Origin of the sequence: Sphingopyxis sp. YR583, from assembly GCF_900108295.1 — a bacterium.
In the GTDB taxonomy this organism is placed as follows: domain Bacteria; phylum Pseudomonadota; class Alphaproteobacteria; order Sphingomonadales; family Sphingomonadaceae; genus Sphingopyxis.
The window spans coordinates 1,078,037-1,135,707 of the sequence record NZ_FNWK01000001.1 but is presented as its reverse complement, the minus strand read 5'-3'; the positions used below and the strand labels follow the sequence as shown (position 1 = coordinate 1,135,707).

40 protein-coding genes (2 of these 40 running past the window's edge) are annotated in these 57,671 nt (G+C 63.1%); 12 read left to right on the top strand and 28 right to left on the bottom strand.

The features are described from left to right. Together BLW56_RS05170 and BLW56_RS05165 are read left to right on the top strand one after the other, a co-directional pair. A protein-coding gene (locus BLW56_RS05170) for a TonB-dependent receptor (protein WP_093509547.1) crosses the window boundary here: on the top strand, positions 1-1,516 show its 3' portion. It extends 1,076 nt beyond the left edge of the window; only the last 1,516 of its 2,592 coding nucleotides appear in the window; its start codon lies beyond the left edge, outside the window; its stop codon occupies positions 1,514-1,516. Continuing rightward, positions 1,513-3,600, top strand: coding sequence for an Atxe2 family lasso peptide isopeptidase (locus tag BLW56_RS05165; protein ID WP_093509546.1), 2,088 nt, complete (start codon positions 1,513-1,515; stop codon positions 3,598-3,600). Before BLW56_RS05170 ends, BLW56_RS05165 begins: the two co-directional genes overlap by 4 nt. Positions 3,601-3,710: 110 nt before the next feature. Here the strand turns inward: BLW56_RS05165 and BLW56_RS05160 are convergent, their stop codons facing one another. The 5 genes from BLW56_RS05160 to BLW56_RS05140 form a co-directional block, all read right to left on the bottom strand. Next, positions 3,711-4,166 (bottom strand): VOC family protein, encoded by a 456-nt coding sequence (locus BLW56_RS05160; RefSeq protein ID WP_177175834.1) that lies wholly within the window; start codon positions 4,164-4,166, stop codon positions 3,711-3,713. Further along, positions 4,114-4,620 (bottom strand): flavin reductase family protein, encoded by a 507-nt coding sequence (locus tag BLW56_RS05155; RefSeq protein WP_256203413.1) that lies wholly within the window; start codon positions 4,618-4,620, stop codon positions 4,114-4,116. The genes BLW56_RS05160 and BLW56_RS05155 overlap by 53 nt, the downstream gene beginning before the upstream one ends. 8 nt (positions 4,621-4,628) lie before the next feature. Then, positions 4,629-6,224 carry an AMP-binding protein gene (locus tag BLW56_RS05150; protein WP_093509543.1) on the bottom strand — a complete coding sequence of 532 codons (1,596 nt, stop codon included), beginning with the start codon at positions 6,222-6,224 and terminating at the stop codon, positions 4,629-4,631. Positions 6,225-6,287: 63 nt separating this feature from the next. Further along, a complete protein-coding gene (locus BLW56_RS05145; RefSeq protein ID WP_256203311.1) occupies positions 6,288-7,460 on the bottom strand; it encodes an amidohydrolase family protein in 1,173 nt (390 codons plus the stop codon). 125 nt (positions 7,461-7,585) lie between these two features. After that, a complete protein-coding gene (locus BLW56_RS05140; protein ID WP_093509541.1) occupies positions 7,586-9,910 on the bottom strand; it encodes a TonB-dependent receptor in 2,325 nt (774 codons plus the stop codon). Between the two features lie 428 nt (positions 9,911-10,338). Between BLW56_RS05140 and BLW56_RS05135 the strand changes: the two genes are divergently transcribed. Both BLW56_RS05135 and BLW56_RS05130 read left to right on the top strand, forming a co-directional pair. After that, positions 10,339-11,862, top strand: a complete 1,524-nt coding sequence (locus BLW56_RS05135; protein ID WP_256203310.1) for an MFS transporter — start codon at positions 10,339-10,341, stop codon at positions 11,860-11,862. Positions 11,863-11,903: 41 nt separating this feature from the next. Beyond that, positions 11,904-12,515, top strand: coding sequence for a TetR/AcrR family transcriptional regulator (locus BLW56_RS05130; RefSeq protein WP_093509540.1), 612 nt, complete (start codon positions 11,904-11,906; stop codon positions 12,513-12,515). On the opposite strand, the gene BLW56_RS05125 is transcribed toward BLW56_RS05130, so the two are convergent. From BLW56_RS05125 to BLW56_RS05115, 3 genes are all read right to left on the bottom strand, one after another. Continuing rightward, positions 12,512-13,372, bottom strand: coding sequence for a TetR/AcrR family transcriptional regulator (locus tag BLW56_RS05125; protein WP_093509539.1), 861 nt, complete (start codon positions 13,370-13,372; stop codon positions 12,512-12,514). The genes BLW56_RS05130 and BLW56_RS05125 overlap by 4 nt on opposite strands. A 313-nt stretch (positions 13,373-13,685) precedes the next feature. After that, positions 13,686-14,864, bottom strand: coding sequence for an acyl-CoA dehydrogenase (locus BLW56_RS05120; RefSeq protein ID WP_093509538.1), 1,179 nt, complete (start codon positions 14,862-14,864; stop codon positions 13,686-13,688). Between the two features lie 66 nt (positions 14,865-14,930). Beyond that, positions 14,931-17,111 (bottom strand): TonB-dependent receptor, encoded by a 2,181-nt coding sequence (locus tag BLW56_RS05115; RefSeq protein WP_093509537.1) that lies wholly within the window; start codon positions 17,109-17,111, stop codon positions 14,931-14,933. A 162-nt stretch (positions 17,112-17,273) separates the two neighbouring features. On the opposite strand from BLW56_RS05115, the gene BLW56_RS05110 reads away from it, so the two are divergent. From BLW56_RS05110 to BLW56_RS05090, 5 genes are all read left to right on the top strand, one after another. Then, positions 17,274-18,521 (top strand): TetR/AcrR family transcriptional regulator, encoded by a 1,248-nt coding sequence (locus tag BLW56_RS05110; RefSeq protein WP_177175833.1) that lies wholly within the window; start codon positions 17,274-17,276, stop codon positions 18,519-18,521. Positions 18,522-18,728: 207 nt separating this feature from the next. Next, positions 18,729-20,495 (top strand): flavin-containing monooxygenase, encoded by a 1,767-nt coding sequence (locus BLW56_RS05105; protein ID WP_256203309.1) that lies wholly within the window; start codon positions 18,729-18,731, stop codon positions 20,493-20,495. Next, positions 20,485-21,438 carry an alpha/beta hydrolase gene (locus tag BLW56_RS05100; protein ID WP_143043379.1) on the top strand — a complete coding sequence of 318 codons (954 nt, stop codon included), beginning with the start codon at positions 20,485-20,487 and terminating at the stop codon, positions 21,436-21,438. The genes BLW56_RS05105 and BLW56_RS05100 overlap by 11 nt, the downstream gene beginning before the upstream one ends. Continuing rightward, positions 21,438-22,304 (top strand): crotonase/enoyl-CoA hydratase family protein, encoded by an 867-nt coding sequence (locus tag BLW56_RS05095; RefSeq protein WP_371262205.1) that lies wholly within the window; start codon positions 21,438-21,440, stop codon positions 22,302-22,304. Before BLW56_RS05100 ends, BLW56_RS05095 begins: the two co-directional genes overlap by 1 nt. Before the next feature lie 22 nt (positions 22,305-22,326). After that, complete coding sequence (locus BLW56_RS05090) at positions 22,327-23,154, top strand: SDR family NAD(P)-dependent oxidoreductase (protein WP_093510795.1); 828 nt, start codon at positions 22,327-22,329, stop codon at positions 23,152-23,154. 96 nt (positions 23,155-23,250) lie between these two features. Here BLW56_RS05090 and BLW56_RS05085 read toward each other — a convergent pair whose 3' ends face one another. The 12 genes from BLW56_RS05085 to BLW56_RS05030 form a co-directional block, all read right to left on the bottom strand. After that, positions 23,251-23,766: a hypothetical protein gene (locus BLW56_RS05085; protein WP_093509532.1), complete on the bottom strand. Its 516-nt coding sequence runs from the start codon at positions 23,764-23,766 to the stop codon at positions 23,251-23,253. After that, positions 23,760-24,971, bottom strand: coding sequence for a molybdopterin molybdotransferase MoeA (locus BLW56_RS05080; protein WP_177175832.1), 1,212 nt, complete (start codon positions 24,969-24,971; stop codon positions 23,760-23,762). The genes BLW56_RS05085 and BLW56_RS05080 overlap by 7 nt, the downstream gene beginning before the upstream one ends. A gap of 10 nt (positions 24,972-24,981) precedes the next feature. Continuing rightward, positions 24,982-25,767: a uroporphyrinogen-III C-methyltransferase gene (gene cobA / locus BLW56_RS05075; RefSeq protein ID WP_093509530.1), complete on the bottom strand. Its 786-nt coding sequence runs from the start codon at positions 25,765-25,767 to the stop codon at positions 24,982-24,984. Continuing rightward, entirely contained in the window at positions 25,757-28,354 is a 2,598-nt protein-coding gene (locus BLW56_RS05070; RefSeq protein ID WP_093509529.1) for a nitrate reductase, read from the bottom strand. Before BLW56_RS05070 ends, cobA begins: the two co-directional genes overlap by 11 nt. After that, positions 28,354-28,695 carry a nitrite reductase small subunit NirD gene (gene nirD, locus BLW56_RS05065; protein ID WP_093509528.1) on the bottom strand — a complete coding sequence of 114 codons (342 nt, stop codon included), beginning with the start codon at positions 28,693-28,695 and terminating at the stop codon, positions 28,354-28,356. The genes BLW56_RS05070 and nirD overlap by 1 nt, the downstream gene beginning before the upstream one ends. Further along, positions 28,692-31,187 (bottom strand): nitrite reductase large subunit NirB, encoded by a 2,496-nt coding sequence (gene nirB, locus BLW56_RS05060; protein WP_093509527.1) that lies wholly within the window; start codon positions 31,185-31,187, stop codon positions 28,692-28,694. The genes nirD and nirB overlap by 4 nt, the downstream gene beginning before the upstream one ends. Then, complete coding sequence (locus tag BLW56_RS05055) at positions 31,187-32,389, bottom strand: alginate export family protein (protein ID WP_093509526.1); 1,203 nt, start codon at positions 32,387-32,389, stop codon at positions 31,187-31,189. Before BLW56_RS05055 ends, nirB begins: the two co-directional genes overlap by 1 nt. A 2-nt stretch (positions 32,390-32,391) precedes the next feature. Further along, positions 32,392-33,600 carry a nitrate/nitrite transporter gene (locus tag BLW56_RS05050; protein WP_093509525.1) on the bottom strand — a complete coding sequence of 403 codons (1,209 nt, stop codon included), beginning with the start codon at positions 33,598-33,600 and terminating at the stop codon, positions 32,392-32,394. Positions 33,601-33,859: 259 nt separating this feature from the next. Continuing rightward, the gene (locus BLW56_RS05045; RefSeq protein ID WP_093509524.1) at positions 33,860-35,071 is read right to left on the bottom strand and encodes a CmpA/NrtA family ABC transporter substrate-binding protein; all 1,212 of its coding nucleotides are present in this window, start codon (positions 35,069-35,071) and stop codon (positions 33,860-33,862) included. Beyond that, positions 35,068-35,649 (bottom strand): ANTAR domain-containing response regulator, encoded by a 582-nt coding sequence (locus BLW56_RS05040; protein WP_093509523.1) that lies wholly within the window; start codon positions 35,647-35,649, stop codon positions 35,068-35,070. Before BLW56_RS05040 ends, BLW56_RS05045 begins: the two co-directional genes overlap by 4 nt. A gap of 122 nt (positions 35,650-35,771) precedes the next feature. Continuing rightward, positions 35,772-36,029: an alpha/beta fold hydrolase gene (locus BLW56_RS05035; protein WP_143043377.1), complete on the bottom strand. Its 258-nt coding sequence runs from the start codon at positions 36,027-36,029 to the stop codon at positions 35,772-35,774. Positions 36,030-36,088: 59 nt separating this feature from the next. Further along, positions 36,089-36,538 (bottom strand): PaaI family thioesterase, encoded by a 450-nt coding sequence (locus tag BLW56_RS05030; RefSeq protein WP_093509521.1) that lies wholly within the window; start codon positions 36,536-36,538, stop codon positions 36,089-36,091. A 242-nt stretch (positions 36,539-36,780) separates the two neighbouring features. Between BLW56_RS05030 and BLW56_RS05025 the strand changes: the two genes are divergently transcribed. Further along, positions 36,781-37,398: a response regulator gene (locus BLW56_RS05025; protein WP_093509520.1), complete on the top strand. Its 618-nt coding sequence runs from the start codon at positions 36,781-36,783 to the stop codon at positions 37,396-37,398. On the opposite strand, the gene BLW56_RS05020 is transcribed toward BLW56_RS05025, so the two are convergent. After that, entirely contained in the window at positions 37,390-39,633 is a 2,244-nt protein-coding gene (locus tag BLW56_RS05020; protein WP_093509519.1) for a sensor histidine kinase, read from the bottom strand. The two genes, BLW56_RS05025 and BLW56_RS05020, sit on opposite strands and share 9 nt — an antisense overlap. A 356-nt stretch (positions 39,634-39,989) precedes the next feature. Here BLW56_RS05020 and BLW56_RS05015 point away from each other — a divergent pair, with 356 nt between their 5' ends. Further along, complete coding sequence (locus tag BLW56_RS05015; protein WP_093509518.1) at positions 39,990-45,941, top strand: autotransporter domain-containing protein; 5,952 nt, start codon at positions 39,990-39,992, stop codon at positions 45,939-45,941. Between the two features lie 230 nt (positions 45,942-46,171). Here BLW56_RS05015 and BLW56_RS05010 read toward each other — a convergent pair whose 3' ends face one another. The 6 genes from BLW56_RS05010 to BLW56_RS20570 are packed head-to-tail and all read right to left on the bottom strand — an operon-like array spanning position 46,172 to position 54,891. Continuing rightward, positions 46,172-47,410, bottom strand: a complete 1,239-nt coding sequence (locus tag BLW56_RS05010; protein WP_177175831.1) for an NAD(P)/FAD-dependent oxidoreductase — start codon at positions 47,408-47,410, stop codon at positions 46,172-46,174. 34 nt (positions 47,411-47,444) lie between these two features. Then, entirely contained in the window at positions 47,445-49,463 is a 2,019-nt protein-coding gene (locus tag BLW56_RS05005; protein WP_093509516.1) for an alpha/beta hydrolase family protein, read from the bottom strand. Positions 49,464-49,487: 24 nt separating this feature from the next. Then, positions 49,488-51,626 (bottom strand): TonB-dependent receptor, encoded by a 2,139-nt coding sequence (locus tag BLW56_RS05000; RefSeq protein ID WP_093509515.1) that lies wholly within the window; start codon positions 51,624-51,626, stop codon positions 49,488-49,490. 45 nt (positions 51,627-51,671) lie between these two features. Beyond that, positions 51,672-53,357, bottom strand: a complete 1,686-nt coding sequence (locus tag BLW56_RS04995; RefSeq protein WP_093509514.1) for a DUF885 domain-containing protein — start codon at positions 53,355-53,357, stop codon at positions 51,672-51,674. Continuing rightward, positions 53,354-54,730: an MFS transporter gene (locus tag BLW56_RS04990; protein WP_177175830.1), complete on the bottom strand. Its 1,377-nt coding sequence runs from the start codon at positions 54,728-54,730 to the stop codon at positions 53,354-53,356. The genes BLW56_RS04995 and BLW56_RS04990 overlap by 4 nt, the downstream gene beginning before the upstream one ends. Continuing rightward, positions 54,730-54,891, bottom strand: coding sequence for a hypothetical protein (locus BLW56_RS20570; protein ID WP_177175829.1), 162 nt, complete (start codon positions 54,889-54,891; stop codon positions 54,730-54,732). Before BLW56_RS20570 ends, BLW56_RS04990 begins: the two co-directional genes overlap by 1 nt. A gap of 117 nt (positions 54,892-55,008) precedes the next feature. On the opposite strand from BLW56_RS20570, the gene BLW56_RS04985 reads away from it, so the two are divergent. Beyond that, positions 55,009-55,671 (top strand): TetR/AcrR family transcriptional regulator, encoded by a 663-nt coding sequence (locus BLW56_RS04985; RefSeq protein ID WP_177175828.1) that lies wholly within the window; start codon positions 55,009-55,011, stop codon positions 55,669-55,671. Positions 55,672-55,841: 170 nt separating this feature from the next. On the opposite strand, the gene BLW56_RS04980 is transcribed toward BLW56_RS04985, so the two are convergent. Next, positions 55,842-57,671: the 3' portion of an indolepyruvate ferredoxin oxidoreductase family protein gene (locus BLW56_RS04980; RefSeq protein ID WP_256203308.1), read on the bottom strand. It continues 1,659 nt past the right edge of the window; the window shows 1,830 of its 3,489 coding nt (coding positions 1,660-3,489); its start codon lies off the right edge, out of view; it ends in the stop codon at positions 55,842-55,844.

Below are 57,671 nucleotides of genomic sequence, written 5' to 3'. Positions count from 1 at the left end.
GCGTCGCTGCTCGTCCGCGGTCGGCACGCTCGATTGCCGGACGCAGGGACAGGAGGCGCGGCGCGGGGTGCGCTCCTTCGCGGTCACGCCGTCGCTTGTCGCCGATCTCGCAGGCGGATGGCAGGCTACGCTCTCGGGGACCTATGCGCGCAGCGATACTGAAATCGTGACGCAGGTCTATGCGGGCGGCAACCCGACCGCGCTCTACCTGCCCAATTATGACAACAGCTTCCATGCCGTCGAGCTCGGGTTCGAGGGGCGACTCTTCGATGCGCCCGGCGGTGCGGCGCGGCTCGCTTTCGGCGGCGGCTACCGGGCGAACGATCAGAATACAGACTATCGACAGATCATTGGCGGCGCGACGACCCCGGTCTGGGTCTACAAGGAGAAGCGCAAGACCCGCTTCGCCTATGGCGAGCTGGCGCTGCCGCTCGTGGGCGCGGCGAACGGTTCGGCGGGCCTGCGCGAACTGCAGCTGTCGGCAGCGCTTCGCTATGAGGATAACAGCGGCTTCGGCGACATTGCGACGCCGAAGGTCGGGATCATCTATCGCCCGGTTTCCGACCTTGCGCTTCGCGCGACTTGGGGCCGGTCGTTCAAGGCGCCAACCCTGTTCCAGCTTGGCAAGCCGCTTGAGGGTTATCTCTTTCCCGGTGCGATCTTCACCCCGCCCGGCGGTCAGACCGTTTTCTATCTCGCCGGCGGTAACCCCGCGCTCACCGCCGAGAAAGCGGACACCTGGACCGCGACGGCGACCTACACACCGGCCTTCGCTAACGGGCTGAAGCTCGAGGCCAGCTATTTCAGGACGCGCTACCGCGACCGCGTCGTAACCCCGATAAGCAATGTTCTGGCTGCCTTCGCTCCCCAGAATGCCGATTATGTGCTTCTCAATCCGAGCGCCGCCGATGTCCTCGCGATCGCATCGCGCTTGCCCTATGGCATCATCAACCAGACCGGCACGCCGTTCGATCCGTCCAATATCTCCGCAATCGTCGACAGCAGCCTCGCTAACGCCGCACGCCAGTCGATCCAGGGTGTCGATCTCACCGCGACCTGGGAGGGCAATGTCAGCGCCCGTGATCGGCTCGAGCTGGCGAGCTCGGCAAGTTATCTCGACAGCAAGCAGATGCTTGTTGAGGGACAGGCCTGGCAGGATCTGTCGGGGATCATTTTCAATCCGCCGCATTGGCGCGCTCGCGCTTCGTTGAACTGGAAGCGCGACGCCTTCCGTTTTGGCGCGGCATGGAACTACATCGGCAAGACGACCGATACGCGCTTCCCGACCACCGCCCGGGTCGGCGATTTTCAGACGGTCGATCTCACCGCGCAAATCGGCACGGCGCCGGGACAGGCCTTTGTCTCGGGCTTTTCATTCGATATGGCCATCCTCAATCTCCTCAACGAGAAGCCGGCGCCCATTCGCACGAGCAGCCCGGTCTCGACCCCTTACGATTCGACCAATCACTCGAGCCTTGGCCGGACGATAAGCTTTACCATCAGCAAGAAGTGGTGAGCGCCATTCATTTGCGCGCCGCATGGGCGACGCTGCTTCTCGTCGCCTTGCCGGGAGCGGCGCAGGCGGCGGAGACCTGTTCCGCGCTCGCTCCGCGGGCGGCGGAACGGCCCGCCGGAACCTTGAGGCCGTTCGGCAGCGAAGAGCTTGTGGCGCTTCGCGATATCGGCCCGACGGATGCCGAGCAGGGCGCGAACCTCTTCGCACTCTCGCCGGACGGTTCACGGATCGCTTATCAACTCGTCCGCGCCGATGCCGCAGCCAACCGGCACTGCATCGGAATGTTCGTTTCCGACGTCCGGCCGGGCGCTGCGGCTATTCAGGTCGATGAAGGCGGCGAGCTCATCCGGACGCGCACGATCATCGGCCGGCTCGACGCGGGGCCGTCGGGCAGCGCGCGCGCGATCTCGCCGATATGGGCGCCCGACGGTCAGAGTTTTGCCTTCCTGAAGCAGGTTGGGGGTGCCGTCCGGATTTGGCGCGCCTTTATCGACGGACGGCCAAGTGTCCCGCTTTCGCCAGACGAAGACGACATTGAACGCTTCGCCTTTTCGGCCGACGGACGCCGGCTGATATACTCCGCGTCCGCAGGTACTCTCGCCGTACGCGACGAGATCGATCGCGAGGGTCTGACCGGCTTCCGCTATGACGATCGCTTCTATCCCATTGCCGGTAGCCGGCCCAACCCGGCGGTTGCGGGAAGTCTTCGCGATGTTTCGCTCGACATCGCGAGCGGCGCAGCGCGCCCGGCCAGCGATGGCGAGGTCGCACGTCTGGACGCTGGCCAGACGTCTCTTCAATCTGCGGGTGGCCGGCGGGCGCTGCTCGAGCGAAATGAGGATCAGTCGCTTTTGCCGAAGATGCGGCCGGCGATCATCGATCCGTCGGGGAAGAGGACTGCTTGTATGGCCTCCGCCTGCCAAGGGGTCGGACAGCTTCTAGGTTGGACGCAGGACATGCGCGGCCTTCTTTTCATTCGGCGCGAAGGATGGGCGGATGAGCAGACTGCCATTTATGAATGGCGCCCGGGGCAGAGGACGCCGCATCGACTTTATGCGACCATCGATGCCCTCTTCGGGTGCCGCGTGGCCAATAACCGGCTGATCTGTGCGCGCGAAACTGCGCAGATGCCGCGCCACATCGCGAGCATCGATTTGAAGCGCCGGACCGTGTCGGTGCTGGTCGATCCCAACCCCGAGATGGCGGCCTATTCCCTTGGACGGGTGGAGCGCTGGCATTTCAAGAGCCTGTCTGGCGTCGCAGCGTGGACGGATATCGTCTATCCCGTGGGCTACCGTCCCGGTGCCCGTTATCCTGCCGTCATAGTCCAATATAGCTCGCGCGGCTTCCTGCGCGGCGGGACCGGAAACGAGTTTCCGATCCAACCGTTTGCAAACGCCGGCTATGTCGTGATCAGTCTCCAGCGCCCGAGCGGGATCGCGCTTGCAGCGGGCGCGCGTAATGTCGCTGAAGCCGAACGATTGCTGCTTCACGACTTTACCGATCGCCGGAACGTCCTCTCGGTCATAGATGCGGCAATCGATCGCTTGGTCGCGCAGGAGGACGTCGATCCGGTGAAGATCGGGATAACGGGGCTCAGCGACGGTTCGTCGACGGTGCAATTTGCGGCTCTCAACAGCAAACGTTTTGCCGCAGGGGTGGTGAGCGGGTGCTGCTGGGAGCGGTCGCAGGATTTTCTTCTCGGGGAGAGAGTGTCAGAGGCGTTCGCGGACGCTGGTTGGCCGCGACTTGCGGACCGCGGCTCGGCCATTTGGGACCGAATGTCCTTGGCTCAAAATGCCCATCGCGTCGCCTTCCCGATGCTCTTCCAGGCTGCGGATCGGGAATATCTCACGGCATTGGAGAGCTTCACTGCGCTTCGGGCTGCCCGAGTTCCGGCTGACCTGTATGTCTTCCCAGGCGAGCATCATATCAAGTGGCAACCCGCCCACAAACTCGCAGTGTTCAAGCGAAACATTCAATGGTTCGATTTTTGGCTTCGCGACCTGAAAGCGGTCGATCCAATGGCAAAGCTTCAATACGACGATTGGAGCGCGATGAAGTCGGCCTGGCAAGGGCCATGATCGAATGTCCGCTTCGCCCTATTTCTTCCCGATAGCTGTCTGTCCGTAATCGGCCAAAGTCGGCGTCGCGATGAATGAAGATCAGAGCGCTGCTTTCGCAGTCAGTTTAGCTAGCCGGCTGCCCTGCGACCCAAAAGTTCAATTTGGTGGCCGTCGGGATCAGCAAGTACGGCAATTCGCATTCCTGCATAGTCCAGCGGACCTAACACCATCTTGGCTCCCCGGTCGGACATCCGGGCCGCTATCGCGTCGACATCGGCAACGAAATACCCGGTCGGTCCGTTCGCTGCGCCGGCTTCGACCGCTCGCCCGTCTTTCCAGCGGCAGAGCACGACGCTGGCGCCCTGCTTTCCCGGCGCGAGGACCACTTCGTCGAACTTGCCTGCGTCGATGCGGCGCTGCTCGCGAAAGCCAAGGCAGTCGGAATAAAAGCCGATCGAACGTTCGAGGTCGCCGACGAAAATCTTGTAGAAGGCGGGAGCGGTCTCGATGACGATTTCTTCTGCTTGCATGTCAAATCTCTGTTTCGGCGGGGTGGTGGACGGCGCCGTAGCGCCGGTTGGCATAAACGAGCGAGGCGTCGCCCGAGCCGAGTTGCACGTCGCGAACCGCGCAGAGCAGGACGCTGTGTGTGCCGAAGCCATGCGCCTCGACAAGCTCGCATTGCAGCGCCGCGGCGGCGCTGCGGAGCAGGGGAGGCGCGCCCGGACGGCAGAGCCAGTCACCTTCGTTGAAGCGGTCTTCGCCGCGATGCCCGAGCGCGCCCGCGAAGCGCATCGCCAGCATGTCGTCGCCGGGGGCGAGCATGTTGAGGCAAAGGCGCCGCGATGCGATGATCGCGTAGTGCGTCGCCGATCCGCGATGAATCGAGAGGATCATCGACATCGGATCGACCGACAGCGAGCAGGCAGCGGTCATCGTCATGCCGTGACGTTGCCCTTCGGCTTCGGCGGTGACGATATGAACTGTTGCTGCGAGCCGCGCCATCGATTCGCGAAAGGCGTTGAGAGTGGGGACCATCGTCACGATCAGATCTGCCGCGTCGCCGTGGCCCAATAGGCGCGGCGGACCTCGGCACGGAGGACCTTGCCTGCTTCGCTGTGCGGGACCGTCTCGACGAAATCGATCGAACGGGGGATTTTGAATGAGGCGAGCTGCTCGCGCGCATAGGCGAGCAGGTGCCGTTCGAGTTCGGGCGAGGCGGCAAAGCCATCGGCGAGCGCGACCACCGCCTTTACTTCCTCGCCCCACTCTTCGTTTGGCACGCCGACGGTGCAGACCTCGCGCACCGCAGGATGACTGGCGAGCGCATTGTCGACTTCTTGCGGGTAGATGTTGACCCCGCCCGAGATGATCACCTCGGCCGAGCGGCCGGTGAGATAGAGATAGCCGTCTTCGTCGACATAGCCGAGATCGCCGATGCTGAAATGGCTCCGCCCGAAGGTTTCGGCGTTCTTTTCGGGCGCGCGGAAATAGCTCGCGCTGGTTGCTGGATTATAAGGGAAGCTGACGAACCCGATTTCTCCGGGCGCGCACAAGTTGCCATCGGCATCGCGGATCGATGCCGGCGAGCCTTCGGGAATGCGGCCAACGCTTCCGGGCTTTTTGAGCCAGTCTTCCGATGTGATGCCGATCCCCGGCGAGGCCTCGGTCGCGCCATAATACTCGTGGAGGACCGGGCCAAACCAGTCGATCATCGCGCGCTTGACCTCGGGCGAGGTCGGCGCGGCGCCATGGAATATCCGCTTGAGGCTATCGAGGTTCGCGGCTCTGCGCACCTCTTCCGGGAGCGCAAGCAGCCGGCGGAACATCGTGCTCACCATATGCGAATGGGTGACGTGATATTTGCCGACGAGCGACAGCCACTGCGCGGCGTCGAAACGCTCCATCATCAGCAGCGGAATGCCCGAGGCGATCGCAAAGGCGATGTCGAAGGTCAGCGGGCCGCCGTGATAGGCGGGGCCGCAGAGCAGGTTGAGATCGCCGTCGCGATAATCGCAGAGGCTGTTCTCGCGCTGTGGCATGAGTATGATCGGATTCTGCCTGACCACTCCTTTGGGCTGACCGGTCGTTCCCGAGGTGTAGAGCATGACGGTGCCGATGACCGGGTCGATTGGGTCGGACGCGTCGTGCCGGTCGAGCGCGCGTGCATAGCTTTCGAATCCGGCGCGCGCGACGCCGGTCGTCAAACGTGTCGTGACAATTGCGGTCGGGGCGAGTGCGGTCAGGTCGACGAACTCGCCCTGGACGACCCATGCCTTCGCCTCGCAATCTGCCAAGATATACGAAGCCTCGCGCGGCGAAAGATGCCAGTTGATCGGGGTCAGGCGCAGGCCGCCGCGCTGGCAGGCGAGATAAGTCTCGATGAATTGGGGTATATTGCCGCAGAGCAACGCGACGCCGTCGCCGGGGACGAGGCCGACCGCGTGAAAATGGGCGAGCAGCCGGTTGGCGTTGCCGTTGAGTTCGGCGAAGCTGCGATTGCCGCGCGGTGATAGAAGCGCGGTGCGATCGCGGTTCCGCCGGGCCCAATGGCTGAACAACATGCCCTTTCCGGCAAGAGCGAAAAGCTCTTCGGCGGTCGGTTCTACCGGGGCCGTAATGGCCGCCGCGCTATCAGTCATAAATGACTCGTCTGAAAAGACGGAGGGCGGGGCGTCGTGCGCTGGCCGCCCTCCAGGAGAGGATCAGGCCGCTGCCAGCGACGCGTCCGAGCTATAGTTCATCATCGCATCGTAATTGGTGCGATAGAACATGTCCTTGACCGCCTCGTCGACGCCATCGAGCGACTTTTCGAACTTGCCGACCGGGTCCTTGGTCCCTTCGGGATGCGGATAGTCGCTCGAGAACATGAAGAGCTCGGCGCCGGCGTCGGCGATCATCTGCCCGACATCTTCGCCCGGAAAGGGCGTGAACTTGACCGCGCGGCGGATATAATCCGACGGCAGCTTGTCAAGCTGCTGGAGATAGGTGTCGGTGCGCGAGAAGCTCTTGTACGCATAGTCGATGCGGCGGAGGAAATCGGGCACCCAGCCCGCGCCTGATTCGATCACGCCGCCGCGAAGGTCCGGGAAGCGGTGGAAGATGCCGTCATAGACCATCGCGGTCAGGAATTCCTGCGGTGCGAAGCACAGCGCGGTAAAATCGTCGAAGCGGAGGTTCTCGCCGCCGCCGTGCAGGTCGGCCGAGCGCGGTCGACCGTTGTTGTGATAACCCTTCGGCTGCGTCTTGGTGCCCGTGCCGATATGGACCATGAACGGGATCTTGCGGTCGGACAGCATCTGCCAGAGGCGGTCGTGATCGGGGTGCCCCGGCGAACGATCGCCCGACGGCATGGGTGCGATGCCCACCGCGCCTGCGCCCGCGTCGATCGCGCGCCTGGCTTCGGCGAAGGCCATGTCCGGATCGTCGAGCGGAATATAGGCGACATTGACGAGGCGCTTGTCGCCGTTCGAAAATTTCTGCTGCGCCATGTTCGCGGCGCGCGCGATGGCATATTTGTCCTCGGGGGTTTCGGCGCGAGCCATGCCGGCGAGGCAGGCGGTGGTGAAGACGAGCTGACTGACGAAGCCATATTGGTCGAGCATGCGCGTGCGTTCGCTGGCGTCGAAGGCGCCGAAAGCAAGCCAGCCCTTGTCACCGGCAATCGGGTTTTCGGCGGCGGCGGCATCGGCCTCGGCGTCGGTCGCGCGCGATTTCGCCTTGTCGATCATGCCGACGACGCGGCCCGACTTGTCGGCCTTGTAGAGCAGGCCAAATTTCTCGCGCAGCCGGTCGTCTAGAAATTCATAGATCCAGTCGTCGGTCTCCATGGTGTGACTGTCAGCGTCGTTGATGACGCGGCCATATGCAAAAGCCACTGCTAGTCTCCTCAGTTTCGGTTCAGTTTCAAAAGAATATCAATTAGAAAGTGCGCCTGTCAACGATTCGAATCCTTGATTTCAGACAAAGATCAGGATTTCACAATTACTAAGTTGAATTGTTGTCAGTTGCCAAGGCGGACGCGCATTGTCAGGCCGACCTGGCGCTGGCTGTAGCGCGAGAGATATTGGGAATAGCCGCCCGACGTGTCGGCCGAGTTTGGCGAGAGAAGGGTGACATATTGCTTGTCGAGCAGGTTGCGGACGAATGCACGCAATTCCCATTTGCCGCCATCCAGCGACAGGCCGATCGAGCCGTTCCAGATGCCGAAGGCGGGCTGGATCGTCAGCGGATCGCCATTGGCCGAGAATTGCTCGTCGCTGCGCCACGAATAGTCGGTGGCGAAGAGCAGGTCGACGCCATCGGCGACCGGCGCCTGGTAGTTGGCCGCGAGGTTGAATTTGAACTTCGGCGCGTTGGCGAGGCGGTTGCCGGAGGCGTCGATCACAGGTCGGCCGGCGACGATCCGGCAACCGTTCGAGGGCGTCGGCACGGTCCAGGCGTAGGGGCAGGAGAGGCCGTCGAGGTCGTGATATTTGGCATCGACATAGATGCCGTTGGCGCTGAGCGTCAGCCCGACTGCCGGACGGATCGAGAATTGCGCCTGCACGCCCTTGGTCTTGAGCCCGCCGGCATTGGTGGTGCGGAACCCGGGAGGATTGGTGCTGGTGTCGTAGATCTGGGTCTGGAAGTCGGTGAAATCCTCGTAGAAGAGCGCCGCGTTGAAGGTCGCGCGATTGTCGAGGAAGCTCGCCTTGATGCCGAGGTCGTAGGACCAGACCTTTTCCGGTCGGATAATCGGATCGACGCCCGGCTGGATGATACCGCTCGATGCGAGGCCCGGCCCCTTGTAGCCGCGCGCGGCATTGGCATAAACCATGACATCCGGCGCAACGTCATATTCGCCCGTCACCTTCCACGAGAAATTGGTCGTCCGGCCCGTTTCGGTGGTGTCCCCGGCGACGCTTCCGATCAGCGCCGACGAACCCGGCCGGGCCCCGGGGAGGTCATATGCGAGGCGGCGGGCGCGAAGATCGTCGCGGGTCAGGCGGCCCCCGACGCGCAGGCGCAGCGCGTCGGACGCATTCCAGGTTACCGAGCCGAAGCCGGCATAGCTTTTCGAGCGGAAGTCGGTCTCGATCACGCCGACGACGAGTGGCAGCGGCGCCGGGCCGAGCAGCCGTCCGCCGGCTTGGTAGAAAACATTGTTGGTGCTGCGAAAGTAGAAGAGGCCCGCAAGCCATTCGATTGTCTGCCCGGTGGGCGATGCAAGCCGCAGTTCCTGACTGAACTGCTTATAATCATAGTCGCCGCCGTTATAATCAAATCGATCGAGCGGCGTTTGGTCGCCATCGAAATCCAGAATATAGTGATTGTTCCGGTAACCGGTGATCGAAGTGAGCTCGAGTTCGCCCACGTCGATGTCGAGCTGGCCGCTGATGCCCTTGTACACGCGAAGCGGTGCACCCGGAAGGGTGCCGAACGGCTTGCCGGCGACGACATCGAGATTGTCGGGTCCCGGAGTTACCCCGTAGAGATTGAAATAGTTCGCGAGATTTGCGTTGGTGCCGAGCGTGCGCGCCGTCGAGAAGCAGCACGCCGACGTGTCCTTGGCATAGTCCGCCGAAACCAGCAGGCTGACCTTGTCTGTCGGCTCGAACAGGAGCTTGCCGCGGAAGCCGTAGTTCTTCTCGCCGTTATAATCCTCGTTGAGGAACTTGTTGTGGATGAAGCCGTCGGTGCGGTTGCGGAAGCCGACGAGACGCACCGCCAGTCTGTCGCCGATCGGGACGTTCAGCACGCCGGTGTTGCGCAGCTCGCCGTCGCTGCCGTACGTGACCGATGCTTCGGCGGCGAGAGCGCCGAGCCGTGGCGTGTTGGTGACGATGTTCACGAGGCCGGCTGACGCGTTCTTGCCGAACAGCAGTCCTTGCGGTCCCTCGAGTACCTCGACGCGGCTGATGTCGATCAGCGACGCGGCCGATTGCGGCTGGCCGAGCACAACACCGTCGACCACGGTCGAGACGCTTTGCTCGACTGTCGAGGAAAAGGTCGAGGTGCCGATCCCGCGTACCGCGAAACCCGAGGAGGTCGGAATCGGATTGTCGCGGAAGGTGAGCGCCGGCGCGATGCGCGTCAGATCGCTCGGCTGGACGATCTGCATCGTATCGATAGACTCACCACTTACGACGGTGATCGACTCCGAAACATCCTGGACATTTTCGACCCGCTTGCGGGCGGTCACGATGATTGCATCGTCGTCGCGGTCGCCTACGCGAGTCGCGGCGGCCTCGTCGGACGTCTCCGCAAAGGCTGCCGACGGCGCTCCGGCACCCATGGCCGCGCAAATGGTCAGGCAGACCGAACTCGCAAGCGTCGCTTTACGCATAATTTCTCTCCCGCAGTCAGCATCTCTTTCCGAGATTTGCACTAAGGCTGGTTATAATTGGGGAGTGTGTCAACAAGAAATGTCGACATAGCGGTAAAGTGACGCGATCTTGTGCCGGAATGTCATAAAATATGGAGAGTCAGTTATTTTGTATGAAGCCGCCGTTGGAGGTCTCCACTTGGCCCAATGCCTTCTTCGTGTTTTCAAACCTCGGAGCCGATGGGCCCCGCTGACTCCTCGCCGGCCGGTCCGGCGCGCCAGCGCATCGTGCCGTGACGTTTCTCAGCAAGGAGGCGAAGGGGCCGCGCAGCAATGGGTGTTCCGCCGGCACGTCGATTTATATTGACAGGCATACTATAAAAATCTCTTTTGCCGGCCGTGATGCTGCCACGCCGAGGGCAGGTCGGGACATGGGAAAGGATAATCCGATGGCACGAGGTGCGGTCGCGAATACCGAGGCGCCCGCCTACGGGGAGGGTGCCGGGGCCAAAATGCCATTCTGGGCACGGTTCGCTTACGGGTCTGGCGCGATTTCGACCGCGGTCAAGAATGCCGCCTTTGCCTATCTGCTCCTCTATTATAACCAGGTCATGGGCATCCCGGCCGCGATCGTGTCAACCGCGATCGCGGCGACATTGATTGTCGATGCCCTCGTCGACCCGCTGATCGGGCGCTGGTCCGATGTGACGCGCTCGCGTATCGGCAGGCGCCACCCATTCATCCTCGGGTCGGCGATCCCGACCGCGCTTTTCTTCATTCTACTCTGGTTCCCGCCTGACGGGCTGACGGATATCCAGACCGGCATCTGGATCTTCGCGGTCGCGTCGCTCACCCGCGTTGCCGTCAGTGCCTACGACATTCCGTCGACCGCGATGGTGCCCGAACTGACCCGCGACTATGCCGAACGCACCAAGCTTTTCTCGCTCCGTTTCTGGTTCGGATATGCGGGGACCTTCGCTTTTGTTGCACTCAGCCTGTCGCTGTTCTTTGTGAAGACGCCCGAGCATCCGGTCGGGCAGCTCAATCCCGACGGCTATGTGAAATTCGCGTTTGCAGGCGGATTCGCGATGCTCTTCTCGATCTTGGCTTGCGGACTCGGAACGCTCGGGCAGGTGTCGCGGATGCGTCAGGCCGACGCGCCGGCCCCCGTACGCATGAGCATGGGCGGCCATTTGCGCGAGATCGGCGCGGCCTTCCGCCACCGGAGCTTCCTCGCCATCTTCGCGTTCGGCGTCCTGAAGTTCACGGCGATCGGTATGGCCAGCGCCATGGCGATCTATTTCAACACCTATGTCTTCGACCTCTCGGCGAAGCAGGTCGCGCTGCTCGCGCTCGAAGCGGTCACCGCGGCGACGTTGGCGGCACCCCTTGCGCCGCTCTTTTCGCGGCGGCTCGGCAAGCGCCAGACCGCGATGTGGATGGCAATTCTCGGAATCGTAATCAACAATATACCGCTCGCGCTCGTCTATTTCGGCATCTTCCTGCCGAGCGGCCACCCCATGGTGGTTCCGACCCTTCTTTTGGTCGGCACGATCGGCGGCGGTTTCATCGCGATCTCGCTCATCAACACCAGTTCGATGCTGGCCGATGTGGTCGAGGATTATGCCGTGAAGTCGGGCAAGCACCTCTCCGGGGTCTTCTTCTCGGCGTCGAGCTTCATGCAGCAATGCTCGGCCGCGCTCGGCGTGTTCGCCGCCGGGCTCGTCCTCACCTGGTCAGCCTTTCCCGAAAAGGCGAGCCCGGCGACGGTCACCCGCGAGATGGAGTTGTCGTTGCTCGTCCACTATGTCCCGACGATCGTGCTCCTGTGGCTCGCGGGATGCCTCTTCCTGCTCTTCTACAATATCGATCAGGACAGGCACCGCGCGAATATCCAGAAGTTGCGCGCGCTGGAGGCCGAGGAAAATGCCCGTCAGCTTCAGGACGCGGGCGTGACGTCGACGACCTTCTGAGCGGAATTTGCATTGCGCGGTCGCCGCGCTAGGAACCGGTGATGGACGATATGGGGCAACGCAGCGAGGGGCATACGCGGATGAAGGCGGCGGACCGCGCCGTCACGATGATCGAGGAGGCGGACCGGCAGATCAACCTTCGCCGCTCGGCCCGGATTTCGCCCGCCGACATCGCGGGAGATCTCGGGACCAGCCGTTCGCTCGTCTATTCCTATTTTGCCGATCCGGCGGCGCTCCTGCGGGCGGTGCTCGATCGACATGCCGAACTGCTGACGGCTGCCGGTATCGAGGCGGCCGTCGAGCGCCCCGACTTCGCGTCCGCGATGACCGATTGTTCGCTGATCTACCTTAAGCATGTGGTGGCCCATGGCGCTGCGATCGAGCTCTGCTTTCGCGACAAGTGGCTGGCGCGCAATCTCGACGGGGCGATGCACAGGTTGGGAAACAGCATCTATCGTCGTCTGGCGCGCAAGGCGCAGCGCGAACTCAACTATTCGGCGCATGACGCGCTTGGGGTCGTGCAGATATTGCAGGCGGTGCCCGAAGAGGGGGCGCGGCTCGTCCGCAATGGCGAGGTCTCGTTCGATATGGCGGAGAGCCTTTGCCGGCGCCTGATCGCCGCCTCGATCGACGAGCTCCGGCCCGCGAACTAGGCGTCGCGGCTGCGGGGATGCGACTTGGCGTGGCTTCGAATGCTACCCATGACCATCGGCAGGCACAGTCGGATCGCATTTTCCGTCGTCAGGCGCCCGGCGGACACGAGGCTGCCGGCGCGCAGGCTGATTGCAGTGACGATCCAGTTGCTGCCGAACGCCTCTTCCTCGCTCATGCCGTAGCTCGATGCCATCGCCTGGACGATCGGCTTCGACACTGAAATGCGGGTTCGCTCGAATTCCTCGCGCATGATCTCGCGCACCTCGGGATCGAGCAGCAGCGTCTGGAGAAGCGCCCCGCGGCGCCCCGCTTCGCTCAGATAATTGACCGTCGACATGACAATCTGCGTATTGCGGTCACGCCCGCGCAGGACGACCCCGCGGCGCGAGCGCTCATATTCGTCGATCTCGCGGCGCGCGAGCGCCGACAGCATGTCGATCCGCCGCGCGAAACAATTATGCGCCTGCGCTTCGGAAATGCCCGCCTCGCGTGCGACGCGATTGAGGCTGACCTCGTCGATCCCTTCCGCGAGGCAGATGCGGCCGGCGATGCCGAGCATTTGCGCGCGCCGCGCCTCGATCGGCAGCCGCCGCCTCCCGGCCAATCCGTTCGCTGGCACCGCCTCGCTGCCGGGCGCGGTGGGCGACTGGAGCGAGGGCAGGTATGGCGGTCGCGCTTCGCATCGCTCGGCCGCCGAAAGGCGCCAATAGTTGCGGTTCGGCCGCGGAACCTGCAACCGGTCGCAAAGCTTTGCCGCGCCGCCCGCCGTCATCCGGAGCGATTTTGCAACCTCGTGAAGCGGCACGTCCCACACCTGCCGGAACAGCGTTTCTCGATCGATCCGGGCGACGGTCAACGGCGGTTCCCTTTCGTATATGCAGGGCCAGCTTCTCGGTAAGGCTGGCGTGACACCATCACCATTAAAATGCGCACTCCATCACGTTCGAACACTTAGTCCAGATGCCCTTGCTTTCCTGCCGAGACCGTTTTGCCTGGTCTGCTTTTAACAGCCTGACCAAAATAAGAGAGCGTGTCTATGCGCATCTTGCTGGGAGGGATAATTCCAATTTCCCCAGGCAGAGAATCGATCTGTCAACGGATCTTGAATGACCGCTATCCGCTTTGGCTTCCCAATAGCGGTCAGTCCGAAAACGGCCAGAAACCACCATCTAAAAGGCTGATATTCCAGTGATTGCTCGCCCGAGGATAAGCGCGTGAACGTCATGCGTTCCCTCGTAAGTATTGACAGTCTCAAGGTTCATCAGATGGCGCATCACATGATATTCTCCGGCGATTCCGTTGCCGCCGTGCATGTCACGCGCCGCCCGCGCGATATCGAGGGCATGTTCGACATTGGCCCGCTTGATCATCGAAATCTGCTCGGGCACCATGCGGTCCGCGTCGATGTTCCGGCCGACGCGCAGGCAGGCTTCTAGATTGAAGGCGATCTGTGTCGCCATATCGGCGAGCTTCTTCTGGAAAAGCTGCGTCGCGGCGAGTGGCCGGCCGAACTGCTCGCGTTCGAGGCCATATTGGCGCGCGGCGGCATAGCAGGCTTCGGCTGCGCCGACCGCGCCCCAGGCAATTCCGAACCGGGCACGGTTGAGGCAGCCGAACGGCCCTGCGAGGCCGGTCACGCTAGGAAGCAGCGCATCGTCGCTCACCTCCACGCCGTCGAGATGGATACTGCCGGTAATCGAAGTCCGAAGGCTGAGCTTCCCGTCGATCTTCGTCGCTGACAGGCCCTTGGCGCCGCGATCGAGGACGAAGCCACGAATGACATTCGTCTCACTACACTTTGCCCAGACAATGAAGACATCGGCTATCGGCGCATTGCTGATCCATGTCTTGCTGCCATTCAGGATGTAGCCGCCATCGACCCGATCGGCCCGCGATCGCATCTGCGACGGGTTCGATCCCGCATCGGGTTCGGTAAGGCCGAAACAGCCGATCCATTCGCCGGCCGCAAGTTTCGGGAGATAGCGCCGCTTCTGTGCTTCCGTGCCGTAGGCAAGGATCGGGTGCATCACCAGGCTCGACTGAACCGAAAACATCGAGCGGTAGCCGGAATCGATCCGCTCGATCTCGCGCGCGATCAGCCCATATCCAACATAGGAAGCGCCCGCTCCGCCATATTCGACCGGAACGGTCGAGCCGAGCAGGCCGAGCGATCCCAGTTCGCGAAAGACTTCGACGTCGGTCGTTTCGTTGGCGAAGGCATCGACTACCCGAGGCAGCAGCCGATCATGGGCATAGTCCTGCGCCACTTCGCGCATCATGCGCTCTTCGCTTGAAAGCTGGGCATCAAAACCGAACGGGTCGGCCCAGTCGAAGGCTGTTGTCGTCATTTGTATGAGATCATCCGCTTAGCTGCGGGGGGGAGCTCACCGCTCCCCCGCTAGAGGCGACAGGGATCAGAAGTTGGTGCGGAGTTCGACACCATATTGGCGCGGCGCGTTCCACGAGATGAAGCGCGCGCCAAAATTGTCGGACGAGTCCATTCGTGCGACATAGGCCTTGTTCGTCAGGTTGTTGACGAAGAGCCGGACGCGGAAACGCTCGTCCGGGCTGTCCCAGATGAGCCCGGCATTGATCAGCGCGAAGGCTTCCTGGGTGTCGAGCGGGCCGTTGAACTCGCGGAGATAATATTTGCTGCGGTAGCTCAAGTCGGTGCGGATCGTGAAGCGGCCGTGATCGCTCGCGGCGGTACGGTAGGCGATGCCGAGATTGCCCGAGAATTTTGGCGCTTCGTTGAGCCGATTGCCGTCGAGCAGCTGCACGCCGGCGGCAGGATCGAGCCCGTCGGTGTTCGAGAAGCGCTTGTAGGTCGCATCAAGATAGGTCGCATTGGCGTTGATCGACCAATGCTCGTTCGGCTGCCAGTCGGCTTCGAGCTCGGCGCCCTTGATCGTTGCCGCAGCCGCGTTGGTGATGAAGCGGGCAAGCCCGACGACCTGGCTGATCTGGAGATCGGTATAATCGTAATAGAAGGCCGAGAGGTTGAGCGTCAGCGTGCGGTCGAGAAGCCGGGTCTTCAGCCCGACCTCATAGGAATCGAGCTTTTCGGGATTGAACTGGTTGCTGCACGCATTGAGGTTAAAGCCGCCCGCCTTGTAGCCTTTCGAGAACGTCGCATAGGCGTTGGCCGATGGCGAAAATTCATAGCGCGCGCCGATGCGCGGCGTCGTCGAGGTGAATTTTGCTTCGTTTGTCGTCAGCGGACAGGTCTCGATCGTCGCAAACGTGCCGATTGAGATCGTGTTGCGCTGGACCTGCGTCTGCTTTTCCTCGGAGTAGCGGATGCCGGCGATCAGGCTGAGATCGCCGACCGGCCGGACCGTGACGTCGGCGAAGGCCGCGTTGACGCTCGTGTCGTAATCGCGAACGTCGAACACGAGGTCGCTTCCCGGCGGCAGGCCGAGCGGTGACAGCGGTGCCACGCCTTCCAGCAGGTCGTAGTCGAGGATGTGCTTGTAGCTGTCCTTGAGATAGTAAAGGCCCGCGACGACATCGGCAGCGTCGAAGCTCGCGCCGACATTCAGTTCCTGCGAAAAGCTCTTCGAGTCATAGAAGCGGCGCGCCGGGAAGATCGAGACGTTGATCCCGTCGTCATCGGCCAGCGAGTCGTCGCGAAGCGTCGTGTAGGCGCTGATCGATTTCAGCGTGACATCGCCGAGCGACCAGGTCGCGGTCGCCGAACTCATCGACAGCCTTCGTTCGGTGTTGACCGGATCGTTGGCGGCCGTGCGCCACGGCTCGAACGAATAGGAGGCGGAGGCGAGCGCCGGATTGACCGACACCACCGGTGTCGTCGGCGGGTTGTGGAGAACGAAATATTGCGTCGGGCCCGTGCCGTCGAGAAAGGTTGTGGCGAGGCTCAGCTCGAAATCGGGCGTGATATCCATGTCGAAGCGCACACGGCCCGAAAAGGTGCGCCCGCGATCGAGATCCTGCCCGCCGGCGACGATATTCTTGACGAAGCCGTCGCCGCGCCGGTTCCAGTCGAGTACAACGCGGCCCCGAATGTTCTCGCCAAGCGGAACATTGACCATTCCCTGCACACGCGCCTCGTCATAGTTGGCGTAGCTTGCGAGCAGATAGCCTTCATATTCGTCGGTCGGTGCTTTGGTGATGAAATTTACCGCCCCGCCATTGGCGTTGCGGCCGTAGAGCGTTCCTTGGGGGCCGCGCAAAACTTCGACCCGCTCGAGATCGATCTGGAGCAAATCGCCCATCGAGGGGCGCGGCTGATAGACGCCATCGACATGGATCGCCACGCCAGGCGCGCCTTGGTTGAGGCCAACACCGCGGATCGTCACCGATGTCTGGCCAAGCAGATTACCGATCTGGGTGCTGGGCACACTGAACTGCAGCCCTGCGGCGGTTGAAATGCCGCGGTCTTCGAGCATCTCCGAGTTCAGCGCCAAGATGGCGGCGGGGACTTGCTGGATGGACTGCGAGCGCTTCTGCGCCGTGACGACGATATCGCCCGCGTTGACGTCTTCGGCACCGGTATCCGCCTCCTGCGCGAAGACTGGAAAGGGGAGCGCCATCGCAGCGGCGGCGCACAGAAGGCGATTGCGGAAACTTGGCATGGTCGAATTCTCCTCACCCGAAGTGTCGGATGATGATGCATCCCCGACTTTTTACATTTGAGGGCACATCTACATCACAACGCAAAATATGAGTCAATAGTTTTTACAAATGGGTGCCGCCTGAGCGATTGACGTAAAAGCCCGCTTATGGTGAAGAGAAGCATGTCCAGCCAAACCGCCAAGGTCCGTGTATCCAAGGGTTCGAAGCGCGAGCGCGTTATGGAGGAAGCGGCGCGGACGCTGAACAGTCACGGCGTTTCAAACGCATCGCTTCCGGTGGTCGCGGCCCGCCTGGGGGTATCGCGCGCCGCCCTTTATTATTATTTCGAAGATCAGGAAGATCTCGTATTCCAAAGCTATCAGCGCACGTGCGAGGCGATGGGGAAGGAACTTGCCGCTGCGGAAGCGGCTGGCGGCGATGCCACGGTAAAGCTGCTGCGCTTTGTCGATTCGCTGCTGGCAGATGATGCGCCCGAACTCGCTGCGATCAGCGATCTCGCCTATCTCGCACCCGAGCGGCGTGCCGTCATCAGTAGCCGTTTCCAAACCGTCAAAGCCGGCATCGCGGCTCTGCTCGCGGCGGGCGCGGCCCGCGGAGAACTACGCGAATGCCGCGCCAGCATCATCGCCCCCGCCATCTTGGGACTCGTATTGTGGGTTCCGATCGCGCGCCAGTGGCGGAGCAACGAGAGCCTCTCCCACCGCGATCTGGTCGAGGCGCTGAAAGCCATCCTTCGCGAGGGTGTTGCGACCGATCGCCGCTCGACTGTTGAATTTCGTCCGATCGATATTGCTCTCGGCCACGTCCCCGACGTGAATCTGTTCGACGGGCAGGCGGTGGCTGCGGCGAAGCAGGAGGCGCTGTTGGGCGCGGCCTCGTGGCTCTTCAACCTGAAGGGGGTCGATGCGACCTCACTCGACGAAATCGCCACGCGCGTCGGGGTCACGAAGAAGGTGATCTATCATAATCTGGGCGACAAGGAGACCTTGGTCGCCGAATGCTATCGACGCTCCTTTCGTCATTACGAGGCGGTTATGCGCGCGGCACGCGATTATGACGGCCCCCGGATCGCGGCGATCATGGCCGCCAATTATGCGTTTGCCCAAGCCAGCCTGATGGAAGGGAGCGCCCCGCTGTCGCCGTTGACCGGCATCGAAGCCCTTCCGGTCTCGGTGCGCGAGGAAATCGACCAGTCGACGAACTTCCTCATGGATACCTTCCTCGACATTCATGCGCAGGGTCAGGCCGAGCAAACGGTGCGGTCGCTCGATGCCCGCGCCCTCGTTGCAGCCAATCCGGGCGGTTTTGAATGGCTGCCGAAGTGGTTCGATACGCTTAGTGAGGCGGAGCGTGCCGCTGCGCCGCTCGAACTCGCCGAGCTATACCGCGTGGGTCTCCTCCCGATCTAACCCAATTCCTCGATTGATTCGCCTCTCTGGCATCGCGCCGCGATGGTCCCGAAAGCGTGCCTGCTTGACTCGATTATTCATATACGGTTATCACTGCACTCATATGTAAAAACATGAAGCGCTGATACGGCGCTTTCCAGATGGGAGCGAGAGATGACCGAAGGCACAGAATCCTTGGCAAGAGATCCGGATTTGGCCGCATCGACGGTGGCTAGTGAGGGCGATCTCCTGGATCGCTACCGGACCGAGCGCGACAAGCGACTCGCGGCGGCAGGGGTCGGGCAATATGTGGCTCCCGAGGGAGAACTCGCCCGCTATCTGGATGATCCCTATGCCGACCACGCGTCTGAGCGCGCGCCCGTCATTCGCGACGTTGAGGTCGCGATCATCGGCGCGGGGTTCGGGGGCCTGCAAACGGCGGCGGAACTGACCAAGCGCGGCATCACGGACTTCATCGTCATCGACAAGGCCAGCGACTTCGGCGGCGTCTGGTACTGGAACCGCTACCCGGGCGCTTCGTGCGACATCGAATCCTATATCTACATGCCGATGCTCGAGGACATGGGCTACGTTCCCTCGCTCAAATATGCGCGCGGCCCGGAGATTTTTTCCTATGCGCGTTCGATCGCGGAGCGTTTTGGCCTTTATGAAAAGGCGTTGCTGCAGACGCTGGTCGAGGCGCTGACGTGGGACGAGACGGCGGGTCGCTGGCTCATCACAACGAGCGAAGGTGACAGAATTGGGGCGCGCTACGTCATGGTCGCCACCGGTGTGCTCCAGAGCGTGCGCCTCCCGGCGATCCCCGGCATCGAAAGCTTCACGGGGCACAGCTTTCACACAAGCCGTTGGGACTATGCCTACACCGGCGGTGATGCGAGCGGTGGCCTCACCGGGCTGGCCGACAAACGCGTCGGCATTATCGGGACCGGGGCCACCGCCGTTCAGTGCATCCCGCATCTCGGTGCGAGCGCTGGTCATCTCTATGTCTTCCAGCGCACTCCTGCCGCAGTGCCCGTTCGCGATAACCGGACGACCGACATGGGCTGGGCAGCGTCGCTCGATGCGGGGTGGCAGCGTGAGCGGATGATGAACTTCGATTATATCTTCAACGGCCGGGCGCCGGAGATCGACCTGGTACACGACGGCTGGACCGAGGTGCTAGGCCGTATCGGTGTCGAGTTGACCGGAGTCAACGACGCCGACGAACGCCGCCGTGCCGCCGATATCGCATTCATGAACGATGTCCGCGCACGCGTTGATGCGATCGTTCAGGATCCGGCGACAGCCGAGGCGCTCAAACCCTGGTTCAATGTCATGTGCAAGCGGCCCTGCTTCCACGACGAGTATCTCGAAACCTTCAACCGCGCCAATGTCACGCTGGTCGATACGGATGGTCAGGGCGTCGAGCGTATCGACGGGAACACGGTCTGGGCCAGCGGCAAGGCGTATGAGGTCGATTGCCTGATCTATGCCAGCGGCTTCGATTTCCAGACGCCCGACATGGCAAAACGCAACGGCTTCGAGCTTTATGGCCGGGATGGCGTGAGCCTCACCGAAAAATGGAGTGGCGGCATGACGACGCTCTACGGGCACTTCAACGCCGGCTTCCCCAATCTGATGGTCCAGACCGCAACGCAGGGCGGCCTGACCTCCAACGTCACCCACGGGCTCGGCGACCTCGCGCGGCATTTCGCCTATATGGTGAGCTATTGCCACGAGAATGGCGTAAGGAGCTTCGATCCGACCCCCGAAGCCGAGCAGGAGTGGCAGGCGCGGCTGCGCGCGGTCGCCGGGGCGCGGCGCAAATATGACGCCGAATGCACCCCCGGCTATTATAACAACGACGGCCAGCCTGAGGCCGAGACAGGCTTGCAGGCCTTCTATCAGGGCGGATCGGCCGAGTTTTTCGAGATATTGGAAGCCTGGCGGGCCGAGGGTAAGTTTGCTGGGTTCGAGCTTCGCCATGTCGATTGATCCGCAGAGCGAGGTGCGCGGTAACCCGGGATCCGAAATCGCCGCCTTCAAGCGCCGCTGGCTCGAGCAAGTACGGGCATTGGCCGCGGGGCCAATGCCGACGATCGAGCAGCAGCGGGCCGCTTTCGATGCCGAGCATGGCGCGGTGCCGCCCGCCGAAGATTGTGTCATTGAGCGGATCGAGAATGGCAAGGTCCGCGGCGAGCGCATCGTACCGGCGGGCGCCGACGCCGGAAAGGCACTTCTTTACCACCATGGTGGTGGTTATGCGTTCGGGTCGGCGCTGAGCCACCGGCATCTCGTCTCGCGGATCGCAAGCGCCGCGGGGGTGGTGGCCTATAATATGGATTATGCGCTGGCGCCGGAGAATCCCTATCCGGCGGCACTGGATGATGCGGCGAACGCGTGGCAGTTCGTGGTGGATGAGGGGTTCTCGCCCGACGATATCGTGGTCGCCGGAGAATCCGCTGGCGGCAATCTGACCCTCGCTTTGGTCCTGAAATTGCGCCAGCGGGGTTTGGCGCTGCCGACGGGCATGTATCTGCTTAGCCCTTGGCTCGATCTGACCGAAAGCGGCGAATCCTATGACGTCTGCGCCGCGCGCGATCCGATTGTCTCGCGCGACGTGCTGCAAGGGCTGGCAGATGGCTATTGCCGAAACACTCCCGCCGCCAATCCGCTGATATCGCCGCTTTTTGCAGACTTGGCTGGGCTCCCGCCGATGTTCGTTCAGGCTGGCGGCGACGAAGTGCTGCTCGGCGATTCCACCCGTCTGGCCCATCGCTTCGCCTTGGCTGGAGGCGATGTAACGCTGCGCGTCTGGCCCGAGATGGTCCACGCATGGCCGCTCTTCCAGCATGTCATTCCTGTCGCGGGCAACGCGGCGATCGCGGAGGCGGGCCAATGGATTGCAAACCGTTTACGCGTGGGGCTCGATCGATGATGTTCGAGTCTCTGGCATGGGATCTGGAAGACCAGATTCTGACATTGCGGCTCAATCGTCCCGATCAACTGAATGCCTTCACCCTCACAATGGCCGACGATCTGGTCGCAGCATTCACCTGGGCGAGTGAAGACGATGCCGTTGGCGCGGTGATCGTGACCGGCGAAGGACGGGCGTTCTGCGCGGGAATGGACCTGAGCATTCCGGGGAACGTGTTTGGCCTTGATGAAAACCAATGCCCCGATCTCGACTATGCCCGCCGTGAATTTGGTGCGCCGGAGCAGCGCGACGGAATCCGCGATGAAGGCGGCCGGGTCAGCCTTGCGATATTTGACTGCAAGAAGCCGGTCATCGCCGCGATCAACGGTGCGGCAGTGGGTGTCGGGGCAACGATGACGCTCGGAATGGACGTGCGGATGGCATCGGACAAGGCGCGAATCGGGTTTGTATTCGGCAAACTGGGTATAGTACCCGAGGCCTGTTCCAGCTGGTTCCTGCCGCGGCTGGTCGGTCCGCAGCAGGCGATCGAATGGACCCTGTCGGGCGAGGTTTTCGATGCCACAGAAGGATTGCGCGGGGGACTCCTACGGTCGATTCACCCGCCTGAAAAGCTTCTCGATGAAGCGCGAGCATTGGCGCGAAAATTCGTCGAGAACCGTTCGCCAGTCGCAGTGGCGCTGACCCGGCAGATGATGTGGCGTAATGCCGCACAGTCCCATCCGATGGGCGCGCACCAGATCGACTCTCTGGCGATGTTCTACACCAGCATCGCCGACGGAAAGGAAGGTGTGGCCGCGTTCCTCGAAAAACGCGATCCGGTCTTTGCGGGCCGGGCGTCGGACATGCCGTCCTTCTATCCCTGGTAAAGTGACCGATCAGGAGAGGCTCATGCGATTTCAGAACAAATGCGTTGTCGTCACTGGCGCGGCCTCGGGCATCGGCCGGGCCACCGCACTGTTGTTCGCGCGTGAAGGTGCAACAGTCTTTGCAGGTGACATTGATGCGCAAGGGGCTGAGGCTTTAGCGACCGAGGTCGAGACGATCACTGCCGTTGGCTGCGACGTTTGTGATCCGGACCAGATCAAGGCGCTGATGGAGCAGGCCGCCACCGCTTGCGGCGGCATCGACTATCTTTTCAACAATGCGGGTGCGGGCGGCGCGCTCGCAGCTGTCGATGAAATCGACGTCGATGGTTGGGATCATACCATGGCGTTGTTGCTTCGATCGGTTGCCATGGGCATTCGACATGCTGTCCCACATATGAAGCATCGACCAGGCGCGGCAATCGTCAATACATCCAGCGTCGCCGCGATCGGTCCCGGCTATTCGCCGACCACTTACGCTGTCGCTAAAGCTGGTGTTTTGCAGCTCACCAGATGTGCCGCGACCGACTTGGCCCGATACGGAATTCGCGTGAATGCAGTGCAACCGGGCTTTATCAACACCAACATCTTCGCTTCTGTCCTCGATATGCCGAAGGAGCAGTTCGAAGCATCCAAAGCGGCGATTGCGCAGATGTCGAGTCATGTTCAGCCGGTTGCACGAGCGGGACTGCCCGGCGATGTTGCCGAAGCCGTCGCGTTCCTGTGCAGCGAACAGGGCAGTTTCATGAATGGGACGTCGATGATCATCGACGGCGGTTTGACGATCGGTCCTCGCCACACATGGGACCAAAACACTCCAGGGCTGATGGATGCAATTCAGGCTGCGCCTTGAAAGGCCCGGTTATTAGTAGTTAACGTCCGCTATCGCACCTTTGATAGCCGAAAGCGGCCTGACCGCTAACGGCCAAAGGGGGCTGTCGGTCTGCGCTCAGTTCGGCGCTTCCCGCACGGCGGTCGCCTGTCCGTGAGCGCGAGCGATCATCTCTTGAAGTTGATTGTGGAGATCGGCGGTGAGTTGTGCCGCCTCAAACTGTTGCTTCAATTTTGCGATCCTGAGGAGTGAGGTCGAGTCCGCAGACCGGTTTCGTCCATCTAGATCTGCGCGGTACGCGAGTTCGATCACCAACAGGCGGACGACTTCACCTAGCGACGGCAACCCCATTTCGCGAAATCCTGCCCGGGCCGCGCCCCAGCTGAAAATCTTCGCGTCCGGCGGCATTCCAAGGCGGTTGTCTCCCGTCATGAAGAAGATCACCGCCGCCGTATTCCAGATAATGCTCTCCGCATCGCTCAGTGCGCTTGCACCATGACGCGAAATCCGATGCGCGATCGCATTCACCGTGACGTATTTTGGCTCCGGCTCAGTTCTTTTGACGGAAATGCGCAATCCAGCCTTGCTCGCAGCCGACTGCGCAAACTGGCGCACAAGCAAGCCTATCAGCATAGCGGCAGTGTCGGTACGAGCATGCCGGGAAGGATCGGTCCGGCATGGGGCGGGCGCCGCACCAGGGCGTTGGTCCCGGCAAGCCGCGCTTGTCCCGACGCCTCCTGCCGGTCGCCGATGTCCACACCGCCATAGGATGTCGCCGCGCACAGAAACGCCTCGCGCGGGCCGTTCGCCGCGATGGACCGCACGGCGGGAAGGAGTTGCCAGGGCAGGGTATCCGCTATGCCGCCGCCAAGAAGCCGGGTGATGAGCGGTACCAGGAAGAGGCGCGCGATCGTCAGCGCCGCGGTCGGATTTCCGGGCAGCCCGAGAATATGGGTGGCGCCCATCTTCCCGTACCAGACCGGCTTGCCGGGCTTTATGGCGACATCGGCAAAGGCGATTTCGAGACCCAGCGGAGCCAACGCTACGCGGCCAGAGTCGCGGTCGCCGCGCGATGCGCCGCCGACGACCACTATGATATCGGCCGACGCCGCTTCTACCGCTCGCGCGATGGCGTCAGGGTCGTCGGACACGCGTGCTTTTGAAACGACCTTCGCCCCAGCCGATCTGCAAAGCATCTCGATCGCTCCAGTGAGGCTGTCGGGGATCGCCAGGCCCGAGCCCGTCGCGGCCCCCGGTGCGACAATCTCGTCCCCCGTCGCGAGGATCCGGACGTTCGGACAGCGCGACACTTTAAGATCGCAATGATCTGCCGCCGCCGCGGTCAAGGCTACCGCCGGGGTCACTCTTGTGCCTGCCGGTATGAGCAATTGGCCGCATTCGAAGTCCGACCCTAGGCGGCGAATGTGAGGCTTACCTTGCGGCGCCGGCTCGATCCGCACTCCGGCATCGCTTTGGCGGCAATATTCGATCATGACGACGCGGTCGGCACCGCTGGGCAGCGGGGCGCCTGTCATGACGCGTATCGTCTCGCCGGGGCCGATCTCGCCCGATTCCCCGCCACCGGCATAGCTGATGCCGATCTGCCGGAGCGCGGCTATGCCGGTTGCGAGGTCCTGGTCGCGCACCGCATAGCCGTCCATCGCGGCACAATCTCGCCTCGGTGAATCGAGGCGGGCATGGATGGGATCCGCCAGATAGCATCCGCCGGCATCGGCGAGAGACATGATCGCGGCGTCCAGCGGCTGCGCGTGGGCGGCAAGAATGGCCAGCGCCGTATCGAAATCGATCGAAGCCGCGCATTCGGTCGCGGCGCTCATTTTCCTGACTTTAGCCATGCGCTGGCCGCGCGATCGCTTCGAGACTGGCGCGTGCAACATCGGCCAGGCCTACCGCCGCGCCGACAAGGATCAGCGTCGGTGCGTCCGCTGCGAAGGACCTGGTCGCGAGTTGAAGCAGGTCGAGGCGGGTTGCCAGCCGCCGCTCGTCCGCGCCGCTGACATGGCATGCGATCATTACCGGGGTCTCGCCGGGCATTCCTGTCCGTATCAGCCCACGCATGATCTCTCCGGCGGCATCGCGCCCCATGTAAAATGCAAGCGTCGATCCGCCGTGCGCGAGCGAGGACCAGTCGATGTCGAGCGCCGCGCCGCGCTTGCTGTGCGCGGTCACGAAACGCACATCGCGGGCGACACCGCGCAGCGAAAGCGACATGCCGGCAGAAGCGGCCGCGGCGCTCGCGGCGGTGATGCCGGGGCAGATGCGGACGGCAAAACCCGCTTCGCTCAGCGCGGATATTTCCTCGGCGGCACGGGCGAAAAATGTGGGGTCGCCGCCTTTGAGCCGCGCGACGCGCTTGCCCGAGCGCGCAGCGGCGACGAGTAAAGCATCGATCGTTGGCTGATCTTTCGAATGGCGGCCCGAACGTTTGCCGACGCTGACACGCTCGGTGCCCGCAGGGACGAGAGCGAGGACGCCTTCGCCGACCAATGCGTCATAGAAGACGATCTCGGCGCGTTCGATCAGCCGTACCGCCTTCATCGTCAGCAATTCGGGATCGCCGGGACCGGCGCCGACCAGCCAGACGGTGCCGGGAGGGAAATCGTCAGGCTGCATCGCTTTTCTCCTCGCTCAGGATGCGCGCGAGCGCGGGGCGGCACGAGCCGCAGTTGGTCCCGGCGCCGATCGCAATGCCGATCGCGGCGACATCGGCTAGGCCTTGGTCGCGGATCACTGTGGCGATTGTCTTCAATCCGATGTCGAAACAAACGCAGACGACGGGGCCGTGGTCGGTCTGGGCGCCGGGCGCACGACCGGCGAGCAGCGTCGGGGCGACTTCGGGCGCGGTGAGCTGGGCTATCAGCCAGTCGCGCGGCGGCAGTTCTCCCGTTTCAGTGACGAACAACGCGGCGGCGAGGCGGCCGCCCGCGACCACGGCGACACGGCGCGTGCCGCGCGCCGCATCCTGTGCCTCGATCCGCTCGCCGCGCGGCAGCAGGGCCTCGATCGTCTTGAGGTCACTGTTGCCGCCAAGTTCCCATAGCGTCCCCGACGGGACCGCGACCCTTGTCGCCCACAGGCATTTAGGGGGTGCGTCAAGTTCCTGTGCCAGCAGCAGGAAACCGCGCCATTTTGTCGCGACTGCCGCGATCGATGCCGGGGTCCGCTTGAAACCCGGCTGGCCCGACACCGGGTCGACGAGCGGGCGCGAGAGCAGGCCGGTTCGGCCGCCGCTGCTGGTGCGGTCGGTCCAGTGGATGGGCACGAACAATTCGCCGGGACGCTGGCCGGCGCTGAGCTGGACGCGATAGATGCTGTCGCCCTGCGGGGTTTCGATGCGTGCGAGACCGCCGTTGGTCAGCCCGAGCCGCGACGCATCGTCCGGATGCACTTCGACAAGCGGCTCCTCGCGATGACGCGCCAGCTTGGGTGCCAGGCCGGTGCGTGTCATGCTGTGCCACTGATCGCGGTAGCGGCCGGTATTGAGCGTCAACGGCCATTTGGCGAGCGGTTCGGGCAGAGGCTTTTGTGCAACCGGAACGAGCCGCGCACGCCCGTCGTGGGTTGGATATTTTCCGTCTGCGAAGATCTGATCGCCGCCCCAGCGGAAGGGGATCATGTCGTCATAGGCGGCGTTGCCGCCCGGCGCCGCGCCGGGGAGCGCGAACAGGCGGGTCCCGTCATTGTCATAAGTCGAGAGCCGGCAATGCTCGCGCCAGATATCGGCGGGCCGGTCGTAGGCGAAGGTGTTCTTCCAGCCCATGCGCCGCGCGACCTCCTTGACGATCCACCAGTCGGGCATCGCCTCTCCGGGCAGCGGGAAGAGCGCGCGCTGACGGCTGATCGTCCGGTCGCTGTTGGTAACGGTCCCGTCCTTTTCGCCCCACGCAGCGGCGGGCAGGCGGACATGCGCAAAGGCGCCGGTGTCGGTTTGTTCGATCACGTCGCTGACGACGACGAAGGGGCAAGTGGCGAGCGCTTCGCGAACCCGGTTGGCGTCGGGCATCGACACCGCGGGGTTGGTCGCCATCACCCATAAAGCCTTGATCCGGCCTTCGCCGATCGCGCGGAACATGTCGACCGCCTTCAGGCCGGGCTTCTCGGCCATCGCCGGCGCGGCCCAGAAGCGCTGAACGCGGGCGCGGTTTTCGGGGGCGAAATCCATATGCGCGGCCAGCGTCGAGGCGAGCCCGCCGACCTCGCGCCCGCCCATCGCATTGGGCTGGCCCGTGATCGAGAAAGGCGCCGCGCCAGGCTTGCCGATCCGCCCTGTGGCGAGGTGCAGATTGAGGATCGCGTTGACCTGGTCGGTCCCCGACGTCGACTGGTTGATCCCTTGGCTGAACATCGTGACCGTGCGCGGCGTGGCCGCGAACAGCTCGTAGAAACGCCTGAGGTCGGCAGCCGGCACTTCGCATGTCCGTGCCACCGACCACAGGTCGTTCCCCTCTCCAAGCTGGTCCCAGAAATCTTCGGGCATCGCGACATGCGCGGCGAGGTAGCTTTCATCGACCACGCCGGCCTCGCGGCAATGCTGGAGCAGGCCGTTCATCAGCGCGACGTCGCTGCCCGGACGAAGGGCGAGATGCAGGTCGGCCTCTTCGGCGGTTTCGGTGCGGCGCGGATCGACGACGACGAGCTTCGCGCCCGCCTCACACCGCGCGCGGATGCGCTGATAAACGATCGGGTGGCACCAGGCCGTGTTCGATCCGACCAGGACGATCAGGTCGGCGGCGTCGAGATCGTCATAGGTAGCGGGAACGATATCCTCGCCGAAGGCGCGCATATGGCCTGCGACCGCGCTCGACATGCAGAGGCGCGAGTTCGTGTCGATATTCGCGGTGCCGATGAAACCTTTCATCAGCTTGTTCGCGACATAATAATCCTCGGTGAGCAGCTGACCCGACACATAGAAGGCGACGCTGCCCGGACCATATTGCGCGATTGTCTCCTTGAAGCGCTTGGCGACAAGGTCGAGCGTCTTGTCCCAGCTTGCCCGCTTCTTGCCGATCATCGGATGGAGAAGGCGGCCTTCGAGCCCGACGGTCTCGCCGAGATGCGTCCCCTTCGAGCAGAGCTTGCCGCGATTGGCGGGGTGGTCAGGGTCGCCCGCAATCTGGACAGTACGTTGACCGGTAACCGTCGCGCGGATGCCGCAGCCGACGCCGCAATAGGCGCAAGTGGTGCGGACCGCGCCGGCCATCAGGCAGCGGCCTTCAGCGTGCCGGCGCGGCAGATGAGGACGCGTCCGCCGTCGATCTTGACCGGGACGGTTGGCGTGCAACCCTTGTCATCGCCCAGCGCTTCGCCGGTCGACAGGCTGATCCGCCAATTGTGGAGCGGGCAGGCGACTGCGCCACCATGGACGATGCCCTGGCTGAGGCGTCCACGCTTGTGCGGGCAGCGGTCGAGGAGTGCGAACACCTTCCCCTCGGCGGTGCGAAACACCGCGATATCGTCTCCGCCTTCGACCTGCACGGTGCGGCTGCCGCGCACGGGGATCTGGTTGACCCAGCCGATGTCGAGCCATTCAGCGGTGGTCATGCCCCAACCTCCTCCAAAAAAGCGCGTCCCTGCGGAATGAAGCGGGCCATCGGAGCATGGTGCTCGGCCTCGGCCCCCTCGGCGCGCTGCGCCCATGGATCGTCCTGGCTGAAACGTTGCGAGAATAGGAAACGGGCGCGGAGCGCCTCGCGGCCCGATTCATCGTCGACGATCCGCGCCTTCACATAGTCGATGCCGACGCGCTCGATCCATGGCGCGGTGCGCTCGAGATAGCGGGCTTCCTCGCGGTAAAGCTGGATGAAGGCGGCGCAATAATCCATCGCCTCCTGCTCGGTCGCGACCTTGCAGAGGAGGTCGGTGACACGGACGTGAATGCCGCCATTGCCGCCGACATGCAGTTCATAACCGCTGTCGACGCAGACGATGCCGAAGTCCTTGATAGTCGCCTCAGCGCAATTGCGCGGGCAGCCCGATACCGCGATCTTGAACTTGTGCGGCATCCAGCTGCCCCAGCTCATCCGCTCGACCTTGACGCCAAGGCCGGTCGAATCCTGCGTGCCGAAGCGGCACCATTCGGACCCGACGCAGGTCTTAACGGTGCGCAGCGACTTGCCATAGGCATGGCCCGAGACCATTCCTGCGGCATTGAGGTCGGCCCAGACCGCCGGCAGATCTTCCTTTTTGATCCCGAAGATATCGAGCCGCTGGCCGCCGGTGACTTTGACCATCGGCGCATCGTATTTCTCGACGACATCGGCGATTGCGCGCAGCTCGCGCGGGTTGGTCAACCCGCCCCACATGCGCGGCACGACCGAATAGGTGCCGTCCTTCTGGATATTGGCGTGCATGCGCTCGTTGACGAAGCGGCTCTGCTGGTCGTCAACATACTCACCGGGGAGCGCGCAAAGAAGATAGTAGTTGAGCGCGGGGCGGCAAGAGGAACAGCCGTCGGGCGTCGTCCAGTGCAGCTTCTGCATCACTTCGGGGATCGAGCGCATGCCCTGCGCAACGATCTCGCGGCGAACGTCGTCATGGCCGAAGCTGGTGCACTTGCACATCGTCTTGGGGCCGCTCTGGACCTCGTCGCCGAGGGTGAGCGCGAGCAGGTTCTCGACGAGGCCCGTGCAGCTTCCGCAGCTCGCCGACGCCTTGCAGGTGCCGCGCACCGCGTCGAGGCTGCGCGCGCCCTTGGCGATGCACGAGATGACCTGGCCCTTGGTGACGCCGTTGCAGCCGCAAATCTCGGCATCGTCCGAGAGCGCCGCAACGGCCGCCTTAGGGTCCGCGGCGCCTCCTCCCGAGGCGAAGGCTTGGCCGAAAATCAACAGGTCGCGAAGGCCGGAGACGTCGTCCTGTTTCTTGAGCAGGTAGAAATACCAGCTGCCGTCGGCGGTATCGCCATAGAGTACCGCGCCAACGATGCGATTGTCGCGAACGATCACGCGCTTGTAAACGCCGCGGCTGGCGTCGCGCAGCACGATATCCTCACACCCGTCGCCGCCCGAGAAATCGCCGGCCGAAAACACGTCGATCCCCGACACCTTGAGCTTGGTCGAGGTCACCGAGCCGCGATAGCCGCTGGGCTGTTCGACCAACCCGTCGGCGAGGCTGCGGCACATATCCCACAAGGGCGCGACGAGGCCGTAGACCTGCCCGTCATGCTCGACGCATTCGCCGACCGCGAGCACGGCCGGATCGCTGGTCACCATATGGTCGTCGACCTGGATGCCGCGCCCGACCGCGAGGCCGGCTTCGCGCGCAAGCTGTGTCGAGGGACGGATGCCGACAGCCATCACGACGAGGCTGGCGGGGATCAGCGTCCCGTCCTTCAGCTTCACGCCCTCGACCTTGCCATCCCCGATGATTTCGGCGGTGTCGGCGCCGGTCAGGATCGTCTGGCCGCGCGCTTCGAGCGCCTGCTTGAGCAGCCAGCCCGCCGCTTCGTCGAGCTGGCGCTCCATCAAAGTCGGCATCAGGTGGATGACGGTGACCTTCATTCCGCGGAGGCTCAACCCATGCGCAGCTTCGAGGCCGAGCAGTCCGCCGCCGATCACCACCGCATCGCCGCCTGCATCGGCAGCCGCGAGCATCGTGTCGACATCGTCCATGTCGCGAAAGGCAATGACGCCCGGCAGATCCTTGCCTGGTACCGGGATGATGAAAGGATCGGAACCCGTAGCGATAAGCAGACGGTCGTAGCTTTCGGTGAGCCCGCTGCGCGTCGTCACCGTCTTTGCTGCGCGGTCGATTGCCGCGACCGGATCGCCTGCGGTGAGCGCGATGCCGTTTGCGGCATACCATTCGGCGCCGTTGATCACGATATCGTCGAAGCTCTTTTCGCCCGCGAGCACCGGCGAGAGCATGATGCGGTTATAATTGACCCGCGGTTCGGCGCCGAAGATCGTCACGCGGTACCGCGCCGGATCGCGCGCGAGCAGTTCCTCCACGGCGCGGCAACCGGCCATGCCGTTGCCAATGACGACGAGGTGCTCACGCGTGTCGGCCTCGGGCGCGAGGGGGATATGTTCCATCAGAGCATCCAGTCCAGTTGGAGCCAAAATTTGTCGGTGTCGGTGGCGAAGCTGTCGGCGTCGTAATGCGCGTAGCGCGCCGAGGCGGTGACCTTGCCAAGCTTCGCGCTCGCCAGCAGGTCGATCTCTTCGCCGTAGGAGCGGCTGGCGCGGTCGCTGCGATAGTCGTGATAGGCGGCTTGTAGCGTCACCGCCTTGAGCGGGCCGACCTCCTGCCAGCCCCAGCCGGCGCTGGCGTAGAGATCGCGCACGCCGTCGGGCGGGGTGACGAGGAATTTGTCGGCCCAGCCCTGATATTTGAACCCCGTCGCGAGTGGGGTCTGGAAGCTGGTGAGCGGGGTGCCGTTGTCGGCGCCGAGCACCTCATATCCTGCACCGACGCGCGGGCCGCCGAGGTCGACCGCGACGTCGGCGAGATAATAGTCCGCGCTGTAGCTGTTCGGGTTGCGATGCCAGTCCGACTGGCGTGCGTAGCTGAGCTGCCAGGCCACTTTTGCCTTGCCGAGGGTCTGCTTCCCGTCGATCCGGGCGCCGTAGCTCTGGCTCGACATGCGGAAGCCCTGCATCCCCGCCTCGTCCTGATCGACGAGATAGGCGAAGGCGCTGATCTTGCCGACAGGGGTTTGAGCGCCGACATTACCGAACAGATTGTCGCCCGATACCGCTTGCTGGCGTGAGCCGGCGCCGTCGATGCCCCAGATGGTGCGAACGCTCCACGCATAGGCGATATCCGCCTTCACGCCCTTGAGCGGCGTGATCTCGGCGCGCACCGCGTCGAAGCTCTGGCCGTTCTGGCGAAAGCTGACGGTGCCGACGAAACGCTCGTCGTCGAAGGCGAGGCGCTGGCGGCCGGCTGTCAGCGCGAATGTGGGCGACGCATAGCGGACCTGCGCGCGGGCGAGGGCGATATTGTCGGGGTCGGCGACCAGCGGGCGGGTGGCAGCCCCGTGGAGACCATCGAAATAGTCATCGATGATGGCCAGATTGCCCTGCCCTTCGACGAGTGCCGACCAGTTCCCGGCCTTGGCCTCGACCCCGGCGCGGACGCGCAGGGTCAGGGCTTCGGCGTTGGCGGCAAGGCCGTCCTGGTCGACACTCTCGTATCGGAGACGGGCTTCGCCGAGCGGCTTCAGGTCAATGTCCTGGGCGCGTGCGGCCCCGGCCGGCGCAAGCGCCAGCAAGAGGATGAGGGTGCGGGTCATGACTAGATCCGCACGCCTTCGGCGGCGCCCCAAGTTGCCCGCCACTGGCTTTTCACGAACATCAGCCCGACCAGCGCAACCACCGCAAGCCCAGCGAAGATGTAGAATCCTGGGGCGAAGCTGCCGCTCCACTGTTTGGCGAAGCCTAATGAGGAGGCGAGGTAGAAGCCGCCGACGCCCCCCGCCATGCCGACAAGCCCGGTCATCACGCCGATCTCGGCCGAAAAGCGCTGCGGTACGAGCTGGAACACCGATCCATTGCCCGTCCCGAGCGCGAGCATCGCGATCACGAACAGGGCGAGCGCGGCGGGCAGCGTGTCGGCCTGCGGCACCCCGGCGAGCGCCAGCGCGGCGACCACGAAGACCATCATCAGCGCTTTCACGCCGCCGATCCGGTCGGCAAGCGCGCCGCCCATCGGCCGCACCAGCGATCCGGCGAAAACGCACGCCGCGGTGCAATAGCCCGCCATCACCGGGGTCAGATGGAACTGGTCGGTGAAATAGATGGGCAGCGAAGCGGCGAGCCCGACGAAGCCGCCAAAGGTTACCGAGTAGAACGCCATCAGCCACCATGCATCGGCGGTTTTGAGTGGCTCGAAATAGTCGATCAGCTTCTTGGGCGCGGGCGCGTTCGGTGCGTCCTTTGCCATCGCGAGATAGACGAAGAAGACGATCGTGAGCGGGATGCAGGCGAGGCCGAGCACGGCATTCCAGCCAAACAGCTTGGCAAGGCCAGGCGCGAACAGCGCGGCCAGCACCGTGCCCGAATTGCCCATGCCGGCGAGGCCCATCGCCTTGCCCTGATGCTCGGGCGGATACCAGCGGCTGGCCAGCGGGAGCGCGATCGCGAAGCTGGCACCGGCGAAGCCGAGTATTATGCCGAGCGCGAGCGTCCCTGCAAAGCTGTGAACCCCGGTCAACCACGCGGTGAACAGCCCGGCGATGACGATCAGCTGGCTGATCGCGCCCGACCGCTTGGGGCCGATCCGATCGACGAGCAGGCCGTTGACGACGCGCAGCACCGCGCCCGCAAGCGTCGGCACCGCGACCATCAGGCCTTTCTGCGCCGGGGTAAGGCCCAGATCTTCCGAAATAGCAGGCGCGAGCGGCCCGAGGATGACCCACACCATGAAGGCGAGGTCGAAATAGAGAAAGGCCGCGACCAACGTCGGCCAGTGTCCGCTTGCCCAGAAACCCGATTTATTCGTCATCGTCCGTCCCCTTGTGCGACGGGCAATAAAAAAGCCGCCAGGACGGCGACCACGCGGGCGCATCCTGACGGCTTCATTGCCTGTTGGAGTGCGGGGAAAGGCTCCCCGCCTGCCGCGCGAACCGGCCCCGTCGTTGGAGCCGTAGTCGCTTTATCCTGCCCCGGCATCCTTGCCGAGTGCGTCAAGACTGCCTGATTCGCAGGGACCGCGCAACCGGTTATTTCGCAGTTGCAGCATAAAATTGTAGCGCGTGCAAAATCTAAGGAAGGTCAGAGAGATAGCCCTGTATATCGTCGGGATCGAAGGCGCGCCCGTCAAAAAAACGGTCGCTGCCGAGGAGTAGACGGCCTTGAACCGACCCCGCGCCAAGCGGTGTGTCGATCCCGCCCTCGAGCTTCGAACTCGCGCCAGGAAGCGGCGCACCGGACCCCGCCAGCGCGGCCCGATAGATGTCGGGGCGGAACACCGCCGCCGCCGTCGCGGCGTCGGCTGCGGAATAGGGGAGATGGTCCCAGCGCAGCATCTGCGAATAAAGCCACGCGGCCTGGCTGCGCCACGGGAAGTTTGCCGCTTCGCGATGCTGGAACATGAAATCGGGATAGTGGATCGGCTCACCGCCGGGGACGAGGCGGATGCGATCGGTGATCGCGCGGAGCACCGCATCGTGCGGGGCATCCAGATATTCGGGGCGGGCCAAGATTGTGGCGCTTTCGTCCGCCGTGCCGGGCTTGACGAAATGGGCAGCCGCGGCATGGAGCGCTCGGAGCAGCGCCTCGACGGCGTCACGCCGCTCCTCGGCGACAGCCTCGCGCATCGCGAGCACCTTCTCGACGCCGCGCCGCCAGATTTGCGCGGTCGCGAGCGCGATATGGCCGACGCCGCGCTCGACCGCGATCGAGTTCCATGGCTCGCCCACGCATATGCCGTCGACCTCGCCCGCCGCGAGCGCATCGGCGGCGAAGGGCGGGCTGGTGACGACGATCTCGATGTGGGTATCGGGGCGGATGCCGACGCCCGCGAGCCAGTATCGCAGCATATAATTATGGCTCGAATAGCGATGGACGACGCCGAAGCGCAGCGGCTTCCCGGCAATTTTGCGCTCCGCCGCCACCCTCTGCAACGCTGCGCCGATGATGGCCGGATCGCCCAGCGTTTCGCCCAACCCGACATCCTTTGCGAGCGGGGTGGAAAAGGTCACTGCATTGCCGTTGAGCCCGAGCACGAACGGGACCGCCATCGGCACCGCGGGGCGATCGCGGCCCAGCGCAGTCGCGATTGCCAACGGCGCGATCATGTGTGCGGCGTCGGTATGCCCGTAGAGCAACCGGTCGCGCACCGTCGCCCAGGTCATGTCGCGGATGAGTTCGATGGCCACGCCTTCGCGCGCTGCGAAGCCCAGTTCGTGCGCGAGGATCGGCAAAGCGGCGTCGACGAGGGGCAGGAAACCGATACGGAAGGTTTCGGCGCTCATTCCATATCTCCCAGGAGCGCGTCGCTCGTCACGATGGCTTCGGCAATCTCGGCGATCCGGCGGTTCGTGCTCATCGCCTGTTTTCGCAATAGGGCGTAGGCTGCGGGTTCGTCGATATGGCGCCGTTTCATCAGGATCGCCTTGGCTCGATCGATCGTTGAGCGCTCGACCAATGCATTTTTGGCATCGTCGAGTTCGCGCTGGAGCCGCGAAAAGGCTTGGAACCTCCGGACGGCGAGATCGATGACCGGCTTGATGCGCTGTTTCGACAGTCCGTCGACAACATAGGCCGAAACGCCCGCGTCGATGGCCGCACCGGTCGCTTCGGCGTCGCTCTGATCCACAAACATCGCGATCGGCCGCGCGAGCGCGCGCGACATCGCAAAGAAATCTTCGAGCAGGTCACGGCTCGGGTTTTCGAGATTGACCAATATGACTTCGGGTTTCGCGGCCTCGATTTGGGCAACGACAGCGCCCGCCGGATCAATCAGCACGAGGTCGTCGAGACCAGCCTCGCGCAGACCATCCGATATGATGGCGGCGCGCGTCGTGCTGGTATCGATAATCGCGATCCTCATGATCGCGCCTTACGCTGCAGCGCACAAATCTGCTAGAAGGTTTCTCTTTTGCGAATATATAGCCCGGCTGACGACCGCTTTTTGAAATTTTGAGCTAAAAGCGGACCGTATGCAAACGGCCACTAGCGCCCCGGTGTCAGAGACTTCGAGATTGAGTCAGCAAGAAGGCTTGGCTGTTCCAGGGGGATCAAATGTCCGCAATGATCGATCAGGATCATGGTCGATAGCGGGATATGCTCATGCATTTCCCGGCTTTCAGCAATCGACGCGTCGCGTGTCGTATCGACATGTACCACCTCGCCCAGCTTGGAGAAGGCGGGCAGCATGCCGCTCCAGAGATCGAACTCGAACATGAAGCCGGGGACAAGATGAATCTGCATTTTCGGACGTTGCCACATTCGGGCGGCCAGGTCATTTGAACGGTCAGGCGCAGTGTCTGCTAGTCGACAATGTCGTCCCGATCTTCGAGGCTCATCATCGTTGCTGTCAGCAACGCGACCAGCTTTTGATCGCCGGAACGATCGGCGAACACCTCGGCCTGCACGAGCGTCAGGGTTCGGCCCGCCTTCACGACGCGGCCCCGTGCAATAATGAGATCGCCAGCCGCCGGTGCGACGAGATTAATCTTGAACTCCGTGGTCAGAACGCCGCGGCCTGCCGGCATAAGGCTCAGGGCTGAATATCCCGCAGCCGTGTCGGCGATCGCACTGACGGCGCCGCCATGGACAAATCCATGTTGCTGCGAAACCGAGCGCGAAACCGGCAGGATGACCTCGACAGATCCCGGCCTGATCTCGCCCAGCATCGCTCCAAGGGTGGTCATCAGGCCTTGTTTGGCGAAACTTGCACGGATGCGGATCACCGTGGCGTCGTTTGAAAATTCGTCCATCTCCCGAAACTGGCAGGGTGAGTAAGGCATGGCAAGAAGTGCGAATAGTGAGATGCTACATATGGCCGCTCTTCGGAGCGTTTTTCAAAAAGCTGTTCGTCCGCCATCGGCCATTTCAACATTTTGGTGTCGCAACTTCCCCTCTTGAAGGCAGCAGCCAGTCTTGAGCGGACCCCGCATTAATTCGGGTTGCGGTGACGGCATGAACTGCCGAAAAGCTTTTCGGGGAGCGGCTTGCGGGCATGACGATGATACACAATATTCTGATCGTGGATGACCACCGCATTACCCAGAGCGGACTCCGGTTCCTGTTTGCATCGCTCGATCGCTACGCCGTGGTGGGCGCGCTCGATCGCGGTGCGACGGTAAATGCGTTTGTTCAGTCGCAACCCGTCGATCTCGTTATCCTCGACCTCAATCTGCCCGACGTTCGCGGGATCAACGTCTTGGCGGAAGTTGTCGGATCGCGCGACATGACGGTGATCATCCTGACGGGCGAGACGCATCTGGGCGAGATCCATTCCGCGCTCAAGCTTGGCGCGCGGGCAGTGGTCAGTAAGTCCGACCCGCTTGATCATATTGTCGCAGCTTGCGATGCGGCGCTGGCGGGCGAGGTATATATTTCTCCGCACATCACAGAGGCGCTTGGCAAGTTTCAGCAGCCGCCGGTCGCGCTATCTTCCCGGCAGATGGCAATTCTCCATTATCTGGCGCAAGGGGAGACGAACAAGGAGATCGCCTACCGCCTCGCGATCGCGCCGCCGACCGTCTCCTTTCACATTGCGGAGCTGCGACGCAAACTCGACGCGCCGCATAACCGCAAGATCGTCGAACGCGCGAACGAGCTAAACCTACTTTGACGGCTCTGCGAGAAGCGGATGCTCGAGAAATTCGCGGCACGCGGGCTTGATCAAGACCATCGCGACAAGGTCGCTGAGACGACCGCGCGTGACGGTGGTGTCGTCATAGGTCAGCGCGATGCTTCTTTCCTTGACGCTGCCGGCCGCAGCCAGTCTCGCCTCGAAATCGCCTCGCTGATCGAAATCGAGAAGCGCCCACCCGTGCAAGCGTGCTTGCAATTCATCGATTTCGATCGACGAAGTCGCTGCAAAGGCTGCGGGCAGGGTGATGCAAATTTCCGTGCCTTCAGGCGTTGACGAAATGATTTTGATCTTCCCTCGCAGCCTTTCGATTATCCTCTTCGCGGAGCCATAGCCCGACCCGGTGCCGGGCGCTGTATCATCGGCGCGAATTCGCGTGACGGCACCACCGTTCAAAGCCGTCGCGACTTCTGCGGGCATTCCGCTGCCGCTGTCGCTGATTGTGATCACGGCCTGCCCTTTTTCGAGGGCGAGTGCGATACGGGCTCCTCCGACCTGTGTATATTGGTAGCTATTGCTGAGCAGATTGGCGAGTGCGCGCATCAGTAGCGGCCGGTCCGAAATGATCGTCACATCATCCGCAATACGAACGTCAAGCTTCAGCCTTTTGTTTGCGAAAGGAGTCTTGAACATCATCGATAACGGCTCGACGAGCGCCTGACCGCGAAAAGCGCTGAGCGCGACGAAGTCGGCATCATTCGCGGCGATATTCGCGCCCGAGATCGTCGTTGAGACGATCTCGTTCAGATAATCGGCCGAGCTTTCAAGCATCTCGATCAGAGCGATATCCGCACCGGCTCTGTCCTGCCTCTTGAGGACGTCTACAGCGCTATTGAGTGCGAGAATGACCTGTCGGCTGTCATGACCCGATGAGTGGAGCAACGCATTCTGGCTGTTTACGGTTTCGAGCGCGGATGCCTTTTCTTCCGCCAGTCGCGTTGCCCGCTCGCTGATGGCGAGGCGTTCGGTCAGCGAATGCGCGTAATTTGCGTCGGCGACGAGCTTGTCCTGCTGGATCTTTTTGAGGTTGAGCCCGAGCGCCAGCGTGACCATGACCGATTCAAAAAGCCCCACCGGGCCGGAGAGGTGCCAGTTGATCGGCAGCCATGTGAAAACGCCCATCGACGCGACTGCCGCATAGACGATGAACACGGCAAGGCTGGCCCATCCCACGAACAGCGGCCAGAGCTGGAATCCCAACTGCCTCATGGCGGCATAGCCGACGAACGGAAGAAAAAGGGCCACTGCGACCGCGACGATCCATGCCGCCAGATGCAGATAGAAGCGCAACTCGGGTGGATATAGCGACAGTCCGGGCTGAAGCAGCATAACGGCGATGGCGAACAGGACGAGCGCCTTCAATATGAGATCTCGTTTCGGGAAATTGTCCGCGGTCTTGACGAAGCTTCGGCAAAATTGGGCCATCGCGGCGGCAAAACCGCATTTGAAGAAATCCTCGACGGCAACGCCGGTGAGCGGCTTATCGTAGAGGAAGAAGATGGTGATATAGCCTTCGGAATGAACCGTGTTCAGCGCGAAAAAGGCTTCGGCGACGGCTAGCCACAGAAACTCCCTGAATCCCGTGATCGAGAAAAACAGGAAGTTGAGGAGCAGGAGTGTCAGCGCGCCGATGACAACCCCCGACACCATCGAGATGTTAGCGCGCCGTTCCTTGAAGAAAGTCCCATAGGTTTCGATCTTGAGCGGCATATAGGTCGAATTCTCGGACACAAATTCGATCGCAATCAGTTTTTCCTGCGACGGGGCCAACACGAGTTCCGAGCTGAACGCTTGATAAGTGCCGAGATTCTCCCGCGCGACCTGCGGATCGGTGCCGTCGACGATCAGCGTGAGCGGCCCTCCAGCCGTTTCGTAGAGACGGAAATGTTTGAGCGAACCACGGCCGGTCGTCAGAATCCAGCTGCCCTGTTGGTCGCTGGCGTTGCGAACCTTGAGCAAGACGACCGTTCGCGTTCCCGGCGGGCCGAAGTGGATGGTCGAACCTTTGATGCGTTGAAGCGGGCCCGCAAGGATCGCGTCCAGTTGGGGCGTCCGTGCCGCACCCGGGCGCTCGGCGAAACGCACGAACGAACCAAGAGCAGGCGCATCTTCACCCCCTCGCAGATCGAGCCGGGGCAGTTTTTCAAGCTGTGCCCATGCAGGTTGCGCACCTAGAAGGAAGAGGATCCCGAGAACGGCGTAAAGGATTCGCATCGATACTCCCCGCACCGGACGGGGATAGAATGCATTATTGCGCCGTGCGCAGGCGCTTGGGCTGCTCGCCCGCCACCCGTTATTTCGACCCACCCCCCGGTGATGCTGTTCCCGTAAATGCGCCGGTCGCTCCGACGCAAGCGCTAGCAGCAACCGTTCGTCGCAAAATTACCCCAAATAACATTGGGTAGACGCTGTGCGTCGCCTGCTCCTAGTCATCGCGCACAAAGCCGTAGGTGATCGCACCATAGCGGCTGGGGGACGCAATTTTCGCGGGGTGGACGGAACCGGGGAGCCTGACGGCTCTCCAGTGAACCCCTTGCCTTGCCTGCTACGTCAATGGGGGACTCTGAATCATGTCACGCATTTCGAAATCTCGCCTGCTCGCCACCAGTGCGATCGTCGGTTTCTCGATCATCCACATCGTGCCGGCCGCCGCCCAGAATGCGTTCGGCATTCATAATGATCAGCCCGAGCGGCTCGAGATTGAAGTCGACGACGGAGAGGTCGTCGAAGGCGATCTGATCGGCATCTACGCCGACAATGGTCCGGTCACCGTGGGCAATGCAGGGGTCATTCGAGGCAATGGCACCGACATAGGCGGAATCGCCAGCCGGCCGAGCGGCGGTATCGTCATCGCGCAGCCCGATTCCACGGTCACCAACGCCGGCCAGATCACCGGCGCTGCGAACGGCGTGGTCACAACCTATTTCTTCAGCGAAGACGCAAATGGCGACGATCTCCCGCCGCAGCCGCTCGCGGCTAATACGCAGGTGTTCAATAGTGGAGTGATCCGCGGCGAGGCCGGATCCGGAGTCGCACTGGTCGGCGGTGGCAGCGTCACAAACGGCGGTACCATTTCCGGGTTCAGTGGCAGCCCGGGCGGCACTATTATGGGCACGGGGGTGTCGATTTCGGAATTCCCGGGCGCCGCCGCCGACGTCACTGGCGTAGGTACCATCAAGAATAATGACGGCGGCGTGATCGAGGGGCAGGTATTCGGCGCTGTGTTGCAGGGTGGCGGCACCGTCACAAACATGGGCACGATCCGCAGCACGGGCAATCCGAACCCCGCGACGCCGAACGTCAGCCCGTTCGGGCTCGTCCTTGGTGCTACCACCGAGCAGACCGGCCGCGCCGCGACGGTTGACAACAGCGGCATGATAACTGGCTTCCTTGGCGTGCTGGCAGGCGGCGCGCTCGAAAGCGCGACGATCAACAACGACGGCACGATCCAAGCCACGGCGATCGCGATCATTGGTCAATCCACCGGCAATCTTGTCGTCAATAATTTCGAGAATGGCGAAATCCTGGCCAATGCAACCGCCATTGCGTCGAACGCGGGCACGCTGACCGTGGACAACCGGGGTTTCATCTTCAGTGCCGGTCAGAATGCGATCAACATCACGACCGCAGATGCCGTCATCAACAACAGCCAAGGCATCGTCGGGGCGCTGTCAGGCATCACCACCGCTGTGTTCCAGAACGCGGAGGGGACACAGGCGCGCGCGCGGAACACCGCCGTAACGAATTCGGGCACGATCGAAGGCCGGGCGGGCAGCGGCGTTGCGCTGGTGGGCGGCGGATCGGTGACCAACAGCGGCGTGATCCGGGGGCTGAACGGCAACAATGGTACTGGCACGGGTGTTGCCCTTTCGGAATTCACGCAATCGATCGCGCCCGATGTCACCGGGATCGGCTCGGTCACCAATGCTCCCGGCGGCCTGATCGAAGGCCAGATGTTCGGCGTTGTCGTGCAGGGCGGCGGCACCGTCGATAATGCGGGGACGATCCGCAGCACCGGAGCCTTTAACCCGGCGAATCCCAACGTTAGCCCCTTTGGTGTAATCCTTGGCGCGACCGCGGATCAAACGGGCCGTATTGGCACGCTTAACAATAGCGGCACGGTGCAAGGATTTCTCGGGGTCCTCGCGGGTGGCGCGCTCAGCAGTGCCGTAATCGAGAACGAAGGGCTGATCAGCGGTCAGGCGGCCGCCATCATCGGCCAGTCGACCGGCGTGCTCACCATCAACAATCATGATGACGGTGAAATTACCGCCAACGGGACGGCGATCCGTTCGAACGAGGGTTCGCTGATCGTCGATAATGCGGGGCTGATAAGCGCCGGCGCTCAGGATGCGATCGTTATTACGACGGCGGACGCGGCGATCGTCAACAGCGGCCGGATCATCGGCGGCCAATATGCGATCGTCACCACGCCGATGGCCGATGGGGCCGGCCGCGCAGTCGATACCTCGATCACCAACAGCGGCGAGATCATCGGCCTCAATAACGACGCCATTCGCCTCGCGGGTGGCGGGACTGTTATCAACAGCGGCTTCATCGTGGGTGTCAATCCCGGCGCGCAGGGCACTGACGGCATCTCGATGTTCGCGCATGTCGATCAATCCAACGAGGATTATTCGGCGCACGTCACCAACGATGAGAATGGCCGGATCGAAGGCCAGCGGTTCGCGGTTATCCTGTCCGGCGGCGGCGAGGTTGTAAATGCCGGCGAAATCGAAGGCGTCAACGGCGGCGTGTACATCCAAGGGACCGCGCTCAATACCGACCCCAGCGAGGATCGCAGCGGTCTCACCGCCAGCGTCGTCAACACGGGCGACATTCGCGGCACTGGCGACCTCGGCGGAAGCGGCGGCGATGGTTTCGGCGTTGGTTTCGGCAGCGACATGTCTAGCGCCACCCTCGATAACAGCGGCACGATCAGCAGTGATTTCGGCGCGGGCGTTTCCCAGGGTTCGCGAGCGGATGTGACGGTCACCAATGCCGCGGGCGGGACGATTACCGGCGGAACTTCGGGCATCTATTCATTCGCGACGGGCACGCTCGTCGTGAACAACGCCGGAGTGATCCGCGGCGAAGGGACCTATGACGGCTTTGACGCCGCTCCCGACGCGGGCGTGACGATCACTACCGCCGCGTCGAGCGTCACCAACAGCGGTACGATTTCGGGCGCCGGCGCGGGCGTTACAACCGCCTATCAGTTCGACGAGGACATCGGTGACATTGTCGGAATCGCGATCGGCACGCAGGTAACGAACAGCGGTACCATCCGCGGCGAAGCGAACGATGGCGTCCGCCTGATCGGCGGCGGCACGGTCAGCAACAGCGGGACGATCCGCGGCGACGGCAGCCCGCTTGCCGATGGCATCTCGATTTATCCCTATGACGGTCAGGCGCTCGCAGGCTACGTCGGTGCTGTCACGAACAGCGCGAGCGGAGAGATCAGCGGTACGCGTTTCGGTATCATCATGTCGGCGGGCGGCAGCGTCGACAACGCCGGCGCCATTACCGGCGAAGGTCCGGGCGGGGTGCTTATCCAGCGTGGCGCCGGGCTCACGCAAGAGACGGGCTTCGACGGGACGCTGACCAATGCGGGAACCATCACGGGCACCAACGGCTATGGTGCGGTGGTTCTCGTCACCGACGCCGCCGCAATCACCAACAGCGGCACGATTTCTGGCGCAACGTCAGGTGCGGTGATCGAAGGACTGCAGGTCACGGCCGATATTGTGCAGACCGGCACGATCACGAATGCCGCAGGCGCAACTATCGCCGGAAATATTAGCTTTGGTGCCGCCGTCGCAGGATTTCTGGATACCGCGGAAATCGTAAACGGCGGGACAATCGCCGGTGCCACTGACGGCGTCATTCTCGGCAATTTCGGAACCGCGACGCTCGTCAACACCGGTGCGATCACGGGCGGCGGTCGTGGCGTCTGGGGCGACGACAGCGGCGCTGTCGTGCTCGACAACGCCGGTGCGATCACCGGCGAAGGCGGGATTGCAGTCCAGCTTGGCAGCTTCGACGACAGCGTGACGCTCCGGACCGGCAGTGCGATTTCAGGGCTCGTCGATGCGGGCGCAGGTTCCGACAGCCTGACGCTCGACGGCGACGTCCTCGAACTGACCGAGGCACAGCAGCTGACCGAAGCAAGCGGATTCGAAACTCTGAGTGTCGCCGCCGGCTATTGGTCGACGTCGGGCGTGGTCGGCGCGTTTGACAGCGTAACGATCGACGAAGGCGCGGCGCTCCGCGTCAATGAAGTCGAGATTGGCGGAGAAGCAAGCTCGCCGATCCTCACGCCGTCGGTCCGCACCGACGGACTCCTCGTGCTCAATTTCGGTACCGACGAAACGGTGTCTGCGCTCGACGATCTGACGATCGACGGGACCGGGCAACTGCAACTCGTCGGCGACGCCGTGTTCACGGTCGACACCGCAAATATCGCGCACACCGGCGGCACGATCATATCCAACGGCGGCCTCGTCCTGACCGGCCTGCTCCAAGGCGATGTGAGGACCGAGGGTAACGGCTTCTTCGAACTCGGCGCCGGTGGAACCGAGGGCAGCTTTTCGGGCGACATCGTCAATGACGGTCGCTTCGTCTTCAACCGTTCGGACGACTATGACTTCCTCGGCGCCTTCTCGGGCAATGGCGTCCTTGACAAGATGGGCGACGGCGCGCTGACCTTCATGGGCGATTATGCCTTCCAAGGTGTGACGAACATCCTCGGCGGTTCGGTCCGCATCGGCGGCACCATCGATCCCGGCACCGAATTCGACCTCGGCGCGGGTGGCACGCTCGACATCACGGGCAAGGATCAGACGATCGGCGGTCTCGAGGGCGATGAGGGATCGAATGTCGTGATCGGCGACAGCCAGCTGACCGTCAATCAGGCCGGCAACGGTGCATTCGGCGGCAATATCTCCGGGAATGGCAGCCTGGTGAAAGAGGGCGACGGGCGGCTCAATCTGACCGGCAACAGCAGCTACACCGGGCCGACCTCGGTCAACGGCGGTACGCTCGCGGTCAATGGATCGATCGCCTCGCCGGTCACCGTCAACAGCGGCGGAACTCTGGGCGGCAACGGCTCGGTGGGAACCACGATCGTTGGCAATGGCGGCACGATCGCTCCCGGCAACTCGATCGGTCAGCTGACGGTCAATGGCGATCTCGCCCTCGCCGCGGGCTCGACCTACGAAGTCGAGGTCAATGCAGCGGGCGAAGCCGACCGTCTCGATGCGACCGGCGCCGTCACTATCGCCAGCACGGCAAATGTGGCCGTGCTCGCCGAAAACGGCACCTATAGTGCGCGGACAGACTATGTAATCCTGACCGGCGCGGCGGGCGTGACGGGCACCTTCGGGTCGGTGACCAGCAATCTCGCCTTCCTCGACCCGCTGCTGCGCTACAGCGCCAATTCGGTCACACTGTCGCTCTATCGCAACGATATCGACTTTGCCGATATTGCGCTGGGCTTCAACCAGGCGAGCGTGGCGGCAGCGGTTCAGGCGCTTGGCGTCGACAACCCGCTGTACGAAGCTGTTCTCGTCCAGAATGCGGCGGGCGCGCAGGCCAGCTTCGGCGACCTGTCGGGCGAAATCAATGCCAGCGCGATCAGCGGCCTCACGGACGACAGCCGCCACCTCCGCAATGCGTTGATGGGTATGAAGGCGCCCGAGGAAGGCGGGACATTCGTCTGGGGTTCGGCCTTCGGCGGCTGGGGCGATTTCGATGCGGCGCGCGGCAATTTTGCCATGGACACGGATCACAAGGGGCTGGTTGCGGGCTTCGGCATCGGCGGCAACGGCTTTGCAGCCGCGCTTTCGGCGGGCATCGGAAATTCGGACTTCCGCTTCGGCGGCCGCAGCGACCATGCCGACGTGGACAGCAAATATCTCGCGGCGCATGCCACCTATGGCGCCGTTGGCGGTCTGCACGGCACGATCGGGATCAGCTACGCCTCGCACAAGATCGATACGACGCGGGCTGTTAGTGGCGCGCCGCTGGCGCAAACGCTGACCTCGAAGCGTGATGCCGATACGCTGCAGTTCTTCGGTGAAGTCGGCTATGAAATCCTGGCTGGAAAAACCGCGGTCACGCCGTTTGTCCGACTGGCCCAAGTCGATACCGGCAGCGATGCTTTCGTGGAAGCTGGGGGCAGCGCGGCGCTAAGCATCGGGAAGGCCGATCAGAAGACGACTTTCCTGAGCCTTGGCGCGCGCGCCCAGTTCAACGCCGGACAAACAGGCTTCCAGCCTTTCGTTTCGGCCGCATGGAACCGTGCGTTGAACGATCGAGGCGCTCCCATCGTGTCGCGCTTCACGGCGGGCGGTCCGGCGTTCGACATCATTGGAACGGCAATTCCGAAAAATTCGGCCGAAGTCGAAGCTGGATTTGAGTATGCCGCCGGTTCATTCCGTCTCGGCGCCGCTTACACCGGCACGCTGGCATCGGATCGGAATACCCATGGTGCGAGACTTACTGCGCGTATTGCATTCTGATTAGCGACCCGTCAGTCGCGATGCACGCAGTGGGAGGCCGAGGTGACAAATGTCACCTCGGCCTTTTCCCGTCTAGTCGATCGGACTGTGCGAATTGCCTGTAATCTTCAGCTTGATTGGCCGCTTTAGTTGGGTCGCATTCACCCGAAGAATTCCCATGTGTCGATGACGAACGGCTGCTTTTTGCGATCTGCGCCTCAAAGCTGCCTGGCCGCAACCGGCCAGCCCCGTCACGCGAGCACAGTCTTGGAGGCGAGGGCTATCGGTTCGCGGTCGATGGCCAGGAAATCCCTGCCGACCCGCGTGTCGAACGAGCGGCTCTCGCCGGTGATGCTCTGAGCCAGGAGCGAGCCGATGGCAGGGGCCAGTTTGAACCCGTGGCCACTGCAGCCGTTCGCCATGTAGACGCCCTCGATAGGAGTAGCCCCGACAACGGGATGAACATCGGCGCGGTTGATGGTGTAGAGGCCGCTATAGCCATGGACGGCCGCAGAATAGGACAAGGCTGGCAGTCGGTGGTGCAGAGCGTGGAGTAGACGGCGCGCGAACTCGTCGTCGATATAGGTCGCAAACTTGTCCGGATCGGCGCGTTCCCTCTCATCCTCGGCGAGTACCGAACCGACGAGGATTTGCTGGCCACGATTCTGCGGGCGGAAGTAAATTCCGCCGGAAGGGTCGCCGCATATCGGGATATCGCCCAGGATAGCCGCCGGGCGGTCTATATGGACAATCTGGATGCGCGTCGGCTCGAGCGGCCATCGGTCGGCAAGGTCGAAGATAGAGAGCAGGCGGTTGCACCACGGGCCGGTCGCCGCGACGAACGCGCCGCAGTGGATCGTTTCGCCACTTGCGAGCCTGGCCGATACGACCCGGCCTCCCCGATAATCGACATCGGCAACCTCGGACGAGAACCGGACCTCGACGCCTTCTCGCCTTGCGGCATCGATCAGATCCTGAAGCGCGCTAACCGGATCAACATAGCCCGCATCGCTTTCGAGAAGATGCGTACCGCCCGAGCGGCAGTCATGTGCGGTGCCTTCGCGGAGGTCTGGCGGGACCACGCAGGGATTGAGGGCCGGGAAGCGCTCGCGAACTTCGGCATGACCAAGCAGCTCGACACCAATGCCAAGACGCTCGAGGCGTTTGGCTTCGCTCTGCAGCCCGGCGTCGCCGTCGCCGCCGAACCATAGCGCGCCGTGGCGATGATATTTGGCGCGCACGTCGCCGGTTCCGAGAAAATCGGTCCAGTTGCGATAGGCGGCGATGCCATCGCGCGCGAGTTCGACCATGGCGTCATGCGTGTAACGAAAGCGGCAGATCGCCGAGGATGCGCCCGTCGACCCTTCGCCGGGCCCCGCGCCCTTGTCGACGACCATGATCCTCAGATTGGAACGCCGAGCAAGCTGATAGGCTGTGCTCATGCCGATGATGCCGCCGCCGGCAATGAGAATGTCTACCGTCTGGGGCATCGCGTTCGTCCTTCCCGCGGGCAGTGGCCCGCTCTCAAGCTGCCTTGGTGTCGGGCCTGGGCTCCGCTGGCATGTAGCGGTCGAACCAGGCGATCGCGCGAGCGGCGAAATCGAAGCTTGCGGGCATCGTCCGGACGCCATGCCCTTCGTTCGGATAGGTGACCAAGAGGCTCTCCACGCCCGCGGTCCGGAGCGCGTGGTGAAACTCCATCGCCTGGCCCGGCGGGGTAATCCTGTCGAGGGCGCCGCAGATGGTGAGCGTCGGGGTCGTGACGCGATCGACGAAATGCACAGGGCTGCGCGAATGATATTTTCCGGTCGGATTGTCGATGTCGTCCGCCAGGAACAATTCACAGAAATTGGGCACATGGCAGGTAAGATGCATGCTCACCCAGTTGGTGACGGGGGCGATCGGCACGGCGGCAGCGAAGCGCTGGTCCTGTGTGATCAGCCAGGAGGTCATATATCCGCCGTAGCTGCCGCCGGTGACCCCGATGCGTGCCGGATCGATCAACCCCCGCTCTTCCAGCGCGTCGAGACCCGAGAGATAGTCGAGGGTGTCGGCGCCGCCCATGTCGCCGAACACATGGCGTGCGAACGCCTGGCCGCGCCCGCTCGATCCGCGAGGATTGGGCTGGAACAGCGCATAGCCGCGCCCCAGGGCCATCTGCATTATTGTCGACCGCCCGACGTAGTTCGGACGGCTGTGCCAGACGGGGCCGCCATGTATCTGCAGGATGACGGGGTGCGGGCCGGGAGAGGAAGGGGTGAGGAGCCAGCCCTCGATGGTGAGTCCGTCGGGCGCGGTCCAGCTGATGCTGTGCGCGGTCCCGAGGTTGCTCGTTCGAGCATCGGACCCCGGTGTTCCGAAGCGGCAGACGACGCGCTCTTGTCCTTCTTCGAGGGCCAGCAAGGATGGCGCCTCGAAGAAGGACTCGCACAGGAACAGCGCTGCGTCGGCAACGCTGCCCAAAGGCGCAATTTCAGGGAAAACAGGGCCTGAGGGCGTTCGGGCGGTGTCGCGCCAGAGCTGGCGCGGCGCACCTGCCGTCTTGTCCAGAAGACCGATGAGGCTGTCCGCACCGGCTACGCCTGCGAAGAGTAGCCGCTCTTCGCCGCGCCAGTGCAACTGGACGACGTCGGCGCCGAGCGTGTCGGGGCGGTCGATCCGGCCGCTGATTGTATCGATCAGCCGAAGGTTTCCGGCAGCGATCATCCGGTCGCTGCAGACTGCCTCGACGACTGCAACGGTCGATCCCGAGGGTGAGGCGGCAATGTGCCAGAGCTGGTCGTCGGGTGTGAACAGCGACCGGGCGGCGCCCGTCGCGGCATCGATCAGCCGGACGTCCGCTCCATACCAATGCGTCTCCTCGGGCTGGTCCGAACAAATGGCCGCGATATGGCCGGGGCCGCACCAGCAGGCCTGCCAAATATTGAGCCCGTCGCAGGTGATACGGCGGGCCGTGTCGGCGGCGGGATCGTAAAGCCAGAGGCTGCGCCAGGGCGTTGCATCGGCCACGCCTTCGATGGCCGGGCTCCAGGGGGGCAGCGCATCCCTGGCCCCGTTCCGCTCAACCGTGAAAGCGCCCTGCGCACCGGCAAGGTCCGAGCCGAATTCCGCGACGCAAAGGAGGATCGACCGGCCGTCAGCCGACCATTGGAGCGCTTCGACGAAACCGTCGACCGCGCAGGTCGGCCGGTCGATCAGGCTTTCCATGTCGAGGATGCGGAGGCGGCTGACATGCGCCTGTTCGCGGTCCGAGAGGAAGGCCACCGACTGTCCGTCGGGAGACCAGGCCGGGCTGTGGTCGGAGCGTGGACCGTGCGTCAGGACGTCGATCGCACCGCTCGAAAGGTCAATTCGCGCGATCCGCGTTGAGGGAACACCCTCGAGCTCATCGCAGATCACCGCCGCTGCGACGGCGGTGAGCCCGTCTGGATGCGCAGCAATCTGGGCAAGCGTCGCGGGCTCGCCGCTACCAGGACGGAGCCATGCGGAGGCCAGCGCCTCGGCCTCCGCGAAATATTCATGGTCCCGGAAATCGGCTTGCACGGCTTGTCCTCTCGTCCTTGTCCGTCAGAAGCGTGCGCCGGCGTTGACGCCGATAACCCGAGGGCGCTGCTCGACATTCTCGAGGATCGTGCTGAACGGACCGATGATGATCGGCGCCTTCTCGTTGAACAGATTGTTTGCGAAGAGCGCGACCTCGACGGGGCCGAAGGCTGCTCCAACCCGCAAGTTCACCAGATCGCGGCGCGGACGTTCGACAACCTGGCCCGCGGCGAGGTTGCGGAAAGTGAACTGTCCTTTGCCCGCATGCTGATAATCGATCCGGAAGAGGCCGGTGACGCTATCCGAAAGCGCCGGACGATAGTCGAGCGACGCCGACCAGCTGTTGCGGACCGCGCCATCGACGGGATCGCCGACCTCCTTGTCGGCGGTAGCCTCGTCGAACTCCAGATTGTTCCAGCCATAGGTACCGGTCAGCGTAAGGTCGGGCGCCGGACGCGCTATGGCCGAAAGGTCGACCCCCCAGCCCGCGACATGTCCGCTGTTATTGACGATGATGATCTGGCTGCCGGGCGCGAAATTGTTCGACTGCACGTTCGACCAGAGGCTGCGATAGACGCTGCCCTCCAGCGTGAGCTTGTTGCGGAACAGCTGGTGTTTCGTGCCAAGTTCATAGGTCCAGATCTTGTCGGGCTCGTAACTCGGCGGCACAGGGATGACGCCGCCGCCGGCCGACGTCTGGTTGAAGCCGCCGCTGCGGAAGCCCTTGGCGATATTCAGGAACAGCATGGAATCCGGCGAGATTTCATACGCCAGATTGAAGCGCGGATTGACCGTTTCGTAATTGTCCTTGCCCACATCGGTCGTGGTGAGGCCGAAGTTGGTGGAAACGATTTCGCGCTTCTTGGTCTCGTTGAAATAGCGCAGACCCGCTGTGGCTTTCAGCTGAGGTGTGAAGGCGTAATTCACCTCGCCGTAGAGCGCATGGGACTTGCTGCGGCGGGCATCATCGGATGCGATGATCGCGAAAGGAAGGCTGCCGGGCTGGGTGAAGGTGCTGCCGAACTGGTGGACCTTCAGCGTTTCGCGAGTGGCGCCGATCTGCCAGCCGAAGCGGCCGCTGCCGGTTGAGGCGAGGCGGACTTCGCTGTTGTAGATACTGAAATCTGTGTAGCCTGTCAGGCCGACTGCGTCGATGAAACCCGGCGGAAGGCCGAGGCCGCCGACCAGCGCGGGCACGAAAAAGGCCGAAAGATCGAACTGCGTCACATTGCTGCGGTCGATATAGCTGGTCGACGCGCTGAGTTCGGCGAAATCGAGATCGTAGCTCGCCTTGCCCTGGAGCAGGGTGTAGCGGTCATTGGTCGGCGAGCCGAGCGTCGAGGTGGTGCGATAACCCACCCCGAAGTCCTGATTTGCCTGTTTGGACTTCTGATACATGGCGAGCAGCGAGGCCGAAAAACGGTCCCAGGGACGCACGAGGAGCGTTCCGCGAAGCGAATAGATGTCAGCCGAGTTGATGTTGCGCTCGCCGGTGGCGGCATTGTCGATATAGCCGCCGATACGCTCGTAGCCCGCCACGAGACGGACGCCCGCGACATCGGTCGCCAGCGGCAGGTTCAGTACGCCGACAGCCTTGTAATTGTCGGCGCCGTAACGGGTGGTCGAATATTCGCCCTCGAAAGAGCCACCGACGGAGCCAAGGTTCGGGGCTGCGGGAATATAGCGGATCGTCCCGCCCATCGAGCCCTTGCCATAGAGAGTGGCTTGGGGGCCGCGCAGCACTTCGACCCGCTCAAGGTCGAGAAGACGCACGTTGAACGCGTCGGCCGAGGTGTCGAGTGCGAGCGGCGTCTCGTCAAAATACACCCCGACCGTCGAGGCGCCGATGGTTGTTGCGATACCGCGCAGCTGGACCGTCTGTCGGCCAGCGCCGAAGTCGTAAGCCGAAAAGCCGGGGACCGAATATTGCAGGTCCTTGAGGTCGGTCACGCCGCGGGCCTCAAGTTCCTTCGCGCCAACGACGCTGACCGAAAGCGGGACGTCCTGCAGCCGCTGCTCGTAACGCTGCGCGGTGACCACGATGTCGCCGGGCTGAACGTCGCCGGACTGGACGTCGCCGGTTTGGCCATGTGTCGTCTGCGCCAGCGCGCCCACCGGAAGCAGCGCGGCGCTGGCCATCAGGATGGAAAAATATCTGCTCATGTCATCGTCCCCATTTCATTTTGTCGTTGATCGGTATGTATGCGGTCAGCCCGCAGCCATCGCCGCCCGGGCGGTTGCCCAGTCGGCAAGGTTTTGTTCGAGTACCGGAATGGGCAGGCAGCCCTGGTCGAGAATGGCTTCATGAAAATCCGCAAGATCGAATACCGGGCCGAGAACGGCTTCGGCGTCGGCGCGGAGTGCACGAAATTTGAGGCATCCCCAGCGGTAGCAAAGCGCCTGTGCCGGCATGTCGGTCGAATATCGCAGGATCTCGCTCATGACCTGCTCGGGCTTCTCGAGTGTGTTGGCGCTCATATAGGCGTGCGCCTCTTCAAGGGACCAGCCGAGCGCATTCAGGCCGGTATCGACGACCATGCGCTGTGCGGTGAAACGCTGGTGCATCAGAAAGCCATAATAGTCATAAGGATTGTCGAAGAGGCCACCTTCTTCGCCGAGGCCCGATGCATATTCGGCCCAGCCTTCGAGAAAGGCGGTCGACAGGATGATTTCACGGCGGATCGCCGGGAGCGCCTCATTTTCTCGCTGCCGGGCAAGCTGGACGTGATGACCCGGTACCAGTTCGTGGAAGATCAGCGCGGCCGTATTGAGCTGCAACCGGTCCGGAATCCCGTTGCCGCTGTAATAATATATTCCCTGTCCCTGGCCGCTCTGCGGTTGCTGATAATAGCCGAATGTCATTCCGGCCTCGAGTTCGAGTGGAAGTCGCTTCACCACGCCAACGGCGCTCGGACCTTTGCGGAACATGCGGGCGAACACCGGCCGCATCCGTTCAAGGTGTCGGTTGAAACTTGCCTCCAACGCCTCGGCCGATGGCGCCTTGGCCTTCGGATCTTCGCTCAGCCTCTCATGGAATGACGCTTCGTCGCCGTCATACCCGAATGCGTCGCGGCGCACGCGCGCCATTTCGGCGGCAAGCGATGCAACCTCATCGAGACCGACTTGATGGATTGTCGCGGGATCCGCATCGGTCCCCAAGTGATATCTCAGCCAAAGCCTGTAGGCGCGCGCCCCGCCGGGCTGGTGCATCAAACCGGCGTTAGCGGTTGCAGCTGCCTCATATTCTTCGCCGATGGCTGCGAGAAGCCGGGCGAAGGCGGGCTTGAGTTCGGTCTCGACAAGGCTTGCGACTTCCTCTCGAACGGCGGCATCGACATGTTCGTCGTCACTGCGAAGGATGGCTGCCGCGGCCATCGATGCGGCCCCCTCGAGCGCGACACGGGCATTGGCGAGGGCCGGGCGAGGCAAGCGCCAGCCACGCTCCGCCTGAGCGAGGATCCGGGCGCGCGCATTGTCGACAAAGACGACAAAGTCGCGGGCGAGTTTAACATAGCGTGTCGCGGCTGCCGGATCGCCAAGATCGATGCCGGCAAAGACGGTGCGTGGGATCATCGAGAAGGGCAGGCTCGAATAGGGAGCGACGATGAAGCTCGTCCACCAGCGTTCGGGTTCTTCCAGATCGGTCTCGAGAAGATGGCGAAGATAGGACGCGGTAAGGCGATCGGTCCGGCTGAGTGCCGTCAGGTCGATCCCGGCGAGCGCGTCGAGCCGGGCCCGGGCATGCGCCGCGATCGCTTCCGCCTCAGCGAGGTCTCCCGGCCCGATGGCTTCGATTACCCTACCGGCCGAAGCCGCCGTATAGGGCTCGCGCGCGAGGAGCGCCTCCCAGCATTCCTCTACGAGGGCATCAAGGCTCGCCTTGGCCTGGCTCATTGTTCGGTCTCCTCATTCTTGATGCTCGCCATGGTGGCGACAAACGGGCGCTTCGCGGCAGAGACGATCAGCGCTGCGAGCAGCCATCCCGGCAGCGCGACGATCACGATCGCGATGAAAATACCCCGCGTCTCGCTCAACAGGCTCGAAAGCGCTCCGACGAGGACCGGCGCCAGACCCGTCGAGATGGCCGAGAAAATGCCCAGAAGCGAAAGAAGGCGCGAGCGCAGCTGCGCGGGCGCGATCTGCTGCAATATACCCGGCATCAAGGCCGCGGTCGCGACGCCGAACATGCACTGCAGTCCTGCTGAAGCGTAGACGTGCCAAGGGGTTGTCGCGACGAGGAGGAGAGGTGTCGGCACGATCGCGGCCGTGAGAAAAATGCGTGCGAGCCGGAGCGATTTGGTCGCGTCATCGCCGCGAAGGAGCCTTGCTCCGACCGGCGGAAGAAGCAACGCCGCGATCGTGGCTAAGGCGACGGTTCCTCCCAGTTCCATGCCGACGGTGGACGACGCCGTTCCGAAGACCCGTGGTATCGCGATCGGCAACCAGGTGAAGGCCGAGTTGAGCGCAAAGCCATAGGCCGCGATGAGGCCGTAGATGCACGCAAAGGTTCGCCAATGCTGCTTCATGAAGGGGAGGAACCGGGTGAGTTCCGGTTCCATATGAGTATCCGCTGCGGCGGATGTCAGCGCGGGGCGTATGCGGATCGTCGCGAGCAGCAACACGAAGGCCGGCCCGGGCGCCGCTGCCAAGAGAAGGGCGACCCGCCATCCGCTCATATCGGCTAGGGCTGCGGGCAGCGTCTGGTGGTGGCTTGCCAACCAGTCGAGCAGGACGCCGCCGAGCCCGAAGCCCGCAGCAGCGCCGAGAAGCGTTGCTGCAAAAAATGTAAAGTTGGCGGTGTTGCGCTGGCGTTCGGGAAAAAGGTCCGGAATCATCGAGAAGACGATGGGGGTGAGCGCGGCCTCGCCGATTGCAATTCCAGCATTGGCGATGAAAAGTCCCGTGAAACTCGTCTGGAAGGCGCACAACGCCGTCGAGGCCGACCACAGCATGATACAGCCAGCAAGGATGATGCGTCGGCCGTAGCGGTCGGAGAGCCAGCCGATCGGATAGCTCGCGACACTCGCGAACAGAACGAACGTCAGTCCATGCAGCATTCCGAGCTGCACGTCGCTGAGCCCGAGCTCCTTCTGCAGCATCGGCGCGACCAGATTGAGGATCTGGCGATCGACGAATGCAAAAAGGGTCGTGCCGATCAGCACCGCCAGCGCATACCAGGCCGCCACAGGCGCCTTGGCAGAGGATGGTGCCGGCCCGGCAGCCCGATCGGGGCTGCTTGTCGGAAGGGCGGGGCCGGCGAGCGCCATCAGGCTGCCTTGATGTCCGAAGTCTGTAATGTGGTCTCGGCAGTAGAGGTCATGCGCGAGGGCGCAAACAACTCGAATTCCGTGACCGAAGAATCGATGTCGCTCTCGATCCATTGGCGGGAGGCCCGCGTCTGCGTGGTATTTATCCCCATTGCTGCCATCGACCTCAGCTCCCTTGTGTCCAAGCCTCTACGGCTTTCGAATCCACTTTTCGCGCAATGTCTAAAAACTCTTTTCTCTCGACTTCTAAAAAGTGTCAAGGTAGATTGGTCGGTGACATGAAAAACTCACAGATCGCAGACCCGAAGCGCATGGGGCGACCTCCCAAGATCACGCGCGACGAGATTCTGGACGCGGCCTATGGCAGCGATCCGAATGGTCTCCAGCTGGCGTCGCTCGCCGATCGGCTCGGCGTCTCGGTGAAGACCATTTATTATTACTTCCCGGGAAGGCAGTCGCTGGTCGACGCGATCACCGAACGCGCGATCGCCGAAACAAATCCTCCCGAATATAGCGGGTGCGGAACCTGGCAGGAGGTCGTTCGCCAGACGGCCCTGTGGTACAGTCATCTTGGCACGTCGCAGCCTGGCTGGATGAACGATCCCGCTGCCCCGATCGGCATCAAGAAGGTCGGCCTCAACGTCCTTCGGCTAGCTTGCCGCAAGCTTGCCCAATTTGGCTGGGGGACGCACGATGCCTATCGCGCGCATGTCCTGGTGAGCAATTGGGCCATAGCTCAGGGGGAGTCCGCGCGGGCGGCCGATGGCGACTACCGCTCGGAGGATATCGAACGGACTCTCGAGGATTATGGTGAGGAATCTTTCATAACCGAGCTGAGCGATATCATGGGGCCGCTCAAGCTCGCGAGCGATGTTTTCGAGGATGGCCTTCAGATACTCATCGCAGGCATCGAAGCGACGATCGTAAGGGCAGCGCGCTAGGTTGAGCCTCGTTCATTTGGCCGGAGGGTCTGCGCTTATCCCGAATCCTATGTTCTCTTAAGTCGTGCGCTCATAGCTGCCAGCTTACTATCTGCGAGGGTCCCCTCGAACCCGACTGACTGAAGATCGCGGGTTCGCTTTGAACGATATCTGGTCGGGGCGAGGGCGCTTCATTGCGCGACGACAGTTGGGTTGTGTGTGGCGCTTTGCGCTGCGAAGTCGGCCAAGGCTCGTGGCAGGCCCTCGTAATAGGCGATAAGCGCCGCATCCTTCACCGGCCCGAATCCGCGAATCTGATCGACGCGCCGGATCAGCCGGAGCGCGGCGTCGAGATTGTCAGGGGTCAGCGCCTCGATCGTGTTTGTGACCAGCTCCTCATAATGATCGACCAGAGCGCGCTCGGCCTTGCGTTCCGCAAAATAGCCGAATGGATCGAGCCTTGTGCCGCGGAGCCCTTTGCCATGGGCGAGCAGGCGAAAGATCGGGCGCCAGAGCCGCGCGTTGAACTCGCGCTTGCGCGGGCGTCGGCCCCTTTCCCCCAAGGGCAGGACCGGCGGCGCGAGGTTGAAAGTGACCTTGCCGCCTTCGGCGAAGACATCGGAAAGGCTGCTCCACAGCCGGTTGGATGACAGGAGGCGGGCGACCTCATATTCGTCCTTGTAGGATAAGACCCGCGCATGCGTTCGCGCCACGGCGAAAGCGAGTGCGTCGCTTCCGGGACGGACCCTCGCTTCGGCCGCCGCGACCGTCTCCACCAGTCGCCGGTATCGCGCGGCGAGGGCCAGGTTCTGGTAGTCGGCAAGCCGAAGCGCCTGGCTCTCGACCAGTTCACCGAGTGTTTGCGCCCTCGGCGCTTCGGGCTGCGGCATCAAGGCGGCTACGCGATCCGGTTCGAATGCCAGCAATCGCCCGAGCCGGAAGGCGTCGAGGTTGAACGGCACCGCCGTTCCGTTGAGTCGGATCGCTTGTTCGATCGCTTGAGGGCCGACCGGCAACAGACCGCGCTGGGACGCCGCGCCGACCATCAGCATGTTCGCACCCACCGTGTCGCCGAGGAGCCGCAGCGCTAGGGCGCTGGCCGGAATGTGGGATACGGCGTCCTCGCCCAGCGTGCGCTTCAGCCGGGCGAGGAGCAGGCGCACGTCGACATTTGCGTCGCGGTCGAACTGGAAGGCGGCGGTGGGCGGAGCCTGCCCGCTGACGAGTGCAGACGTGCGTCCTTTGGCCACAGTGCTTGACGAATCGTCCGCCAACGCCGCGACGGCGTCCATGCCGAGCAGCACGTCGGCTTCGCCGCGGCCGAGCTTTTGCGCGTGAATCGCCCCGGCGCTGGCACCGATCCGCAGATGGCTGAACACGGCGCCATTCTTCTGGCTGAGGCCGGTCATGTCGAAGGCAGAAGCGTAACGGCCCTCCATATGCGCGGCCATGGCGATCACTGCGGCGACGGTAATCACGCCGGTGCCGCCGATGCCCGCGATCATGATGTTGTAGGCGGTGTCGCCCAATGCCGGAAGATGCGGTTCGGGCAGGCCCGCGAACAGTGTGTCGTCGAGTTTGCCGACCTTGGGCTTGCGCAGCGCTGCGCCGCGAATGGTCAGGAAGCTCGGGCAGAAGCCATTTAGGCACGAGTAGTCCTTGTTGCAGCTCGACTGGTCGATCTTGCGCTTGGTGCCTTGTTCGGTCTCGACCGGCATCAGGCTGACGCAGGTCGACTGGGCTGAGCAGTCGCCGCAGCCCTCGCAGACCTCCTCGGCGATGAACAGGCGTTGCGCCGGATCCGGATAGCGACCGCGCTTGCGGCGGCGACGCTTCTCCGCAGCGCAGGTCTGTTCGTATATCAGGACCGAGCAGCCGGCGATCTCGCGCAACTCGCGTTGTACGGCATCAAGGTCGTCGCGGTGGTGGATCGTGGTATCGGCCGGCAGGTCGGCGTTGCCGCGCCACAGCTCGGGCCGGTCGCTGACAAGGCGGATAATCTTGACGCCCTCGGCTTTCAC

Bases quoted from the DNA above. Each gene is read 5' to 3' on its own strand.
- BLW56_RS05160 (WP_177175834.1), bottom strand. From the start codon at position 4,166: ATGCCAACCGGCGCTACGGCGCCGTCCACCACCCCGCCGAAACAGAGA.
- BLW56_RS05155 (WP_256203413.1), bottom strand. From the start codon at position 4,620: ATGGTCCCCACTCTCAACGCCTTTCGCGAATCGATGGCGCGGCTCGCA.
- BLW56_RS05150 (WP_093509543.1), bottom strand. From the start codon at position 6,224: ATGACTGATAGCGCGGCGGCCATTACGGCCCCGGTAGAACCGACCGCC.
- BLW56_RS05140 (WP_093509541.1), bottom strand. From the start codon at position 9,910: ATGCGTAAAGCGACGCTTGCGAGTTCGGTCTGCCTGACCATTTGCGCG.
- BLW56_RS05135 (WP_256203310.1), top strand. From the start codon at position 10,339: ATGGCACGAGGTGCGGTCGCGAATACCGAGGCGCCCGCCTACGGGGAG.
- BLW56_RS05130 (WP_093509540.1), top strand. From the start codon at position 11,904: ATGGACGATATGGGGCAACGCAGCGAGGGGCATACGCGGATGAAGGCG.
- BLW56_RS05120 (WP_093509538.1), bottom strand. From the start codon at position 14,864: ATGACGACAACAGCCTTCGACTGGGCCGACCCGTTCGGTTTTGATGCC.
- BLW56_RS05115 (WP_093509537.1), bottom strand. From the start codon at position 17,111: ATGCCAAGTTTCCGCAATCGCCTTCTGTGCGCCGCCGCTGCGATGGCG.
- BLW56_RS05110 (WP_177175833.1), top strand. From the start codon at position 17,274: ATGTCCAGCCAAACCGCCAAGGTCCGTGTATCCAAGGGTTCGAAGCGC.
- BLW56_RS05100 (WP_143043379.1), top strand. From the start codon at position 20,485: ATGTCGATTGATCCGCAGAGCGAGGTGCGCGGTAACCCGGGATCCGAA.
- BLW56_RS05095 (WP_371262205.1), top strand. From the start codon at position 21,438: ATGTTCGAGTCTCTGGCATGGGATCTGGAAGACCAGATTCTGACATTG.
- BLW56_RS05090 (WP_093510795.1), top strand. From the start codon at position 22,327: ATGCGATTTCAGAACAAATGCGTTGTCGTCACTGGCGCGGCCTCGGGC.
- BLW56_RS05085 (WP_093509532.1), bottom strand. From the start codon at position 23,766: ATGCTGATAGGCTTGCTTGTGCGCCAGTTTGCGCAGTCGGCTGCGAGC.
- BLW56_RS05080 (WP_177175832.1), bottom strand. From the start codon at position 24,971: ATGAGCGCCGCGACCGAATGCGCGGCTTCGATCGATTTCGATACGGCG.
- cobA (WP_093509530.1), bottom strand. From the start codon at position 25,767: ATGCAGCCTGACGATTTCCCTCCCGGCACCGTCTGGCTGGTCGGCGCC.
- BLW56_RS05070 (WP_093509529.1), bottom strand. From the start codon at position 28,354: ATGGCCGGCGCGGTCCGCACCACTTGCGCCTATTGCGGCGTCGGCTGC.
- nirD (WP_093509528.1), bottom strand. From the start codon at position 28,695: ATGACCACCGCTGAATGGCTCGACATCGGCTGGGTCAACCAGATCCCC.
- nirB (WP_093509527.1), bottom strand. From the start codon at position 31,187: ATGGAACATATCCCCCTCGCGCCCGAGGCCGACACGCGTGAGCACCTC.
- BLW56_RS05055 (WP_093509526.1), bottom strand. From the start codon at position 32,389: ATGACCCGCACCCTCATCCTCTTGCTGGCGCTTGCGCCGGCCGGGGCC.
- BLW56_RS05050 (WP_093509525.1), bottom strand. From the start codon at position 33,600: ATGACGAATAAATCGGGTTTCTGGGCAAGCGGACACTGGCCGACGTTG.
- BLW56_RS05045 (WP_093509524.1), bottom strand. From the start codon at position 35,071: ATGAGCGCCGAAACCTTCCGTATCGGTTTCCTGCCCCTCGTCGACGCC.
- BLW56_RS05040 (WP_093509523.1), bottom strand. From the start codon at position 35,649: ATGAGGATCGCGATTATCGATACCAGCACGACGCGCGCCGCCATCATA.
- BLW56_RS05035 (WP_143043377.1), bottom strand. From the start codon at position 36,029: ATGCAGATTCATCTTGTCCCCGGCTTCATGTTCGAGTTCGATCTCTGG.
- BLW56_RS05030 (WP_093509521.1), bottom strand. From the start codon at position 36,538: ATGGACGAATTTTCAAACGACGCCACGGTGATCCGCATCCGTGCAAGT.
- BLW56_RS05025 (WP_093509520.1), top strand. From the start codon at position 36,781: ATGACGATGATACACAATATTCTGATCGTGGATGACCACCGCATTACC.
- BLW56_RS05020 (WP_093509519.1), bottom strand. From the start codon at position 39,633: ATGCGAATCCTTTACGCCGTTCTCGGGATCCTCTTCCTTCTAGGTGCG.
- BLW56_RS05015 (WP_093509518.1), top strand. From the start codon at position 39,990: ATGTCACGCATTTCGAAATCTCGCCTGCTCGCCACCAGTGCGATCGTC.
- BLW56_RS05010 (WP_177175831.1), bottom strand. From the start codon at position 47,410: ATGCCCCAGACGGTAGACATTCTCATTGCCGGCGGCGGCATCATCGGC.
- BLW56_RS05000 (WP_093509515.1), bottom strand. From the start codon at position 51,626: ATGAGCAGATATTTTTCCATCCTGATGGCCAGCGCCGCGCTGCTTCCG.
- BLW56_RS04995 (WP_093509514.1), bottom strand. From the start codon at position 53,357: ATGAGCCAGGCCAAGGCGAGCCTTGATGCCCTCGTAGAGGAATGCTGG.
- BLW56_RS04990 (WP_177175830.1), bottom strand. From the start codon at position 54,730: ATGGCGCTCGCCGGCCCCGCCCTTCCGACAAGCAGCCCCGATCGGGCT.
- BLW56_RS20570 (WP_177175829.1), bottom strand. From the start codon at position 54,891: ATGGCAGCAATGGGGATAAATACCACGCAGACGCGGGCCTCCCGCCAA.
- BLW56_RS04985 (WP_177175828.1), top strand. From the start codon at position 55,009: ATGAAAAACTCACAGATCGCAGACCCGAAGCGCATGGGGCGACCTCCC.